The organism is Shewanella sp. TC10 (assembly GCF_009663145.1).
Classification (GTDB): Bacteria; Pseudomonadota; Gammaproteobacteria; order Enterobacterales; family Shewanellaceae; genus Shewanella.
The window spans coordinates 57,672-107,600 of sequence record NZ_VKHR01000008.1; the positions used below are offsets into that span (position 1 = coordinate 57,672).

The window sequence follows — 49,929 nt, forward strand, 5'->3', positions numbered from 1 at the left end:
AGTTCAAGGGGTTCTGACGGTGCTTGCTCACAACTTACATCTAAAGCCGAACTTGGTTTTTTGGTCACAAAGAAGTGATGGTTATGGCTAAGTTTCACATCACGTAGTTTACTCACAAGCTGCGGATCAGGATGGCGTGTATCTACTGCATTGATAGTGACAATGACAGCAACAGCCCCACTACGCGCAATAATTTCATCACCTACTTTAAGCTTTGAAGCTGTAATCCATTGCTTATCTGTAAAACAAAAGTCATGGGAATTTTCAACGTACATTAATGTGGTTAACTCATTGATTGAGTACTCTATTTCTAACATCTTATTTAGGCTTTAAACTTAGGATAATTATTGAATTTTGGTTTGTAAACTTTCGCTTGTAAATTTTGGCTTGTATACATTAGCTTTTTACAACTGAATAAGAATTATATCAGGTTACAGCAGGCATAAAAAAACCAAACAAATTGTTTGGTTTTTTTGCAAAGAAATAAAACGGATAGGTTTAACCGATTTTTTCTAGGCCACGCATATAAGGACGTAGTACTTCTGGAACTGTAATTGAACCATCTGCATTTTGGTAGTTTTCTAAAATAGCTACCACGGTACGACCCACAGCTAAACCAGAACCATTAAGTGTATGTAAAAGCGTTGGCTTTTTATCATTAACACCACGGTAGCGAGCTTGCATACGACGTGCTTGGAAGTCTTTCATGTTAGAACAAGAAGAGATTTCACGGTAAGTATTTTGCGCTGGCAACCACACTTCTAAGTCATAAGTTTTAGCAGCACCGAATCCCATATCACCTGTACATAAAATCATTGTACGGTATGGAAGACCTAGACCTTGGAGTACTTTTTCAGCATGGCCTGTTAACTCTTCAAGCGCAGCCATTGAGTCTTCTGGCTTAACAATTTGCACAAGTTCTACTTTATCAAACTGATGCTGACGAATTAGACCACGAGTATCACGACCGTACGAACCTGCTTCACTACGGAAACAAGACGTTAGTGCTGTCATTTTAAGTGGCAAATTAGCTTCTTCAACAATCGTGTCACGAACCGTATTCGTTAATGGCACTTCTGCTGTTGGAATTAAGCTTAAACCTTGACCTTCTTCAGTCGCAGGCTTGGTGTGGAATAAATCTTCACCAAACTTGGGTAACTGACCTGTACCTAATAAGCTTTCTTCGTTCACAAGCAAAGGCACGTACATTTCAGTGTAACCGTGCTCTTCTGTATGAAGATCTAACATGTATTGACCAACAGCACGGGTTAAGCGTGCAACTTGGCCTTTCATCACGATGAAACGTGAACCAGTAATTTTTACTGCGCTTTTGAAATCTAAGCCGTCTAAGCCTTCGCCAAGATCTAAATGATCTTTAATTTCAAAATCAAATTTTGTAGGCTCGCCCCAAGTGCGAACTTCAACGTTGTCATTTTCATCAGCACCACTAGGCACAGCTTCATCAGGTAAGTTAGGCATGCTCATTGCGATACCATTTAACTCAGCTAATAACTCTGCTAGTTCAGTTTTCTTCGCATCCAGTTGAGAACCTAAATCCCCTACTTTAGCCATGATTTCACTGACATCTTCGCCACGAGACTTAGCTTGACCGATGGATTTAGAGATTGCATTACGGGATGCTTGTAATTCTTCTGTTTCCACTTGTAGCGACTTACGCTTTTCTTCTAAAGCAGTAAGATGGCTAACATCAAGGATAAAGCCACGTTTAGCTAAAAGCTCAGCTGTGACTTCAAGTTCGTTACGCAAAAATTTTGGATCTAACATGTTTTATATTCTTAATAGTTAAATGCGAGAAAATACTAGCTGCTGGCCGACATACACCATGAATATACATAGGATGACATTCAACAACACATTGAGAATTGCTTTTACAAAGAGTCCTTCTTGCATCAGCAATAATGTTTCATTGGAAAAAGTCGAAAAGGTCGTTAAAGCCCCTAACAGCCCGACGCCAACCATGGCTTTTACTTCAGGACTAAGGTGACTTGTTTCGAGACCGATGGCATAAACAATGCCCATCAAGAAAGATCCCAATATATTGACCAACAGTGTACCAAAAGGGAAACTGCTTCCAAATAGCTGAAGCATTAAAATTGAAATAACATAGCGAAAAACTGCACCAATTGAACCACCAAGCGCCACAAACATGATATTGGTCAAGCTAATCATAGCGTTTTACCTCACTTGTTCTGTCAAGTTCAGCTAAATGAGTTAGTTTATCCTTAATCCGCTTTTCAAATCCTCGATCGGTAGGATAATAAAACTGACTTTGCTGCAGTGTTTCTGGAAAATAATTTTCTCCAGGTGCATAAGCACCTGGTTCATCATGAGCATAACGATATTCAGCGCCAAGCCCCATGTTTTTCATTAACTGTGTTGGCGCATTACGAAGATGATCAGGCACCGACTCGTGGCCCGTTTCTTTTGCTAATGCTCGTGCGGCTTTAAAAGCGGTATAAACAGCATTACTTTTTGGTGCACTGGCTAAATAAACAATGGCTTGTGCAATGGCACGTTCACCTTCTGCAGGTCCAACTCGGTGAAAACAATCCCAAGCGTTGAGCGCGATGTTCATTGCTGTAGGGTCGGCATTACCTATATCTTCTGAAGCGATCGCAAGAAGACGCCTTGCAACATACAAAGGATCGCCGCCGCCTTCTAAAATTCGGCAATACCAATACAAAGCAGCATCAGGCGATGAACCACGTACAGATTTGTGCACTGCAGATATTAAATCGTAAAATTGATCGCCATTTTTATCGTAAGCCGCCATTTGATGACCAGCGACTTGAGTGAGCATTTCTTGGGTAAAGCTATCATTATCACTGACCAAGTCACTCATTAACTCTAATAAGTTAAGCGCTTTACGTGCGTCGCCATCTGATGTGGCAGCTAATTGCTGCATAACATCATCTGGCATAGTGAAATTGCGTTTCCCAAAACCACGTTCAGTGTCAGTTAATGCTTGATTGATAATTTGAGCAATATCATCACCGTCTAGGCGATTAATGAGATACACCCTTGCTCGTGACAATAAGGCATTATTAAGTTCAAACGAAGGGTTTTCTGTGGTGGCTCCAACAAAAATCACCGTGCCATCTTCGATAAATGGCAAAAATGCATCTTGTTGGCTTTTATTAAACCGATGCACTTCGTCAACAAACAACAAGGTACGTTGGCCGCGGCTCTGAGCGACAGCCTTGGCTTGTTCAATGGCCGCACGAATTTCTTTAACCCCAGATGTCACTGCAGATATGCGTTCTACATGGGCGTTAGCATAGTGAGCAACTAATTCGGCTAATGTCGTCTTACCTGTACCCGGAGGCCCCCAAAGCAGCATCGAGTGAGCTCTATTGGCTTCTAATGCTTGTCTTAAAGGTTGTCCTTCACCCAGTAAATGACTTTGACCGACGTATTCATTTATCTCCCTCGGTCGCATTCTAGCGGCTAAAGGACGAAAATCAGGGGCAAAATCAAAACCTAAATTAGACACAGTAACCTACTGGACAGCGTTGCTACGTTGATCATCAATATCAACATAGGCTGGAACAACAAAATTAAACAAGGTTTGCTCATCTTCAGCCACGCTTGTTTGATTTGTTAACACAAACTGGCTGTGATTACCTTGTTCATCGAGTAAGTTAAAGTCAGTCAATTGAGTCGCATCAAAACAAACGTTCACGGTGACAACACTGCTTTCAAGAGACTTAGGCTTAATTAAGTAACATGCTTTACCCGACTCAGGTTTTACTTGGGTCACATGGTACTGCGCCCACGTTGCTTCATCTCTATGTACTAGTAATGCTATTGGCGATGCCTCAACTGCATCTGCGAAATCCATCACAGTCACTTCTTCAGCAAACGGATTAAAAATCCATAGATCTTTACCATCAGCAACAATAAGTGACTCGTCAGGTTGGGTGAGATGCCAATAAAATTTATTTGGATAAGCGAGTGCAAAAACACCTTCACCAGATTGAATTACTTTATTGTTTATATCAGTAACCGTTTGGCTAAAGTCTGCTTTTAATGAATCAAGAGACGCTAGCTTTCCACGTAGTTCACTTGAGTCATCAGCTTGAGCAGGGGCTGTTAGCAACACGGCTAACATTGATAATAAACCAACACATTTTTTCATTTTTCTACCTACTACTTAATTCAGTTAGCGGATTTAAGGCAACTAATCATTGTATCTAATAACGATAACAAACATTCTAGCCACGAGGTGGTGGCGGTGCTAATACTTCACGATTACCATTGTGACCTTGGCTACTAACAATCCCTTGAGATTCCATCATTTCAATAATGCGAGCTGCACGGTTATAACCAATTTTAAACTTACGCTGCACGCTAGAAATTGAACCTCTGCGGGTTTCAGTGACAAAAGCAACTGCCTCATCGTATAACTGGTCAGTATCGTCATCAGTTTCGGCCGTTTCACCAGGTAACAGGACTTGCTCACCATCACTGACGCCATTTAGAATTTCTTCAACATACTGAGGTTTTCCACGGGCATGCCAATCAGCAACGACTTTATGTACTTCATGATCATCGATGAAGGCGCCATGGACACGAATAGGTACACTGGTACCCGGTGGCAAGTAAAGCATATCACCCATGCCTAATAAGGTTTCAGCACCTTGTTGATCTAAAATGGTACGTGAATCGATACGTGAAGATACTTGGAATGCAATACGAGTCGGTACGTTAGCTTTAATCAAACCGGTAATCACATCGACCGATGGACGCTGAGTCGCTAAGATTAAATGGATACCAGCTGCACGTGCTTTTTGCGCAATACGGGCAATTAGCTCTTCTACTTTCTTGCCGACAATCATAATCATGTCAGCAAATTCATCAACCACTACAACAATCGAAGGTAATTTATCTAATTCAGGCGCTTGCTCATCCATGCTTTCAGATGATTTCCAAAGTGGGTCCACAATCGGTGTACCTGCTTCTTTGGCCAATTTTATTTTGGTGTTATAGCCTTTAAGGTTACGTACACCAAGCGCAGACATCAGCTTATATCGACGTTCCATTTCGCCCACACACCAACGAAGTGCATTAGCCGCTTCTTTCATATCGGTCACAACTTCACACAATAAATGCGGAATGCCTTCATACACTGAAAGCTCTAGCATTTTCGGGTCAATCATGATGAAACGAACATCTTCTGGGCCAGATTTGTACAAGATACTGGTGATCATAACATTCACACCAACCGACTTACCTGAGCCTGTTGTACCGGCAACAAGTAGATGCGGCATTTTACCTAAATCGACAACAACGGGATCGCCTGCGATATCCTCTCCAAGCACCATTGATAGATTAGACTGGCTTTCTTCGAAGGTTTTGCTATCTAACACATCACGCATGAACACGGTTTCACGGAACTTATTCGGTAACTCTAGGCCGACATAAGCTTTACCCGGGATGACTTCAACTACACGTACACTTTCAGCCAATAATGAACGGGCTAAATCTTTTGAGAGGTTGGTAATTTTCGAAGCTTTGACTCCTGGTGCTAATTCAAGCTCAAAGCGAGTGACTACAGGGCCTGGGAACACACCAACTACATTAGCGACAATATTAAAGTCAGCTAACTTGGTTTCCACTAAGCGAGCAACGATATCCAACTCATCTTTTGTGATTGGGTTTTCTTTACGATCTGGTACATCAAGTAAAGTAATACTCGGTAAAGGTGGCATTGCTACCCGAGGTTGGCTCATAACAACCTGCGGCTCTTGACCTGGAATGATTACCACACCTTCTGCGATATAAGGCTTATCAGTAGGATTGCCGTCAACCTGCGCAGCGGGTTGATTTTGCTGCTCATCACCTTGCTGATTTTTAACTGCTGCAGCCATAACAGTTGCACCAATTGATGTAGTGCGCTCAAACTCATCGCCAAAATCAATAGCATCAGCATTGTTATTATCAGAACTAGCTTGGTTTGCATGGGTTAAATCAACAGCTGGTGCATCACCAGAAGCAAGCCAAGGCTCATTTGAATCATCAACATTGGCGTTAATATTAATCGCCTTAGTATCGCTATTAGCATCCACACTAACTTGTGGCTCTACTCTACCTGTTGTGACTTCCAAGTGTGCTTGGTCGTTGTCTATTTGATCATCTTGATATTCTTCTGAATTATCTCGACTTGGAATAATCTTAGATTTCATCCGAGCAAACATTGATTGTTTTACTGGTTCTTGTTGGTAATCATCTTCATCAATTTCATTTGAACCGTCATCAGAACTACTATTAGCACTATCAAATTGTGGTTCTAGCTTGCCACCATAAGTTCTTGCAACGGTTTGATCGTCAACTTGAGCGTCTACTGAATGAACGTGAATAGCATCATCAACTTCAGTATCTTGCTCTTCATTGGTTTTATCACGGCCTTGTTTAAACTTATCGACTACTGACATAAAGCCGCGGGTGTCTTCAGTTTCCTTATCGCCTGCAAAATAACTCGGTAAACTAATGAGCTTTTTAACGCACCAAATAGTGCCGTAACCTGTCGCTTCAATGACAGTTAACCAACTAATACCTGTAGTTAAAGTAAAGCCGGCGCCAATAAAGCATAGCAGTAATAGTGTGGTTCCGAGATTATTAAAGTATGGCAACATGGCTTGGCCAATGACATCGCCTGCTACCCCGCCCGCTGAAAACACATACATATCGTCTGCATTCATGCTAGCTAAAGCTGCCAGTGCTAATACCATCAACATAAAGCCGATGATCCTTAGTCCTACAGAAAAGTAATCGATTTCAAATAACTTATGAGTGCGGTTAAAAATAAACCAGCCGGTTGCCGCAATGATGACAGGAATAAGGTAGGCGATAAAACCAAAGAAATAAAATAACACGTCAGCAGTCCAAGCTCCCACTGCGCCAGTGAGATTATTAATTTCACCTTGAAAATGAGACTGACTCCAACCCGGATCGCTAGGATCAAAGCTGCTGAGTGCAAGAAGAATGTAAGTTGCTGTCATGCAACAAATGATCAATCCACCTTCTAGAAGACGTTGAAGGCCACTAAGTGTTTGAAGACTATTTCCCTGAGACAAACGAAAACACCCGAATAAGAATTAAATAAGAATGATAACAATAACAGAATATCACTGATGTTGCAGTGATTATGCAATGCTAAGAAGACAAGCTCAACCTAATGTTTTCAGATAGATGGCAGCTTAACCAAAAATTAATTTCCCATTTATTATTAGGCTATTTTTGCATCAATAAAGCGGGGATTTGGAGCTTGAAGTGAAATTTAGGCAAAAAAATAAAGGGCGATGCCCTTTATTTTTATTGGTCAGAAAGTTTAGTAGCTATCCGCTAATAAATTTAATGCGACTTTATTAGTTTGTTTGACTTCTTCCATGACCACATAAGTACGAGTATCAGAAACTGATGGCAACTTAAGTAGTGTCTCACCTAATAAACGACGATATGCCGACATATCAGATACGCGAGTCTTCAATAGATAATCAAAGTCACCAGAAACTAAATGACATTCTTGAATATCATCGAGTAACTGAACGGCTTTGTTGAAGCGCTCAAAAATATCTGGCGTATCGCGTGTCAACGTGATTTCCACAAACACAAGTAAAGATGCACCAAGATAATGAGGGTTAACTAATGCAGTGTAGCCATTAATGTAACCTTGTTTCTCGAGACGCTTAACTCGCTCTAAACAAGGAGTAGGACTAAGCCCCACTCTTTTCGATAACTCCACGTTTGATATGCGACCATCAACTTGAAGTTCATTGAGGATATTACGGTCAATCCGATCTAAATCTTTTACAGAATTTTTCTTATTATTTGCCATATTATTAACCTTGCTTTAGCACAAAAACAACATATTCATCTTTTAATGTGTAAAGTTTAGCAGCATAAACTGCGTCTTGGGCACTATACTAGACTTCCCTGAAATAAGCACGTATCAGGCGACCGATTATAATAACAATTGAATTGTCAACAACGACAACTGATTAAATAGAGGCACAAAATGATTATTGGTATCCCTACTGAAATCAAAAACCACGAGTACCGTGTAGGTATGGTTCCTTCAAGCGTTCGCGAATTAACGATTAAAGGCCATGATGTATTCGTACAATCTGATGCTGGTATTGGCATTGGCTTTACCAATCAAGATTATATTGACGCTGGTGCTTCTATTTTAGAAACAGCTGCAGAAGTGTTTGCACAATCAGACATGATTGTGAAAGTGAAAGAGCCTCAAGCCATTGAGCGCGCTATGCTTCGTGAAGATCAAATCCTATTTACGTACCTGCATTTAGCCCCTGATATGCCGCAAACTGAAGACTTAATCAAAAGTAAATCAGTCTGTATCGCTTATGAAACTGTAACAGATGACCGTGGTGGCCTTCCTTTATTAGCACCTATGTCAGAAGTCGCTGGGCGCATGTCTATTCAAGCAGGTGCTCGCGCCCTTGAAAAGTCATTAGGCGGACGTGGCATGTTACTTGGCGGTGTGCCAGGTGTTGAGCCAGCTAAAGTGGTTATCATTGGCGGTGGTATGGTTGGTACTAATGCTGCACAAATGGCTGTAGGCATGGGCGCTGATGTGGTTGTACTTGACCGTAGCATCGATGCATTGCGTCGTTTAAACGTTCAGTTTGGTTCTTCAGTTAAAGCAATTTACTCAACTGCTGATGCTATTGAACGTCATGTTATTGATGCTGACTTAGTTATTGGTGGAGTACTTGTACCAGGCGCTGCAGCACCTAAGCTAGTTACGCGTGACATGATTGCACGTATGAAACCAGGCAGTGCAATTGTCGATGTAGCAATTGACCAAGGTGGCTGTGTAGAGACTTCTTACGCAACAACTCACCAAGAGCCAACGTATATTGTTGATGACGTTGTTCACTACTGTGTAGCGAACATGCCTGGTGCTGTAGCTCGTACATCTACCTTTGCGCTTAACAATGCAACGCTACCGTACATCCTAAAGCTTGCTAACCTTGGTTACAAAAAGGCGCTACTTGCTGATCAACACTTACTAAATGGCCTCAACGTTATCCATGGCAAATTAGTATGTAAAGAAGTGGCAGAAGCGTTAGAACTTGAGTTCACTGAACCTAAAATCATGCTTGGCTAATTGCTTATCTCGCATTATTTGAATCATAATTTGATTAAAAACCGCTCTTGGAGCGGTTTTTTTATGTACAAAAATCGTCAAAACTGGCTTTTATTTACTCCACTTTAAATGTAACACTTTGCATCAATCGTTCGTTTTACAACCAGCTTACACGCGTTTGCTTAAAATTCAGGGTTAACCAATCAGCATTTTAAGCAATTTGAATGATTAGTTAAAAAATTTGAATAATAAACATTATTTCAAGTCGCTCCTCTACAGCCCTCACTCAGTATAGCTTTCAGTTAAAAACAAACAGAATTTGTTATCAAAATAACACTCATGCTTTGCAATAGGGTTTTATTCTATTTAATTTTTTTAAAGCAGTGTTTTTGACTATTGGTAAAAAAGCGAAAAATCTCTACAATCTAGCTAATATTTTCATATTAAGAAGTGACTTAAAATGTGGTTTCAAAAACAAATCAGTTTACAAGCTCGGTCGCGTGGTTTTCATTTAATCACTGATGAAATCCTACAACAAATTCCTGAATTAGCTAATTTCTCGGTCGGCATCATGCATGTATTTTTACAACATACATCGGCCTCTATCACCATTAACGAAAATGCTGATCCAAGTGTTAGGCAAGATTTTGAATCCTATTTTAATCGAACAGCTGCTGAAAATGAGCCTTATTATGTACATACCTATGAGGGTAGCGATGATATGCCAGCACATTTGAAATCAAGCTTATTGGGATGTGAGTTGTCAATTCCGATTAATCAAGGTCAATTAGCTGTGGGAACGTGGCAAGGGATCTATCTTGGCGAACATAGAAATCACGGTGGTAGTAGACGAGTGTTAATTACCATTCAAGGTGAATGATGGCTTGCCATTCTTGTTCTCGTTAGAATCAATTAAGCAGTCATCATTTCGCTTAGCGCAATCATTAACAGTTAATAGCTAGCCTCATTGAGATTCAAGTAAGTCATAAAAAGCGTTTTTTGGCATTGGCTTATAGAAAAAATAACCTTGTATAGCATCAACATGATTGCTTTTGACAAAATCTAGCTGCGCTTTAGTCTCTACACCTTCAGCTGTGACCGAAAGTTCAAGCGCATTACTCATACTGGCAATGGCCTCTACTAATGCTTTATGTCGGGGCCCTTGTTCTATCTTTTGAATGAAAGCTTTATCGATTTTAATTTGATCGACAGGAAAGTTGGCTAGATAAGATAATGATGAGTAGCCAGTACCAAAATCATCAACCGAAATTTTAATGCCCCACTCTCTGAGTTGATTAAGTAGGTTTTCAATATTTTGATGTTGATCCATCATCAACGACTCAGTTATTTCGAGCGTTAGCAATTCAAACGGAAAATCTGTTAAAGATTGCTCGTCCAAAAACTCTTCAAATGAAGACAGAAACTGTTTTTGCAGTTCATCAGTTAAAAACTCACAAGTAGAAACATTGACAGATAACGCAATAGGTTTACCTTGATTCCAATGTTCTGCAATGATCTCTAACGCTTGTTTTCTTACCCATTTGCCAATAGGTACAATTAGCCCAGACTGCTCAGCTATCGGAATAAACTCTTCAGGGGAGATAAACTCACCGTTGAGTTGCCAGCGCAGCAAAATTTCAGCTTTTTCAATTTTTGTTGAGTCGATAGAAATTATGGGTTGATAGTAAAGTTCAAATGCTTCTTTGTTTAACGCTTTACTTAACTCCATTTGCAAATAAGCCGTTCTCTCAGCATTCTTTTGCATCGTTTTATTAAAAAACTGATAGTTATTTCGACCTTTAAGTTTTACGTCGTACATTGCTTGGCCAGCAAAATTAATCAAAGATTCAACGATGGTAGAATCATCAGGATAACGAGATATACCAATACTCATAGATGGGTGAACATGTTGTTGCTCGATAACCACCACATCTGCCACCGCTTGATTAATCTCTTTTGCCAATGAAATCAGTTCGCGTTCTGAAATCTTGCCAGGTATGAATATTCCAAACTCATCCCCTGCAATCCTGGCTAATAAACTATTTTGTGGTGAGATTAAGCTAATTCGGTCCGCAACTTCTTTAAGTAATACGTCACCGTTTTCGTGACCTAAACTATCATTAATCAGTTTAAAGTTATCAATGTCCATCAGTAATACGCTACAAGCAATATCTTGTTGCTTAGTACGTTCATGTTGCCAAACGTAATCATAAATTTTATCTAAAAAACAACGGCGATTAGCTAAACTCGTTAACGCATCATTGTTTGCTTGAAAATGGATTAACTTATTGGCACTTTTATGTTCGCTAATATCGGTAATCAGCCAAGAAAAGCAATTTTGCTCGCCATGATAATCTCTAAACGTAGTCACTGTGACTTCAGCATCAAAAGTCTGGCCATTTCGCTTGTAGCCAATTAATTCGCCTTGCCAGGTTTTCCCTTTGGCTAAGCTTTTTAGCATCGAGCTTAATGATTTCTCGTCAGATTGCTCGAAGAAAGCTTCAGGTTCAAATACTGACTGTTCAGCAGTAAAGTCGCGGGTAATCGTTTTGAACATAGGGTTTACAAGTAAAAGTGAATGGGTATCTGTGGTAATAACCAAACCCATGGGTAACTTGCTGAATATTCGGCTAGTTAACCTTTGAAGATGTAGTGCCTGACTACGTTCAATTGCTAAACTGCCTAACTTAGCGGCCTCTTGGATCAGTTCAAGATCTAAATCAGACGGAGACTTTTTAGTATCATAATACATAGCGAATGTGCCCAGCACTTCACCATGTGAATCAATAATAGGTTCAGACCAACACGCTTTTAATCCTGCTTTAAGGGGTAACTCTTTGTAAGCAGCCCAATTGGGATGGGTTTCAATATCTTCAACAATTATTCGTTTACCTGTTGCAGCTGCTGCGCCACAAGAACCAACGTCGGGTCCTATTTCTACGCCATGGATAGCTTGATTGTATTCTTCTGGAAGGCTTGGAGCTGCACCATTAAGTAGTCGTTTTTTATCATTACTGAGTAATAAGACAGAGGCTTTAGTACCTATTTTTTGTGCTTCAATGGAAAGGACTAATGAATGAAGAATTTCTCGAAGTGGCGAACCTGAAAGAACCATAGATAAAATTGTACTATAGCGTTCAATGCTTGATGAGCGGTGAGTTAACACAGCAAAACTTTCAGTGTTTGTGCTTTTATACTGCGCGCTATCCATATAGCTCCTACAATTTTAATCTCGTCTATCACTGTTTATGACAGTTTTATTTTTCTATGCTCTATATGAGAAGATTATGCATATTCCAAGACAAAATCAACAAACCCCCTACACCTCTTTAACAAGTATTTTATAGGTAAGTTTTTCAAACCTATGTTTCACCTAACCAAATTAAAATCTACGACTTTATATGCTACATAAAGTAAAAAAGCAGTATTGTCTGCTGACAATACTGCTTTTAGTACTTGTTTTATTTTAAAACAATTGAATTTACGCTTCGCTAACACGCTCCATTCGAGCTAAATAAAAACCATCAAATCCATGTTCTGAAACAAGAATCTCTTCATCATCAATTAATTTAAAATGAGGATTGGCTGCAATAAACGCATCTACTTGATTACGGTTCTCGTCAGGCATAATTGAACACGTCGCATACACTAACATCCCACCGACTTTCACCATACGGCTATAGCTTTGTAGAATGTCTTTCTGTAATTCGATTAATACAGGCAAACGTTCAGGAGTATCGCGCCATTTCGAATCAGGATTGCGTTTAAGTACACCTAAACCAGAACACGGTACATCTAACAGAACACGATCTGCTGTGAGCTTCAAACGCTTAATGGTTTTACTGCTAGCGATGATGCGAGTCTCAACATTATGAGCGCCCGCTCTACGAGCACGTGATTTAAGATTATCTAATTTCCACTGCTCAACATCCATGGCAAGTAAGCGACCTTTGCCTTTCATTTGCGCAGCAATATGAAGGGTTTTGCCACCAGCACCTGCACAAGCATCAACAACTCGCATACCAGGTTTAGCGTCTACTGCTGCGGCAACAAGTTGCGATCCTGCATCTTGCTGTTCAAAAAAACCTTCTTTGAACGCAGATGTTTTAAATAGCGCTGAGTCTGAACGTACTTCAAGGGCGCTTTCTACCCCTTCAACTTCAGCTGTAGCAACTAACTCTTTGGTTAAACGTTGCTTTAACTCATCCCTAGTTCCTTTAAGCGAGTTAGCACGAATATATCGTTTTGGAACAGCTGTTAACGCAGCACGCTCAGCTGGCCATTTGTCACCTAATTGCTCAGCACCTAAAGTATCTAACCACTCAGGACAGCCATCCCATAATGCAGCTTGTGTTTTCGCTTGTGCAATTCGTGCTGCAAAATCTTCAGCATCAACCTGTAATGCATATTCCATTTTAGGCAATTCAAGTTCATGAAATAAATGCCAACCATTGATAAGTTTCGATCCCATACGTTCAATATCATCCGCTTTCATATCAACTAAATAGCAGTAAAGATTTAAACGTCGAAGGATATCACCTGTCACAGTCGTTATGCGGGCTAATTCTGCTGGCGGATATTGCATGCCAGAAAAGTTGTGAGAATATGCTCTATCTAATGGTTTACCATCAGTTAACACCATGGTTAGCACATCAATTACCAGTTCAGATGAACTGCCAGAAAGTGGGAAAGTCAGCATTGGGGATCTCACAGAGTAAAGAAAAAGAAGTTATTACAGAAAAAGCGCTTGGATCATAGGAGCTAACTTGCTCTAGCGCAAGTATTGATTACGATTTATCAGGCTTAAAGCCATTTAAAATATAATAAAAGCCTGAAATATAAAAAGCAGCCAGATGGCTGCTTTTATATTATTAACAAGTAACAAAAATCAGATGCTTTAAGGTAATTTAGACCCTTTAGCACCGTAAAACACGATAAATGCATAACATACTACAGGCAAAATAAATGCAGGTTGTATGCCCATTGAATCGGCCATAACACCTTGAAGTAACGGAATGATTGCGCCACCAACAATGGCTAAACATAATATGCCACTGCCTTGAGATGTATGTGGACCTAGATCTCTTAGGGCTAAACTGAAAATAGTTGGGAACATAATAGAATTAAACAAACCTACTGCAAGAATTGCATACATAGCAACTTCGCCACTGGTGTACATTGCGATTAATACTAATAGCGCAGCAACAAAGCCATTAAATGCCAACACTTTACCAGCTGCGATCTTTTGCATCACAGCAGAACCAATAAAGCGCCCTACCATCGCGCCGCCCCAGTAATAGGTAATGTATTTCGCAGCGTCTGCCTCTTTAAGTCCAACGATATGCTCTTCGCCTAAAAAGTTAACTAAGAAACTACCAATGGAGACTTCTGCACCCACATAAACAAATATACCCACTGCACCGAGTACGAGATGCATACTTTGCGTTGCACTGGTTTTACCTTTATAGCTCACTTCACCTGTTGAGTTTTGCTCAACATGGGACTCAATAACAGGAAGTTTTAACTTGGCAAAAATGATTGCAAGAACTGCTAATGTGGCTGCAAGGAACAGATATGGCATTTTAACCACTTCAGCCTCAGCTTGAGCATGACTTAGCTCGCCTACTGCTCCACTGGCAACAGATAGAATCAATATTGCGCCAAAATAAGGTGCAACTGTAGTACCTAATGCATTAAAAGCTTGGGTTAAATTTAGACGACTTGAGGCAGTCTCTTCGCTACCGAGCGCATTTACATAAGGGTTAGCTGCAACTTGCAAGATGGTGATGCCTGATGCGAGTACAAATAACGCCCCTAAAAACAGGCCATAAACAGCAAAATCCGCTGCAGGGTAAAACAGTGCACAACCAAAACTTGCAATCACAAGTCCGGTCACTATGCCTCTTTGATAGCCAAGTTTTTTAACTAATTTACCAGCAGGCAACGACACTAAGAAGTATGCGCCAAAGAAACAAAACTGAATCAACATCGCTTCGGTATAACTTAGCGAGAACACAGCTTTCAAATGTGGAATTAAAATGTCATTTAAGCAGGTAATAAAACCCCACATAAAAAATAATGATGTGAGCGATACGAGTGCAAAACGATATTTCCCATCGCCTGAATGGCTGACGGTTGCAGTTCCGCTTGAAATTGTTGAGGCCATAATTTAGATACTCTTGTTATTGTATTAAGAAACTTATACTGAGTTATCGGCTTGAATAATGAGTCAAGCTTATAAACTAAAACAGCAACCCGAAGGTTGCTGTAATATCAACTTAGTCAATGATGGCAAAAAAGCTATTAAACCCATCAAGATTTAACATACTGCCATTAACGAGATCAGCGCTTGCTAAGCCATGATTATCGATGACTTGATTGATATTGAACTTTGAAACATCAAACTGGTTATTAGTATTTGCCAGGTTAAATACCACTAACAAAGTTTGAGTTTCAAAATGACGTGTAAAAGCTAAAACAGGCTCATCAGTATCGATAAATTTAATGTCGCCTGCCACTAATGCTGGGTATTGTTTGCGCCATGCCAAAAAGTGACGATAGGCATTCAATGTAGAATGAGTATCATTTTCCTGAGCATCAACCGATAAAGCTTTATGTTCGTCAGGTATCGGTAGCCAAGGTTTGTTAGCTTCGCTAAAGCCTGCTTGAAGATGATCTTTTACCCAAGGAATAGGCGTTCTACAGCCATCACGTCCTTTAAACATTGGCCAAAATGTAATACCGAAAGGATCTTGTAATTGTTCAAATTCAATTGGTGCTTCTGTTAACCCAAGCTCTTCACCTTGATAACTACAAACACTGCCGCGCAATGAACCCAATAAGCCGTTAAGCATTTTTACCAGATCAGGATTCGTTTCACCTTTGCCCCAACGCGTCGCAACGCGCTGAACATCATGATTACCTATTGCCCAACAAGGCCAGCCATCACCAATGCTAGCTTCCAGCTCTTCAACGGTTTGTCTTATATATGCTGCACTAAAGTCGTCAGTCAGTAACTCAAAGCTATACGCCATATGTAGGCGATCATCACCTTGAGTATATTCTGCCATCGTAGCCAAAGAATCTTCAGATGACACTTCACCTAATGTCACTGCGCCAGGATACTTATTTATCAATGTACGTAAATCTTCAATAAAGCCGACTGTTTGAGGTCGTGTATTGTTGTAATAATGATATTGGTAAGCATAAGGGTTATCTTCGCTAAACCCTCTTCCTTGACGTTGATCTTTAGGCTTTGCCGGATTATCACGTAATTGTTCATCGTGATAGCAAAATGTAATGGCATCTAAGCGAAATCCATCAACGCCTTTTTTAAGCCAAAACTCGACATTATCGAGTACTGCCTGTCTAACTTCTGGATTATGAAAGTTAAGATCTGGTTGGCTTTTAAGAAAGTTATGCAAATAATATTGTTGACGACGTGGTTCCCACTCCCAAGCACAGCCGCCAAATATCGCAAGCCAATTATTAGGGGCAGTACCATCCTCTTGAGGATCTGCCCAGACATACCAATCTGACTTATCATTATCTCTACTTAGTTTACTTTGCTTAAACCAAGCATGCTCGTCAGAGGTATGACTTAATACCTGATCGATAACCACTTTAATATTAAGCTGATGGGCTTTAGCAATGAGTTCGTCAAAGTCATTCATTGTGCCAAACATTGGGTCGACATCTAAGTAATCACTGATGTCATAACCAAAATCTTTCATCGGTGACTTAAAGAAAGGAGAAATCCATATAGCATCTACATTCAAGCTAGCTATGTAATCGAGTTTTGCAATAATTCCTTGTAAATCACCCACTCCGTCGCCATTAGAATCCATTAAGCTTCGTGGATATACCTGGTATATCACTCCGCCGCGCCACCATGATAACTGACTCATTGCACACCCTCTGTAATAGAGAACTAACTATAAAACGACCTTGACCTAGTTAACTCTTTGTTGCGACCCAGTAACAGGTCGTCATTATTATTTAATTGACTCGAGGATACGTGAATATGGAAATCAGGTTCAATAGAGCTGCATACGTATGCAAAGAATTAATTGATTTTACAAAATTACTTTTAGCCAGCTTAAGTGCTACAATTCAATAACTTAAGCAAGCGTCGACATGACTTTTGAATGTTAATTAAAAGTAAAAAAACAGCTATTTTTACCTTGCATAACCTTTGAATACGTATGCATAACGTTGTCGATGAAAGAAAGCTAGGAGTAGTATCTTCACTGTTCCGCAACAAAACGGAAATAAACCTCAGCGCTTATGCAGTCAATTAAGCAAGCTGAAGGAAAAATACTATAAAGACTGTAATTATAAATAATAGAAATCTAGTAGCTCTACCTTATACAAATAAGAGCTACTGGCCATTCAGAAGGGGAAAGATGGATGTCGCTATTTAAACCAAGCTTACTAACGTTAGCAATGGTTGCTGCCAGTACAAGTATGTACGGTTACGCAGCTGAAGCTGAAGATGCTGCTACTGCAGACGAATCAATTGAAGTACTAAAAGTCACCGGTATTCGCCGTAGCTTACAAGAGTCTCAATCATTAAAGATGTCTTCATCATCAATTGTTGAAGCTATTTCAGCAGAAGACATCGGTAAATTACCGGATGTTAGTATCGCAGAATCACTAGCACGACTTCCTGGTGTATCAGCTCAGCGTCTTGATGGCCGTGCTAACGTCATCTCTATTCGTGGTATGGGTCCTGACTTTACGACTGCAACGTTAAATGGTCGCGAGCAGGCTTCAGTCAATGACAACCGTGGTGTTGAATTTGACCAATACCCTTCTGAATTATTAAATCGTGTAGTTGTATATAAGACACCTGATGCATCAGTTATGGCTCAAGCCATTGGTGGTACAGTTGATATGCAAACCATTAGCCCACTAGCACATGGCGAGCAAACATTCGCTATTGGTTTACGCGGCGAAATGAATGACCTTGGCGCACTAAACAGTGGCTCAGAAGACACAGGTTACCGTGGCAGCATCTCTTATATTGACCAATTTGCAGATGACACAATTGGTATTGCATTAGGTTATGCTCGTATGCAGTCACCTAACCAAGAAGAACGCTGGCAAGCATGGGGTTACCCAGAAAATGATGCTGGTGATAGCGTACTTGGTGGTGCTAAACCATTTGTTCGTTCAAGTGAACTTGAGCGTGACGGTGTATTAGCAGTATTTGAATATGCACCTAATGATTTTTTCCATTCAACAGTTGATCTTTACTACTCAAAGTTCACCGATGACCAACGTTTACGTGGTATTGAAATCCCTGCAGCTTGGGGCGCAAATGGTGGTGTTGAAGCGATTACTACTGAAGATGGTTTAGTCACTGAAGGAGTCATTCGAGGCGCTGAAGTTGTTGTTCGTAACGATGTTAACAAGCGTGATGCAGAATCTTTATCTGTCGGTTGGAATAATAAGTTCTTCTTATCAGACAGCTGGTCTATTGAAGCTGATATTGCCCTTTCTAAAGCTGAACGTACTGATATCGGTATGGAAAGCTACAGTGGTACAGGCCGTGGTACAAGTGTTGGCGCGGTTGATGATTTAGGCTTTGCTTACAATGGCAATGGTGGTTATAACTTTACTCACGGTTTAGATTATTCAGATCCAAACGTGATCAAATTAGGTGATCCACTTGGTTGGGGTAGCCCACTAGGCGCTAATACTCAAGATGGTTTCATTAACAAGCCTGAAATTGAAGATGAATTAAAGTCATTCCGTTTAAGTGCTGAATATGTGTTTGATGAAGGCATTATGCGTAGCATCGAGTTTGGTGTTAACCGTACTGACCGTGATAAAACTAAACTTGATAAAGGTTATTACCTAACCCTTAAAGGCTATGATGGCACTGATCCTAACTATGTTATGACGGTTCCAGATCAGTACTTACTTAGTCCTACTTCGCTAGACTTCTTTGGTATGGGTGATGTATTAAGTTACGATTCTTTAGCATTTTACAATGATGGAAACTACACAGAAACTGATGTAGCCAATGTTGATTTATCTCGTGCTACTAACTCTTGGGGTGTATACGAAGAAATCTCAACTGCTTATGTAATGGCAAATTTAGAAACTGAAATTTTTGACTTACCTTTATCAGGTAACATCGGCCTTCAAGCAGTACATAGTGACCAAAGCTCAGACGGTACTATCGCAACAGTTGAAAATGGTGAAGTTGTACTGACTGACCGCACTGCAGGTGATGACTACGTTGAATGGTTACCAAGCATCAACTTAGGTTTATCTGTTGCTGATGGCCAAATGCTTCGTTTTGCTGCTGCACGTACTTTAACTCGTGCACGTATGGATAAAATGAATGCTAACGTTAACTTTAGCTACAATGAAAACCCAAATGACGGTGTTAACTGGTCAGGCGGCGCTGGTAATCCAGAGCTTCGTCCTTGGATGGCTCGTCAATATGACATCAGTTACGAAAACTACTTCAGTGATCAAGGTTACTTTGCCATTGCTGTTTTCTACAAAGACCTAGAAAACTATGTATATGACCAACAGTCTGCATTTGACTTCAGCACTATTTTACCGCAAAACCCTGGTGACAACCCTATCGGTTTAGTTACACAGCCGCAAAATGGTGATGGCGGTTATGTTCAAGGTATTGAAGCATCATTCTCACTAGACTTTGGCTTATTTGCTGACGTATTGAATGGTTTTGGTACTGTGATGAGTGGCTCTTACAACGACAGTGAAGTGAAAGAAACACCGGACAGTGACCCTACTACATTACCTGGTTTATCAGAGAAAACGTTCAATGCGACTGTTTACTATGAAAACTCTGGTTTTGAAGCACGTGTTAGCTCACGCTACCGTAGTGATTTCTTAGGTGAAGTCACCGCAATCAGCTTAACTCGTCAAAATGTTAACGTAAAAGCTGAAACTGTAGTTGATGCACAAGTGGGTTATGACTTCTCTGAAAGTGGTATTGATGCTCTTTACGGTTTATCAGTATTGTTCCAAGTGAATAACTTAACCAATGAGCCTTTCACATCTTATACGGGTGATGATGCTCGTCATGTACGTGACTACCAAAACTACGGTCGTAACTACATGTTAGGTGCGAATTACAAGTTCTAAGTTCTAAGTTCTAAGTTCTAAGTTATGACTCGAACTGAGTTGTTTAAAATGCTATCTCTTTTTAAGAGACTGCAATGACAAATAAGCCTCTGTAACCTGTTACAGGGGCTTTTTTACTCATAAAACCAAGAGATAAAAGGCGATTACTATGAATAACAATAAAATCAAAAACATTGTAATTGTAGGTGGTGGCACATCCGGTTGGATGACTGCGGCCATGTTAATCAAACTTTTTAAAAACCAGCTCAACATTACCTTAATCGAATCAGAAGATATCGGAACCATTGGCGTAGGTGAAGCGACCATCCCTCCTCTACAAATTTTTAATAGCGTTTTAGGTATTAAAGAAGCTGATTTTATTAAGCAAACTCAAGCCAGTTATAAACTCGGTATTCAGTTTGAAAACTGGGGGCAACAACAAGATAGTTATATGCATGCCTTCGGTGACATTGGAAAAGATATTGGTTACACCCAATTTCATCATTATTGGAAAAAGTCACAATCTCAAGCATCACATTCCCAAGAGCCATCATCGTTTTGGGATTATTCGTTAAATTATCAGACAGCAAAAGCCAATAAATTTAACCTTATGGATAGAATCCAAGGTTCGCCATTAGCAGGGATAACTCACGCTTATCATTTCGATGCATCTCTTTATGCCAAGATGCTAAGACAATACAGCGAAAACTTATCAGTAAAACGAATTGAAGGCTTAATTACCTCAGCTAAGCTCAACTCCCAAGGGAACATAGAGTCTGTCACCTTAAAGGATAATCAGGTAATTAACGGTGATTTATTTATTGATTGCTCAGGTTTTGCAGCATTATTAATAGAGAAACAACTGAACGTTGGTTATGAAAATTGGCAACATTGGCTGCCTTGTGACAGTGCTTATGCCGTACCTTGTGAACGTTCTGAACCATTAGTGCCTTATACTCGCTCAATTGCTCATAATGCTGGCTGGCAATGGCGTATTCCATTACAGCATCGCACCGGAAATGGTCTGGTTTATTCCAGTAAACATATATCTGACGAAGCAGCAAAATCATTATTACTTGAAAATCTTGATGGTAAAGCATTAGCTGAACCTAAAAAAATAAACTTCAAAACTGGCCGCCGAGAAATGCAGTGGCACAAAAACTGTGTTGCTATCGGCCTATCAAGTGGTTTTTTAGAACCCCTTGAATCGACGAGTTTGCATCTAGTCCAATCTGCAATTATCCGCCTCACTAAATTTTTCCCTCACAATGGCATACATCAAGCCAATGTTGATGAATATAACCGACAATCAAAACTTGAATTTGAGCAAATACGCGACTTTATCATTCTTCATTATCACGTAAATAACAGAGCACACTCTTCAAATGAGCCCGATTTATGGCAGCAATGTCGTGACATGCCAATACCAGATTCATTAAAGCAAAAAATAGAATTGTTTCGAGCAACTGGAACGGTAACTCGTTATCAAGATGAGCTTTTTACAGAGGCAGCTTGGGTCCAAGTGCTACTGGGGCAAGGGATTGAACCACAAGATTATAATCCTCTTGCTAACAATATTACCGATAGTGATCTTAATGAATTTTTAGCTAACGTGAAGCAAATCATTGCAACGGCTGTTAATCAAATGCCAAGCCATGATGATTTCATCAAGCGTTTATAAATTTACTAGCAGTTTCTAGCAAACAGTAATTATTAAAAAATAGAATAAAAGGTTTCAACATGACTTATCAACCCAACAAATTTACCTATTCTCTACTGGCTACTTTGATGTTTTCAGCTCCTTCGTTTGCCGAAATTAACAATCTTTCTGTTGAGCCTGAATCATGGTGGGCTGATATGGAAAATAGCCATTTACAGATACTGGTATATGGCGAGAACATTAGTCAGATGCAAGTTAAGTTAGATCAATCTCAGGGTGTAAAACTAAAGCAAACTCATCAATCAACTAGCCCCAATCACCTTTTCATCGACCTTGATTTGAAAAATGCTCAACCTCAAACGCTGCAGTTCGGTCTTTATGAAAACGACAAATTTATTCAAAGCTTTGATTACTCAATACAAGGCCGTGAAGCGGGTTCGCGTGAGAGACAAGGTTTTAGCAACAAAGATGTTATCTACCTCATCACACCAGATAGATTTGTGAATGGTAATCCAGACAATGATAACCACCCTACTATGTTAGAAACCGTCAACCGCGCAGATAAAGACGGGCGACATGGTGGCGATATCATGGGGATCCGCAAAGCCTTACCTTACCTACAAGAATTAGGCATTACCCAGCTGTGGATAAATCCATTACTAGAAAATAACCAAGATAAATACTCTTATCATGGTTACTCGACCACAGACTTTTACAAGATTGACCCTCGCTTTGGCAGCAATGAAGAATACAAATCATTAGTGGAAGAAGCACAGCAATTTGGTATTGGGATCATCAAGGATGTCATTGTTAATCATATGGGCTCAGGTCACCGCTGGATGGCTGACTTTCCTACGTCAACATGGATAAATGGTCAAAGTGAATGGCAACAAGACCCTACAAACATCATGTATACCAGTCATCGAAGAACCACGGTTCAAGGTCCATATGCAATGGCTAATGACAGAGCCGAGTTTGAAAATGGCTGGTTTACAGACACAATGCCGGACATGAATCAAAACGATCCTTTCATGGCCACATACCTTATACAAAATAGTATTTGGTGGGTGGAATATGCTGGTTTAAGCGGCATTCGCGAAGACACTTACTCATATGCAGACAAATCATTTTTGACTCGTTGGTCAAAAGCTATCATGGATGAATACCCAAACTTCAATATTGTCGGTGAAGAATGGACTGATAACCCAATTACAGTCAGTTACTGGCAAGCAGGAAAACAAAACGCCGATGGCTATGTATCACACACACCTAGCATGATGGACTTTCCATTGTATGAAGTTCTTATTTCAAGCCTGACAGAAAAAGAAGATTGGGGCAGCGGTTTAATTAATTTATATGAGATGTTAGCCAATGACGTGATTTACGCCAAACCAACCGATCTAGTGTTATTTGAAGGTAATCACGATACGAATCGCTTATACAGTTTAATGGGCAATGACATTGCCGCTTATAAAATGGCCATGGCTTATGTGATGAGCAGCAATCGTATTCCGCAAATGTTTTATGGCACAGAAGTACTAATGGAAAGTCCCACTAAAGATCGTAATGACGGCCTAGTGCGTAGTGATTTCCCTGGGGGATGGCAAGCCGATTCAGTTAATGTTTTTACTCAGAAAAACTTAACCTCAGCGCAAGCTGATGCACTTAACTTTAATAAAGCCTTATTAAATTTTCGTAAAACTTCTCTAGCACTGCAGCAAGGTACATTATCGCATTATGTGCCCAAAGACGGCGTTTACGTACAAGCAAGAAGTTACCGTCAAGCTGGTAAATCCGAAGATGTTTTGATTATTTATAATAAGAATGAACAGGCAATTGATGTTGATTTATCACGCTTTAGTGATGTGATTAACGATAACAAAACCGGTGTTGATATTCTTAGTCAACATTCGTATTCATTAGATAAGACGCTCACTTTAAAAGAAAAAGGTGTCACTATCTTAAGCTTAAGATAGTAAAAACATTGCTCGATACAGCATATAAAAACAAAACTAACATCAGTCAAAAGAGACAAGTATGCAATTAAAACCGACAAAGTTATCCAGTTTGCCTTTATGGATCCTCACATTAATAATAGGAGGATGTTCAGGTCAAAATAGTAATGGTACGCAAACTACAGTGGTTAGTTCAGACAAAGAACAAACAGTAAAAACTGAAGCTACAAACAAGGACAACCACGCAATTCCATTGCAAGGGAAACCTGTAGTTTACCAAGTTTTTACTCGCTTATATGGTAACACTAACACCACGAATAAACCTTGGGGAACCATTGCAGAAAATGGTGTAGGAAAATTTAGTGATTTTACTGATGTTGCCCTACAAGACATAAAATCACTGGGAACCACTCACCTTTGGTACACAGGGATCCCTCATCACGCAGTCATTAATGACTACACCGAGTTTGGTATAAGTAATGATGACCCAGATGTGGTTAAGGGTCGTGCAGGATCTCCCTATGCTGTAAAAGATTACTATAACGTTAACCCTGATTTGGCTGATAACCCGCAACATAGTTTAGCGGAATTCGAAGCGCTAATTAGCAGAACACACAATAATGGCATGAAAGTCATCATTGATATTGTTCCTAATCATGTCGCCCGTCGTTATGAATCACTTGACCAGAACTCTAATTTACCTGAAAACCGTCATTTCGGGCAGCATGATAATACTCAAGTTGAATACGCTAAAAATAACAATTTTTATTATGTTGTTGGTGAAGAATTTAATGTCCCTGATCCAATTAATGGTTATTCACCATTAGGCGGTGAATTGCATCCTTCAGCCGATGGAAAATTTAATGAAGTCCCTGCTAAATGGACAGGAAACGGTTCACGCTTGGCGAAGCCAGATGCCAATGACTGGTATGAAACAGTCAAAGTCAATTACGGCGTTAAACCTGATGGTTCTTATGACTTTCCGGTTTTACCTGAAGGTTTCGCGACAAAACCAGCTGCAGAGCATCACCAGTTTTGGCAATCACAACAACCAGAATCAATCCCAGACTCTTGGGTTAAATTTAAAGACATTACAGAGTACTGGCTAGCTAAAGGCGTTGATGGCTTTCGTTATGACATGGCTGAAATGGTGCCTGTTGAGTTTTGGAGTTACTTAAACAGTAATATTAAACATATCAATCCTAACGCATTTCTATTAGCTGAAGTGTATAACCCAAGTCTATATCGTGATTATATCCACTTAGGAAAAATGGATTATTTGTACGATAAAGTCGACTTATACGACACCCTTAAAGATATTATTCATGACAAAGAATCTACTGCTCAAATTGCCGCTGACCAAGCTAAAGTCTTGGATATTGAACAGCACATGCTTCATTTCCTAGAAAACCATGATGAGCAGCGTATTCATACAAGTGATTTTGCTGGTTCCCCTGAAGCAGCCCTACCCGCTATGGTTGTATCAACCACCATTAGCCGTTCGCCGACCTTATTGTATTTTGGTCAAGATGTTGGTGAACAAGGAGCTGAAAATGCGGGATTTGGTCAACCCACTAGAACCAGTATTTTTGACTATGTTGGCGTGCCAGCACACCAACGTTGGATGAACAATGGTTTATTTGATGGTGGGCAATCAACAGATGCTGAAAAGACGTTACGTAAATACTATCAAACCTTACTAAACCTCAGCCATACCGCCCCAGCGTTAAATGGTCATTACTTTGAACTTGATAGTTCAAATCGTTCACAGCTTTTAGAATCAACAGCGGAAGAGCTTCACAATCAGACTGGGTACAATGATAAGGTATTCGCATTTAGTCGTTATAGTGATACCCAAGTAATAGTTGTTGTGAGTAATTTTAGTAAAACAGCAGAGTCATCTTTCACATTAACATTGCCTGCTGAACTGATTGATTTAGCTAAACTTGATAAGGCTCAATACACATTAAATGACTTGTTAAACCCTAGCCTTACACAATCAGAACAACTTGAAATAAATGATGGTATCGGTGCATTACAGGTGAAGCTAAACCCACTTGAATCTAAAGTGCTTGAAATCAAGCTTAAAAACTAACAGCTATAGCGCTGTCTTGTTTAACACTATAAGTGTCATTAATCTTGCCCAAAGGACATAGTTAGACTTTTAGTGCTCTAGTTTAAAGCGAAAATCAATAGGCCAGATAATTAACTTATCCGGCCTATTTTTTGTAGCATTTAAGCAATGCTAAGCCACTAATATTAAACGCTATTTATATAACACAACAGGTTCAAGTGATATCTGATAATCCTGCTTCAGTTGTTCAAGCAAAATCTGGCTTAATTGCGCTGCAGCGCCATAAAATTTTGATTCACTGTTTTCAACAACCAGAGATAAAAATCGACCAGACCATGGTAATAAATGTAATTTCAGCAGGGTCGCCGCCCTATCTGTTTCTGGATGCTCACAGAGTGATTCATTGAAATCATTAAGGCTAGTATTCTCTTCTGCTTCATCAAGCTCCATACAATGGATCAAAGCCACCAGCATCAAACTAAAATGATCAACAGGTTCATTTTGGCTCAAGGTAAAGTTCAACTGATATTTTTTACAAAACTCCATAAACGCTAGTGTTGTTAGATCAAATAAACGATTTTGCTTATTGAGGTACACCGATCCCCAAGGGTATGCCAACTTACCCTTGGGACGTAAAAATAACATATTAAAATCTTGTTTTAAGTCCACTAATGGAGTCACGATGGCGAGCTGTTTAATGTCATTTAGCAGATTTAATACTGGATCTTGCAAATTAGTTCCATTTGTTACAAATAATGAGTTATCCAGTTCAGATATCGTTTGCTTTAATTCTTCATCAGGATTTCGATAAAAAATTTCTGCTAAAAGATTAAACATTAACGCCATAGATTTAACGTTATCAGCATTAGTCATGTTATTTCCTTATTATTTAATTCACTCCATAGTATTTCAGGTTATTATTTATGTCTGTGATACATTCCAATTTATATAAACATTTAAAGACCAATTTATAAGACAGTGATTTAGATCATTAACCATTTAAATAATTATTTGTATTATAAATTATTGCTGTTAATACATGATAGGTAAAATTATGTTAGTCATGAGTTTTAAAGAAAGATGGCGTGCAGCGGAACTGGCCAGTGCAATAGAAAAGAGCTTAAAGGATGAAGCAGTTTGGTTAGCTTCCTCAAACACACCAAAATCAATAGATTCCATTAGTAGAAAGCTATCTAGCCTTGTTATAACTGACTTTATTCGTGTTGACCCATTACCGAAGACGTTAAGTGATGCTGAACTTCTCACTGTATTTTTTAATGCTTTTAGCATCATTATCAATAAGAGTATAAATCAAGAAACCATAACTAAAATAGATTACTCTATTATTGCATTAGCAAGAGGTTTCGCACTAGATATTGATTTATCGCATAACCAAGAATTATTAGTTCATGCCAGTTCAGTTATTCAAGTTGCACATAACTGGGACAAACATATCAGAGAATTAAACCAAAGCAGAAACTCTCGTTTCACGGTTTAAAATATTTATATAAAAGTATCGACTGTTTTAAAGTGTCTCCCAAATAACAAACGCCAGTATTTAACTGGCGTTTTTATTAAACTTTAGTATTAGTTTAAGGATTAACTGCTTTGTTAAAATTTAAGCTAAATATCAAAGTTAATTTCTTAGTTTAATAAACACTGTAGAAGGTCCAGTGCCTAAGTCCTGGTGACCATCACCAGATAGACTCGCGCCAGGCAAAGCTAAAGCTTCACTTTGATCCATTACATCCAATACCTGTACCGGACAACCTTGAACGCAGTATGGCTTTTCACCTGCAGCAAGTCTGTCTTTACACATATCGCACTTAGATAAAATACCACGATTAGGATCCACTTTGGGTGCATTGTAAGGACATGCAAATTTACATGCACCGCAACCAATGCACATAGTATCGTCGATATAAACTATGCCATCATCTCGTTGTACCATTGCACCTTCTGGGCACTTTTCAACACACACAGGCTCAGCACAGTGATGACAAGATTGGCTCAAGAACACCGATACTTGCCTACCTTCACTATTGGTTTTTTCACCTTGGCTAATATCGCGTAAGGTAATGAATTCGTTTAAATCATTACCTGCTTGGCAGGCTACTGTACACGCTTCACAACCTACACAGTTTTCTTGGCGAAATACAAAACATTTTTGTTCAGTCATTTGTTTATTCCTTAATGAATTGGGTTACGCCAAAGCGATATCAACACGGGTTGAGTGGAATGTTGAACCAAAGTTCATGTCAGTTAACTCACTGTTAGTTAGCTGGTTTACCGCAGTGTTGCTGCCATTTTCATTAAGCTTCTTCCAAGCATTCTTCCAAGCGAAAATAGTGCCAGCGGGTGTCATTGGTTCTACTCTAGCAATATATTGAATAGTGACATCTCGTTGCCCATAACGGCTCGCCACTAGTTTGACTTGGTCGCCGTCACTAATACCTTTGCGCATCGCATCATCAGGATGAATATAGACAGTATGCTGAGGGAAAGTACCTTCGATATACTTCACGTTCGCCCACTGCGAATTACTCAGTTTCGGGTGAGCTGGTGATAATAGGCGGAATTCTCGCGCCTTTTCATCGTCTGTCATGCCCTTTGTTGCAAAATCATCTGACTCTGGCGTACCAGTATCGATAACTGGATTGAATTTTTCAGGATCAAAGTAAGTCCCGCTAGTATCTTTAAATTCAATTTTTCCGCTGGGTGTTGGGAAGTCATAATTTTTACGGTAAGGATAATCGACTATTGGACTATCCCAATTCTGTACACAGAGTTCATCGTAGCTGATGTTGCCTTGCCAAGTGCCACGCAAAATATCATCGATACTTTCACTGAATTCAGGGTCGCTGTAACCCATTGCTTTAGCTAAATCTTGGAAAATAACCGTATCTGGTTTTGATTGATATAGAGGGCTAATTGCTTGTGTGCTGTGTTTAGCATAGTAACAATGATAACTATCAATCATGTTTGATTGTTCAATATAACTTGAGGTAGGTAATAGATAATCAACATAGTCCATAGTATCGGTTTGGAATAAATCGATACCGACTAAGAATAAATCATCGCGCATTAAACCAATTTCAATTAAATCCGCGTCAGGCGCGATAGCAATAGGATTACTTGAATACACAATCATTGCTTTAATTGGATCGCACGGTTCATCAAAAGCTAGCGGTCCCACTTGACCATCTTCATGTTGATAATCTTCTGGTAATAGCGATTTACCAATTTCACTGATATTAACGGTATCCCTTACTGCACCTTCTGGCGTTAAGTGATTACCGCTACAGTAGCCCCAATCAAACATGCCACCAGCCTGGGTATTCAAGTACACAACACCCGCGCCCACTTTACCGATATTGCCAGTAAGAGCAGCTATGGTTGGAATAGCTTTAACCATACGCCCGCCATTAAGCGTACGTTGTAAGCCATAACCAATACGGATCATTGCGCATTCAGCGCCGGCATAAGTTCTAGCAAATGACTGATATTGTGCTTTAGTTACACCCGTTTCAGCTTCAATTTGCTCATGGGTAAACTCTTCTAAACGAGCCAGAAGCGCATCGTAATCTTGGGTATGTGCATCGATAAAACCTGTATCATGCAGACCTTCTTCAATTAGCGTTTTAGCAATACCTATTACCAAAGTCGCATCAGTACCTGGTGTAGGTTGAAGCCATATATCAGCCTGAGATGCGAGTGGTGTTCTAGCAGGGTTAACCACTAAGATTTTGGCACCTTTATCACGGGCTTCGTTGATGAATTTAAGATGGTGTATATTGGTGGCTTGCTCGTTGGTACCCCAAGATACAAAACACTTAGTATTCACATAATCTTCAGGGCTTGGACCTGAGAATTCGCCTAGAATTGAACTCATGCCAGAATAACCTGCGCTGGCACAAATATTTCGTTGTAAATTACGACCACCGATACGATTAAAGAAACGGTTCGAACCTGAACTTGCGCTAATACCGCTATAGCCTGAATAAAAATAAGGCACAATGGCATTACCGGTATAAGTTTCAATTACTTCATTCAACTTAGCAGCGATTTCACTGTTAGCCTGCTCCCAAGTGATTGGCTCAAACGTCGCACCTGGGCCTCGAGGTCCAACACGTTTCATCGGCTGCTGAATTCGATCTGGGCTATAAATAGATTCTAAATATGCATGGCCTTTAACGCAGGGCGTACCTGCAGTAACTGGATGTGATGGATCACCTGTAATAGAAACTGCAACACCATCTTTGGTAGAAACTAACAAGCTACATCTATCACCGCAGTTTCTTGGGCATGTGGTATGGAATACACCATCTGGTTCTGGTGTTGGCGGCTCAGTAACTGGTGGTTCACTTGGTGAGTCATCATCACTACTAGAGCAACCCATGATGCTCGCAGAAAATGCAAAAGCGCTACTGCCTTTTAAAAAGCTACGTCTATTCATTGCCATGATATTTTCCTTGTTGTTATTCAAGGAAACCATAACAAAGGTAAAATTTACCAAACACTAGATTTGTAAAGATTCTCTAACTAGCTCAAGCAATTAGCTGCAATATTAACATGGTCACAATTGCTACTATTGGAAATAACAATTACTTATATCAGCCCGCCATTAGTCGCTTGTTACAAAGAAGCGGCCAAACAAGCTCAAGCTATATACAAATGTATCAATCAAACTAATCAAGCTTTTTTTCCTAGCAAGCAAATATCGATACATCCACTATTTTTGATAATTAATTTATTGAGCACTTTTTGAGCTATTTGTATTTTTCAAAAATTAGAAATGTTGGCAATGTTTAATATTCATATATGAATAATATACGTTTTAGAGATTGAATACGTATGCAGTAAATTGCAGCTAAATTATGAACAGTTTTAGTATGAGGACATATAAAAATTATAAAACTGGAGTAATAAATGTCGTTTTCATCAAGGATTATATCGACTAAAGCGGGATCTCAGACTAGACCAATCAATAAGCTTGCTAACTTACCTATGATTATCGGTTTAGCATTGATGGCTAGTCACAGCACTGTGGTTGCTAAAACCGTTTCAGTGAACTCTCCTAACGACAGCATTTCTATTTCAATCACTGATGATAACGACAGACCTGAATATAAGGTGTTATTTAACGGTAAAGATGCAGTACTCAACTCAAGACTTGGCTTGGTATTTGAGTCTTTGGGGGAATTCGGCAGTGGATTTGATATTATTGACACTTCACAATCCTCAAACTCATCTCGCTGGCAACAACCTTGGGGTGAACGCGAGTGGATTGAAGATAACCACAACAAACTCAGTGCCACCTTATCAAACGGACAATATCAATTCACTTTAGAGTTTAAGGCATTTGATGACGGTATTGGTTTTAGGTATATCGTGCCGAAACAAGCTGCACTAAATTCAACCACTTCGCTAAATATCACCAATGAATTAACTGAATTTTCTGTCCCTGATGCCCATAATGCCACCGCATGGTGGATACCCGGTCGCGGCTGGAATCGCTACGAGTATTTATATAACACCACTAGCGTTAATAAAGTTGATCGTGCCCACACACCATTCACCTATAAATTAGCATCTGGGGTGCATCTTAGTATTCATGAAGCAGCGCTAACAGACTATGCCGCTATGGTGCTCGACCAACGACGAGACGGCACACTTAAAGCTGATTTAACACCATGGTCAGATGGGACTTTAGTCAAAACCCAACCCGGTTTTAAAACACCTTGGCGCACCATTCAAATTGCAGAAAAAGCCACAGGATTACTTAATTCAGATTTAATCCTTAACTTAAATGAGCCTAACAAACTTGGTGATGTCTCTTGGGTTGAACCAGGCAAATATGTCGGTATTTGGTGGGGCATGCATTTAAACGAGAACACTTGGGGCTCAGGCGAAAAACATGGTGCGACCACCAGCGAAACTAAACGATATATGGACTTTGCTGCTCAATATGGTTTTGATGGCGTGCTCGTTGAAGGCTGGAATCTAGGTTGGGATGGCAGTTGGTTTCATAATGGAGACGTTTTTAGCTTTACCCAGTCATATGATGATTTTGATATAGACGCGGTCAGCCAGCATGGCGCGACTAAAAATGTGCGTTTAATCGGTCATCATGAAACATCAGGTTCGGTAACCAATTACCGCAACCAAATGAGTGATGCCTATGATTTATACAAAGCCCATGGCGTGACACAAATCAAAACAGGTTATGTTGCTGATGGCGGTGATATAAAACGTGTAGATGAAAATGGCATTACTCGTCACGAGTGGCACGACGGCCAGTTCATGGTAAATGAGTATTTGCACAGTATTAAAGAAGCTGCAAAACGTGGAATTAGCATTAATACTCACGAACCAATAAAAGATACCGGCCTTCGCCGTACTTACCCTAACTGGATTGCAAGAGAAGGCGCTCGCGGGCAAGAGTTTAATGCTTGGGGCACGCCGCCTAATAATCCAGAACATACCGCTATTTTACCTTATACCCGAATGCTGTCTGGTCCTATGGATTTTACCCCTGGTATATTTGATCTTGCTCCAAAAGGCTTAGACGCGGTTAATCGAGTACAAACGACCCTTACAAAACAATTAGCCTTGTACGTTGTGTTGTATAGCCCAATACAGATGGCTGCAGACTTACCAAGAAACTATGTTGAAAGGCTAGATGCATTTCAGTTCATTCAAGATGTACCTACTGATTGGAGCCAAAGCGTCGCGGTTGCTGGCGAGATTGGAGATTATGTTGCATTTGCACGTAAAGATAGGGCTTCAGAAGATTGGTATCTAGGGGCATTAACCGATGAAGATGCCCGTAAAATTGACATTAAATTGGACTTTTTAAGCCCTAATAAACAATACCAAGCTCAAATTTATCGTGATGGTGAAAAGGCCAATTGGAAAACTAATCCATATGACTATGTTATTGAAAGTAAAACCGTCACTGCAAAAGAATCAATTGTGATGTCATTAGCTACCAGTGGTGGTACTGCTATACGATTTAAAGCTTTATAAATTCTCATTTGCTTGCTGTTAGTGGTTAGCATCTAGATAATTTAACAATCTCACCCACCCTTTATACAAAATCCTGAAGTGCAATTTGAACATTGCCTTCAGGTTTTTCTTCATTTACAGTGCGTTATTCTTCATTTTAAATTAAAACCCAGAATCTATAATCGCTGCACCTCTGTTACAAATATGATCACCTTTCGTTGTGCATAAATGATGAATACGTATGTAATTGGTTGTGCCAAAATCCGCCTCAAGGCTAATATAAAACCTGCTAAATTTCTTCCTCTGCTTGTGGGGATGGAATGGGCTAGGTCGTTACTGGCGCATCACCTTCATCGGATTGTGTCAGGTTTTGAGTACCTTTGTTAACTTCTTATCAACCGAAGTAAACAATACGAGGTCTTTGGCGAATACCCGTCTTAGGGAGATGAGTATTCGCCATTTTTTTAACTATCGTTTTATCGGACGTAATAAGTACCTAGCACTAGCCACTAGTAAAATAAGAATTCAGCCATGATGCTGAACGAGCCATTTATAATGGAAGATAAAGGAAGATACATGTCTGCCGAAAATATTCACCAGCCTCAGGCTTCAAAACAGATACAGCGCCGTCAGCAACCAGAACTTAATTTCTGGCAAATTTTCAATATGTGCTTTGGATTTTTGGGGATCCAATTTGGTTTTGCACTTCAGAACGCTAATGTTAGTCGAATTTTCCAAACCTTAGGGGCTGAAATTGATGAAATCCCTATACTATGGATAGCCGCGCCATTAACTGGCCTTATCGTTCAACCTATCATAGGTTACTTAAGCGATAACACATGGAACGGTTTGGGCCGTCGTCGTCCTTATTTTCTTATTGGTGCAATCTGTACCACGCTTGCATTATTTATCATGCCGCACTCACCCGTTCTTTGGGTTGCCGCAGGTATGCTTTGGATAATGGATGCATCAATCAACATTGCAATGGAGCCGTTTCGTGCTTTTGTCGGTGATAACCTTCCAAAATCGCAGCGTACCCAAGGCTATGCAATGCAAAGCTTCTTTATCGGCATCGGCGCTGTGGTAGCTTCTGCCCTACCTTACTTATTAACCAACTACTTTGATGTCGCCAATACTGCTCCTGAAGGCCAAATTGCTGACTCTGTTCGTTATGCATTTTACTTTGGCGGCGCAGTGTTATTTCTTGCTGTTGGTTGGACAATCATTACTTCTAAAGAATATTCACCAGAAGAAATCAGTGCGTTTCAAGCTCATGACGAAGCAGACACAGGTATAGAAACTACGGAAGAAACTCGCTCTCGTACACCACAACAATATCAGTTTGCGGCTATGTTATGGATGGCAGTTGGCGCGGTATCTACAGGTCTGGTGTTCGGTTTTGATTTAGACAAACAACTCTATATTCTCACCATAGGTATTTTCACTTTTGGTCCACTTCAGCTGTACTGCTCAATGGCTCTCAAAAAAGTGACTAGCACCAACATTGCAGAACGAGAATCACTCGGTATGGTTTTTAATGTGGTTGATGATTTATTTCATATGCCAAAAGCCATGCATCAACTTGCCATAGTGCAGTTCTTCTCATGGTTTGCTCTATTTGCCATGTGGATTTATACCACATCAGCAGTGACCTCTTATCATTACGGCACTTCAGATGTACTGACAAAAGCCTACAATGATGGCGCAGACTGGGTTGGTATCTTGTTTGCTTCTTATAACGGATTTGCCGCTCTTGCAGCTATCGCTATCCCCTTCTTAGCCAAAGCCGTAGGTATTCGATTTGCTCATACGATTAACTTGTCTTTAGGTGGACTTGGACTCATCAGCTTTTTCTTTATCACAGATCCAGCCTTATTGTGGATTCCTATGATTGGTGTTGGCATAGCCTGGGCATCAATTTTATCTGTCCCTTACGCTATGTTATCAGGCATTTTACCGCCTAAAAAAATGGGCGTATTTATGGGGATATTCAATTTCTTTATCGTTATCCCTCAACTGCTTGCTGCTAGCGTACTAGGGGTTATTTTAAAAACCTTATTTGATGGCGAACCCATTTATGCACTTATTACCGGCGGCGTATTTATGATTATCGCTGGTATTGCCGTGTTATTTGTCGACCAGCCAAAAAGCGACGTTTAAATACATCCTGTTAGCTGGCTAATAAAGCCAATTAACGAGTTAGAAATATTATAAAAACAGAATTCAAATTGGGGAAATCAGTAATGAAAATCTTGTTAAACAATGACACGACACATAAAAAAACGCCTTTAGCACAAGCTGTCAATGTGGCGTTAATTAGTGCATCAATATTGGCACTATCGGCATGCTCTCAAAACGATAGTAAACAGAGTGCTGATCCCGCTGCTGAAGTTGCTCAGACGACCACTTCTACCACAACTGATGTCCAATCAGCACCAGGTGCGCCAGGTATTGACCCAACGTGGGCATTTTCAGGTAAAACCGGTATTGGTACATCTTATGAACCTTACGTAGATGGCCAATATCAAAGCAGCGTCGAAAATCCAGTCAGTAAAGTATGGTTCTCTCTTGCCCAGGGTATTCTCACAGAAACCATGTACGGCATGATCCATAACGCTCAGCTCAAAGAAATGCAGTTTATTGTCACTGGTGACGGTTTTATTGATACAGAGAAAGAAGACACTATCAGTACCATCGAGTATTTACATCAAGATGATCAAGGCCGACCTTTATCACTAGCTTATAAAGTCATTAACAAAGCTAAAAATGGTCAATATCAAATTGAGAAACACTTTTTTACTGATCCAAACCGTGACAGCATGATGATGAAAGTCGTTTTCACAGCATTTGCTGACGGCGTTACCCCTCATTTATATGCAAATCCGCATATTGATAACAGCGGCGCCAATGACATTGCAGCAATTGAAGGTCAAGCTTTGCTGGCTTACACAGATAATGCAGATTCATCAGTAATGACAATCAAATCTGATGTTGCTTTCACTCAAGCAAGTGCTGGATTTGTTGGTACATCTGGTGGCCTTGTCGATTTAAAAGATAATGGAAAACTGAATAATCTTTATCAAACCACCAGCTCAGATAACACTTCAGTTGGAAATGTAGCATTAACTGCGCAATACCCGACGTTGAATCAAGCCCAAGGCGAAAATACCCTTGAGATGAATGTAGTAATTGGTTTTGGCGCTGATAAGCAAAGCAGTTTGGCTAACGCAGATGCAACGCTAAATGCAGGTTATGACAAAGTATTAAGTGCATATTTAGGTGATGATAAGCACATTGGCTGGAAAGACTATTTAGCCTCATTACCGGCTATTAATGGTATGAGTTCTAATACTACCGATGACGGTCAGCTCCTTTATACCAGCGCATTAGTATTAAAGGCTCAAGAAGATAAAACCCATGCAGGGGCGTTAATCGCTTCGCTATCAAACCCTTGGGGTGATTCAGTTTCAGCTAAAGTCGGTAGTACTGGTTATAAAGCTGTTTGGCCAAGAGATTTCTATCAGTGCGCAATGGCATTTTTAGCCTTAGGTGATACTGAAACGCCAAAAGTTGCTTTCGAATATTTGAAAAAAGTACAAGTTAGCCAACAAACTCCTGAGTATGTTGGAACTCCAGGTTGGTTCTTACAAAAAACCCATGTTGATGGCGAAATTGAGTGGGTTGGCGTGCAACTCGATCAAACTGCAATGCCAATCATGCTTGGTTGGAAATTATGGCAAGCTGACGTATTAACTGATGCAGAAATCACTCAGTGGTATCAAGACATGCTCAAACCAGCGGCAGACTTCCTAGTCACTGGCGGTAAAGTGAAACTTGATTGGAATGATACTGAAATCACACCACCTAGCACCCAACAAGAGCGCTGGGAAGAACAAGCTGGTTTCTCGCCATCGACTACAGCAGCTGTCATTGCAGGTCTTATCGCAGCAAGTGATTTAGCTGAACTTGCTAAAGACGGTCAAGGCGAAGAGTACTTAGCTATTGCTAAGAAACTTGAAGCCAGCCTTGAAAGTACTATGGTCACTAATAACGGCGAATTAGCGAAAGACAACAAACCTTATTACGTACGTATTAGCCCAAATGGAAATCCTAATAACAATGATAAATTACTTGATAACAACGGTAAGCCTGGTCTAGACCAACGTACAATTTTAGACGGCGGCTTTTTAGAACTCGTTCGTTATGGTGTAAAAGTGGCTAACGATAGCGTTATTCAAAACAGCGTAATGTTAATCGATGACACCAATCTTGAGGATAATTTACGGGTTAAATACGAATTTACCGCTAAAGATGGTAGTAAAATCCCTGGCTTCAGACGTTATGGCAATGATGGTTACGGTGAAGATATTACAACGGGTTTAAGCTATGCGGAAAAAGGCAATACCGCCGATCAACGTGGTCGAGTTTGGCCTTTCTTTACTGGTGAACGTGGTCATTACGAACTTGCTTTAGCAAAATCTACTGACACTCTGACACCAGAAGTACACCAACAATTGATTAATACTTATGTTCAGGGCATGGAAACCTTTGCTAATGAAGGCATGATGCTTCCAGAACAAGCATGGGACGGAGTTGGAAATGCAACCCGTTATAACTATGCTATGGGTCAAGGCACCAACTCAGCAACGCCACTGGCGTGGACCCATGCCGAGTACGTTAAATTAGTCCGTTCAATGACCGATAAAGCGGTTTGGGACTTCTACCCTGTAGTTGCTGATAAACTGAAAAACTAATACCTAAAAAAGCAACTAAAATTAGCACAGTTAAAAGACCACTTTCTTGTGGTCTTTTTTATTTCCACGATTACCCAAATGAACCAAAACCCCATTAAATATAGAAAAATACGTAAAAAAACTAAAATAACCCTACAATTTCTAATACTTAATCTAGAATTAATAATAATAAAATTATTTGTCTAAGGATTGGACTTTGAAAAGCCAGCGACACTCCACGTTAAAGAGCACTGCATCGATTAAGTTAGCAGTCATTTTTATCTGCATTATCGTCATCTCTTTAATACTTTTGCTTTTTCCAACAACAGATTCCACCGAAACGAATCATCAGCTGATAAAAATCGGCGTTTCCCAAACTCCTCTCAGTGCTCCATTTATTATTGCCGAACATTTAAACCTGTTTGAGCAAGCGCCCCTTAATGTAGAATTTGTACAATGTTTAGGTGGCGTCGCTTGCAGTGAAGCCTTAATTCAGGAACAAGTCGACTTTGCGACAACATCAGAATCTGTAGCGATGTTTAAAAGTTACCAAACCCATGATATCGCCCTGCTAACAAGTTTTGTCCAATCAACTAATGATTTAAAGTTACTCACACTAAACAAACACCTTTCTCTTGGTAGCAAAATACTCAATAGCAAAAGCTTAGCGGCGTCAGACAATAAGCTACATAAAGTCGGGATAGTTAAAGGGAGTTCAAGTGAATACTACTTTGATACTTTACTGCTGGCGCAAGGCATAGAAACTGAAAATATTGAAAAGATTTACTTAACACCGAAGGAACTTGTAGTCGCGTTGGTTTCCCATCAAGTAGATGCTATTTCAATTTGGGAGCCTTATGGTTATCAGGTGAAGATGTTAACTAACACCGAAATAACCAATTTAGGCATTCAGGGGATTTATCAGCTTAGTTTTAATTTAATTTCTAAACGATCGCGTCTGACACAAGCAAGTACACCTGATCATAAACTGGCAAACAAACAGGCAATAGAAATAATAGCTGTACTTGAGCAATCAATAAATTGGATTAACGAACACCCTGATGCTGCAATGATTATTGTGGCAAAACACCTCGATGTGCCATTAAATCAAATTAAATGGTCATGGAATGATTATATTTTTAGGCTCAGTATCGGTAATTCGTTGCTTTCAAGCCTGCAAACACAATCCCATTGGGCGAAACAAAGTGGATTAGTTTTGGGTCAAGAACCAAACTTTAGGGATGTGATTTACAGTTACCCTTTTGAGCAAGCAAAAGTAGCCATGGAGTCTCCATGGTAAACTCAATAAATGGCAAGCTGCTTATCTTACTCTGTGTCAGCTTCATGTTTACCCTATTGCTGAGTTTTTCATTTTTACAAATTCATTCAGCACAACATAAAACAACCGATGCTTTGCGCTATTTTTCAGGATTACAAATTAACATTGATGCACTTCGTAGTCAGCTTTGGCTTTTTTCTCAAAGGCAAGATCAAAACAGTTTTACCCAAGTTAAACTCTCTCATCAAACACTTGCCGACAAGCTTGATAAACAAAGATTTTATGCTCAGCAAGTGTTTAATCTAAAAAAGCTAACCAATGATATGGCGTCTTTATTAGATCAAGAGTCGAAGCTATCATCTCAAAGTACACAGCTCTCAGATTTTCAAGTTACCCAAGCAAGACAACTACTACGTTATCGCTACAACATATTGATTGAGAATATGTCAGAGGAAGTTGCCTATTTAAATAAAAAAATACTAGACAGTAATGAGCTCGCTATTACATCAGTCATGCTCTACTCTTCACTCGGTCTTATCCTCGCAGCCATCATAGTACTTGTCATTAACTTCTCAATATATCAGCGTTTTAAAATTGGATTTTCTCGAATAAAAATGGGGATACAAACCTTATCAAACGGCGAGCTAACCCATAAAATCAATGCAAGTAATTTAGACGTTGAATTTCGTTTACTGGCATCCTTTTTTAACAATATGACCAGTAAACTAGACGCAACAATGGTATCAAAGCAAGAATTAGAACAAGAGGTTAATCGCCAAACTAGTGAACTAGAAAAACAAAAGCAACAACTACTGGTCCTTTCTGAAAAAGATCATTTAACTGGATTAATGAATCGCAGAGCATTAGAAAAAGCGTTAGATGTGCAGCTTGCCAAAGCCAAAATCACCCAGAACAAAGTCGCATTATTCTTTATTGATATTGATGATTTTAAGGTGATAAATGACAGCTTGGGTCACGACGCTGGTGACGAGGTACTGCAACAAGTGGCTTTCAGACTACAAGAATGCACCCGTAAGTCAGATATTGTCGGCAGATTAGGTGGAGATGAGTTTTTGGTTTGTTTAGGAATAATTGAAAACTTTGATCAAATTGCCATTAAAGCGCAAACAATTCTAGATTCGGTGAGTCAACCTATTTCATTTGAGGGTAAGGAAATCTCAATTTCCACTAGTATGGGGGTTAGCTACTTCCCCTTCCAGGCTAATTCAAGAGACCGGTTAATTAAACAGGCCGATGAATTTATGTATAAAGCAAAGCAGTTAGACGGTTGTGCCTGTTTTGATGGGCAAGAAATACTTGCCCAAAAGCACTTGGCAAATCAAACACAAAACGGATAAAGGGACTATTTGAATAAGCAACTGACTAAGCTCTAATTTTAACAATCATATTCATCACAGTAACCGCTATGGCACCGGCAACAACACCAAACACTGCATTTAATACACTCGGTGTAATCACTGCTAACCCCCCACCAACGTAGGCGAGTTCACCCATAAGTGAAGCGATCATTGCAATCTGCGCCCCAATGGCGTGAATGCCATGGGTTAATATGCCTCCTCCGACCATAAACATGGCTATGGTGCCTACTATAGTGAGTCCTTTCATTAAATATGGAGCAGAGGCCAATAACCAAAACCCAATTTTATGCCACATGGCAACCAGAATTCCCTCACCTTTGCGTTGAGTTAGATACAGGCCTAAATCATCAATTTTAACGATACCAGCAACTAAACCATAAACCCCCACCGTCATAATGATGGCAATAACACTCAAGGTTAAAAACTGACTCAGTAAACTACTTTCAGCAACGACGCCTAAACTTATCGCGATAATTTCAGCTGACAATACAAAATCAGTTCTAATTGCCCCCTTTACTTTCTTTTTCTCAAAATCTGCAATGTCTTGTGCAGATTTTTCGACAATTTGTGTCTCAGTTATATCGGCTTGTTTGTCTTTTCGATGTACGTATGAGTGATGAATTTTCTCAAAGCCTTCAAAACACAAAAACAAGCCACCAAACATGAGTAATGGCGTAATCGCCCAAGGAATAAAAGCACTTATCAATAAAGCTGCAGGGACCAAAATTAATTTATTAAAAAATGAGCCTTTAGCCACCGCCCAAACTACTGGTAATTCGCGCTCAGAGGCCACACCTGAGACTTGTTGAGCATTTAAGGCTAGGTCATCACCTAATACCCCTGCCGTCTTTCTGGCAGCTATTTTACTCATTGCAGCAACATCATCTAAAATCGCAGCAATGTCATCCAATAACATTAATAAGCTTGCACCAGCCATATTTCATCCTTGTATTATTCTTTTTGATGTCGCTAATGAGAAGATGTTAGTTAAAAAGCATATTGCCAAACTAGGCCAAATGTATCGAAATCATTTCCTATACGCGTTATGACGCCAGTACTGGCATTTAGTTTAATGCTGTGGTGCTGATTAAAAGCCAATGAATAAGTTAAACCAAAACGAGAATTATCTTGTGAATCATCGGCGTCAACTCCGTTTTTAGCAGTTTCGCCTCCAACAAAATAATTACCACTTAACGATAACCACTGCCCACGACCAATACTATAAATAATATGCCCTTGGAATGTATATTGAGCCTGTTTCTCGAGCTCAGTTTGATTATAAAACTCGTCGTTATCACTATAGAGTCTAATCGATGTCATCGCGCTATATTGCCAATCGCCGATGGTATAAGACATACCCACACCAGGTCTAAAAACCCATTGGTTGGCACCAGCATTAATGAGTTTATTTTTGTCATAAGTCCCAACAGGTAAACTGAGCTGTAAACTTGACCCAATGACTAACCCTTCTTTGTATTGAGCAAAGTCTTTTCGCTCCATAGCAGGTGCGCCGTAAAAATTCCAAGTAAGCCTTATATTGGGATCGCCATAGCCACAACGATCAGCTTCTACAACTTCATTTTGGTAATCTGCAGAGCCTTTCATACAAATCCTAGATACCGACATATCTAATTTTGATGATCTACCCGCTATGGAAAATGAGTGAGCATAACCTAGTACTGCCGCATCTAATTTCAAATGAGCATCTTTTAAAGGGACTGATGGTGAAGGTGATAACGCACCTTCTGAATGTAAGTAGCCAACAGCCAAGAAATGCATATTAATAGGAATGTTGGTATAACTTCTAGGCTCAAGGTCTTGTGACTTAGCATGGAAGGAAAAAACACAGATAAAACAACATAATATCACTGTATTTCTTGGTAAATCCTGCAGAAATTGCGTTATGACTTTGAAGTAATCCATACTTTTATTAAACTCATTTTCCATAATGGCTCTTAGTTATTGAATAATTTTACAATTTGAGTTTCAAAGTGAGTGTTAAACATTTCTTATAAAGCATGTGTTAAACAATACGCCGTTATCTGATGAAAAATAACGGCGAGATAAGTAGGTATTAATTTTGAGACACCGTAAGTTTTAGGGGGTGTCTATAGCCAGTGCTTAGGCTAAAGTGACAGTCGATCAATTATTTTCATCACAATAGCAAACTTTCTTGATTAAGCGTTTCTAAATTCACTGTTACCGGCTTAATCCTCAATGTCAGTATTACCGCCACACGAATGACGTACTACCATATTCGTTGGGATGAGTTGTGGACCCACTTCTTTGCCTCTTATCAGTTTTAATAAACTATCGACTAAGATTTCCCCTGCTAATTTAGTATTTTGCTTAACGGTAGTAAGTGAAGGATTGGCAAAGCTAGCGACAGGAATATCATCATAACCCACCACAGCGATATCTTCTGGTACTCTAACGCCTCGTTTTTTAAGCGCGCGAATAGCCCCAATAGCAATCAAATCACTGGCTGCGAAAATAGAGTCAAATTCATGGCCGCTATCTAATAATTTCATCGCTGCATCAAAACCAGAGCTTTCGGTACTAATCGCGTCAAACTGACACTTTTTATTCAATTTAATACCGACTTTTTTAAGTACCTCAGCATGCCCCAAGTAACGGTCACGAAATTCAGGGCTATGCTCAGAAGCATCACCTAAAAAGGCTATTTTGCTCAGACCTAATGAAATCATATGTTCAGTCGCTATAACGCCACCTTGATGATTATCACAGCCGATAGACAACACTTCTTTGTTATTATGCTCAGCACCCCAGATAATAAAATGAGTGTTTTGTTCTAATAATTTTTGCAGCTTGTGCTCATAATCTACGTAGTCGCCATAGCCCAATAAAATAATGCCATCTGCCTTATTGCTATCTTCGTAATCAGCATGCCAATCACTGGATAATTGCTGAAAAGACACTAACAAGTCGTAGCCTTGTTGAGCTGTAGCACGAGTAATAGAACCGAGCATTGAAAGAAAAAATGGATTAATTAACGATTCATCGTTGGTGGGATCTTCACAGATTAATAATGCCAAAGTATGGCTATTTTGCGTGCGCAAGTTACTGGCATTCTTATCGACTTTATAATTTAACTCTTTTGCAATCGCTTGAATCCGTTGACGAGTTTCGAGATTTACCAAGGGACTATTTCTCAGCGCACGAGAAACCGTTGATTGAGAAACACCAGCGCGATAAGCAATATCAATGGAGGTAGCTTTAGATGTCATATTAGCATCAGGCCTTTTTATAGTTATTTTAGGTACTCACACCCTGTTTATACCTAAAATAACCCTAATAATCACCGTTTTAATTTAATTTATAAGCCTAATTCATTTAATAAATCATCGGCATCATCTGCAACCACAACTGGTGCGTCTTTTTTCGCAATAGGTTTTGCTTGGGAGCTGTTACTATTTCCGTGGGCTTCAATCAATGAATCAGGATCAAATTCTTCATCCATTTCAAACTCTTTGAGCTTAATGAACTCAGTTTTATCCATAGCGAACTCAAGATAAAAAATGTGGTTATCAGCGGTTTTAAATGACACTCTTCTTGATACCGCTTCATCTAAATTAGTGTCAATCGATATAGTTAACTCTTTGTTGATGGTTAACATTTTCGGTTGGCTTTGGCTAATAGAGGTTTGTAATTCTTTTGATATGGTTTTGATGAAATCACCTAAAATTTGATTCATCAATTCGCCCATGACATTCCCAACATCATCAGAGGTGTGTGAGAAAGCCAATTCTGACTCTGGCATTCCCATGTTAATCATATATCTACGATATATTTCAATGGCTGCTTCTTTTGAAAAATTAATAACAACTAAACCAGAAAACCCACCATCAAAAATTGAAAAGCAACCTAGATCAGGTTTTAAACAGGTACGGGTGATATTTTGTACCATGCCAGCATGAGTCACTTGGCTGTCACTAGTACTCGAAAGAACATGAGAAACTGAATGACACAGCTTAAGTAAGATGTCATCCGTTGTAACAATTTGAACTGAATCCATAACAATATTTACCTAGTTTTACTTTTCCCTCATTCTGAGGCTTATCGAATAATAAATCAAAGCTAAAACAACTCATTATCAAAAATAAAAAACCTCTATAACATCAATATTGTTAACTAATTGAAAATTCGATTTTTAAAAGCTTCCTCAATTACTCTTATTTGACTTAGCACTTGTATCTTTTTGTAAAAAGAGACCAATAGATCACAATTCTCGTATTTAGATATTTTTTTATATCTAAAACTGTCTATATTTGCCCAATATATTGAAGAAATAGATTTTTAAGGATACCTATGATCGCCTTCCTAAGACAGTTAACCATTTTGAAACGACTCATCATAATGTTAGCTCTGGCGGCTATAGGTACAGTATGTTTTGCCAGTTTTTCCATCAACGAACAATACAATAATCTTCTCAATCAAAAGACGGTTCAGATAGAAGCGCAAGTGTCTACAGCCACGTCTTTACTCGATTCGCTTACTAGGCAAAACAATAACCAAGTCTCTGAAGCCAACATCAAACAATATGCATTATCGGTAATTTCTGACCTGCGATATGGCAATAATGAATCTTACATAGTGGTTGATGCTGATAATGTCATTATTAGTTTTCCTGAAAACAGTATGCTCGAAGGCCGTTCTTTTGATAGCTATATTGCATCAGACGGTTCTAAACCATTTATTGAACTTGTCACTAATGCTAGGAGAATGACTAAGAGTCAGCTTGAATATCAAGCAAACCTTGCTTCAACTTCTGGTGTTGAAACCATCTTATCTGGCGCTGAATTTTACCCAGAATGGGGCTGGACTATTATTGCACATGGCAATGTCAGTGATGTAATAGACAGCATGGGCAGTGTTGTGATTAATTACCTGATCATCATGATGCTAATTTCTATTCCTATTTTTGGTTTTTTCTTACTGCTGAATGTTTCTATCACCTCTCCTATTAATGCAGCGATTGCAGCAATGGAAGATATTGCTAAAGGTGAAGGCGATTTATCAAAGCGTTTAGATAACAGCGGCAAAGATGAAGTCGCTAAAATGGCTGATGCATTCAATGATTTCGTCATGAAAATTGCGGCTGTAGTCTCAGAGTTAAAACCACTGGGTAAAGAACTTGATACTGATGCACAGAATTTGCTTGTTGCTGTAGAAGAGTCAAATCAAAGCGCTGAGTTAATACATAGTGAAACACAAAGTGTCGCGACTGCAGTCAATCAAATGCTGGCAACCACCCATGATATGGCTCAAAATACTTATCAAGCAGCTGATGGCGCTAATAACGTTAAGGCCCAAGCACAACAATCCCATGCATTTATGCAGGAAACAGTTCACGAAACTGATTTACTGGTTACAGAGCTTAAAAACGCTGAGAATGTAACCCACGATTTAGGCAAGTCGTCGATAGAAATCAGCACCATTTTAGACACCATTGGTGGGATAGCCGATCAAACCAATTTGCTGGCACTTAATGCCGCAATTGAAGCCGCTCGAGCAGGTGAATATGGCCGCGGGTTTGCTGTAGTTGCAGATGAAGTCAGAGCGCTAGCAACTCGTACACAGGCATCAACTAACGAAATTAATAAAATTATCACTAATATCCATGATGGTGTTGAGCTGGTGATTAAGAGTAATACTGAAACTCAAGAGCAATCGATTCAATTACAATCAAAAGCGATACAATCTCAAGACGCTATGACAGAAATACTTGCTGTTATTGCCAACATCAGCGATATGAATACGCAACTTGCTAGCGCGACTGAAGAGCAGTCACAAGTGACGGAAGAGATAAACCGTAATATCACAACGATTTCTGAATTAACTGAAATCGCTGTAAAAACCAACGAAACTAATTCAGACGCGGCTCAATCACTGCAAACCATTAGTCAAAATGTCACGGAAAGCTTAAGTCAGTTTAAAACAGATTAATTAGATTGACTTTCAACTCCCCCCCAGCCTTTACAATTAAGAAGCGCGAATAAACATTCGCGCTTCTTATTTCTTAGATGAATCATATTTAATTTCCAAACCAAGTTAATGCTATATATCGGCTGTTAGCCCGCTAAGGTTTACGGTATTATCCTGCCTATAATTTTTAAAAGAGTTACTTTAGATGTACGAAAAAACCGTCACTATTATCGCTCCCCATGGAATTCACACCCGCCCTGCTGCATTATTAGTCAAAGCGGCAAAAAACTTTGACTGTGACGTCATAGTCGAATGTAATGGTAAACAAGCAAGTGCCAAGAGTTTGTTTAAATTACAAACTTTAGGGTTATATCAAGGTCAATCTGTTAAGGTATTTGCCGATGGAGAACAGGCTGAAAAAGCAGTAGAAACTGTCTCTGAATTACTTATCACTCTCAGCTAACAGGAACGTTTATGGCAGTAACAGGTATTGTTGTCTCCCCCGGAATTGCTTTTGGCCAAGCAGTTCATATTAATCTGCACAATCAAACTGTCGATTATCGTTTATTACCTGTCGCCAATATTGCTAAAGAGTGTGAAAAAGCCACTAAAGCCATTGGTTTCTTAAGTTCTCACCTAAAACATTGCCAAGCTAAAATTGAACCAGACAGCGAGCATTTTCATTTAATCGACGCTGATATCATGCTGTTAGAAGATGATGATTTAGCTGAGCAACTCAAAAATTACATTACCCGATTTAGATTTTCTGCAGTTGTCTCTGTTGAACGAATATTTGCGCAACATGCTGAAGAATTAGCTCAGCTAGATGATCCATATATGGCAAATCGCAGCAATGACGTACTTTGCCTAGGTAAACGATTGATGTCTGCGGTCAATGGAACCTTACAGTGGGATGTATCTAAACTTACTGACAATAGTATTTTATTAGCTGAAGATATTACTCCTGCTGAGTTTGCTACCATTCCGTTAAATAAGATTAAAGGTATCGTGCTACAAACTGGTGGGTTGACAAGTCATACTGCCATTTTAGCCAAAGCGGCTGGGATCCCTGCTTTATTAAGTTGCCAATTTAATAGCCACGACATAACTGATGGAAGCCCTCTGATTTTAGATGCCATCAGTGGCGAGCTGCACATTAAACCATCTGCGCAAACAAGGCTGCAGTTAAAGGAAAAATCAGAACAAGAAACACAGCGACGTAATGCACTACTACAATATGTCGATAAACCTAGTGTTACTCTCGATGGTCACCCAGTTTGTTTACTTGCTAATGTCAGCAGCTTAAATGATGTGACTCAAATTGAGCATAGCGGCGCGGCTGGAATCGGTTTATTCAGAACTGAATTTTTATTGATGCAAGTGGAGTCAGTACCTGATGAAAAACAACAATATCAGCAATATTGCGATGCACTGCATAGTTTAAATGGCAAAGTGCTGACCATTCGTACCTTTGATATTGGTGCAGATAAAGAAATCCCCTGCTTAAGCCAGCAATACGAAGATAACCCCGCTCTAGGCGTTCGTGGCATTCGCTATAGTCTTCAGCATCAATCTTTATTCACTACTCAAATTAAAGCTGTTCTTAGGGCGGCTAATCATGGCCGGATAAGACTTTTATTTCCTATGGTGAATCAAGTTGAAGAGCTCGAGCAAGCATTTGCGTTAATAGAATCTTGCAAGCAACAACTTATTGAAGAAGAAAAAGGTTTTGGCGATCTTAATGTCGGCATTATGGTAGAAACGCCAGCAGCGGTGCTTAATTTGCCGCACTTATTGCCAAAATTAGATTTCGTCAGTATCGGCAGTAACGATTTAACCCAATATACTTTAGCAGCTGACCGTGGAAATCCAGAGCTAGTCAAAGATTACCCACCGGTATCACCAGCCATGATTCGATTTATTAAGATGGCAGTAGACACATGTAAAATCCATCAAATCAAAGTGTGTTTATGCGGTGAATTAGCCAGTGATACGAAACTAATTAGCTTGTTAGTCGGTCTAGGAATTGACGAGTTAAGTGTTAATACCGCGAGCTTACTAGATGTTAAAGCCACAATCTGTAACGGCCAATATCAGCATTTTTACAACCAAGCACAACAAGCATTAGGCTTTAGCCATATAGAACAATTAAACCAGTTATTCAGTTAATTTGACTTTATTTAGTATTTTTCAATATTTATTGTTTATAAAAAAATCAGACAACACTAGAATAAAACCATAAAAACATTATAAAAAGAGGCTATATCTCATGGGATTTTTAAGCCGTATACGCCGACTTATTTCAGGGCAACCTACCTTAACCGGTGGTATAGAAATTTTTGCACCTGTTTCAGGCGACCTAGTAGAAATTGAACAAGTACCTGATGTGGTTTTCGCTGAAAAAATCGTCGGCGATGGATTAGCCATTAACCCGACTGGAAAACTTATTTTAGCCCCCATTGATGGCACCATTGGCAAGATATTTGAAACCAATCATGCTTTTAGTATTGAGTCACCTCAAGGGCTTGAGCTATTTGTCCATTTTGGCGTAGGCACAGTGGAACTGCGCGGAAATGGCTTTAAACGCTTGGCAGAAGAAGGACAACAAGTAAAAGTAGGTGACCCTATTTTGCAATTTGATCTGGAGTATTTAACTGATCAAGTTGAAAGTTTATTGACCCCGGTTGTGCTAGCCAACATGGAAGACGTGCAATATCTAGTTAAAGCTGAAGGCCAAGTCACGGCGGGTAAAGATGTCATCTTTACCGTTGAGCTTTAACCAAATAAAACAGAATTAAAACTAACTCTACAAATCAAGATTGCGCAGCTGTTCAAATAGTAAGAAATTAAGAGGTATTGAACAGCTTAGCGCTACAACAAGACTCAAGGAAATATTTACACAATGAGTAATAGCGTTATATACGGCATTAAAAACTGCGATACCGTTCGTAAAGCACGTAAATGGCTAGAAGCGGAAAACCAAAATTTCACCTTCCATGACTTTCGCGAGCAAGGCATTAACGCTGACATCATTAATCAATGGTTTGAACTAACTAATTGGGAATTGTTGTTTAATAAACGTAGTACCAGTTTCAGAAATTTAACCGATGAGCAAAAAGCGGATATCACTAAAGAGAAAGCACTGCAGTTGATGGTCGAATTTCCAACGTTAATTAAACGTCCAGTGTTGATTCAAAATGAGCAAATTCTAATTGGCTTTAAAGCCGCTGACTATCAAGCGTGGTTTAAATAATGACTCAAGAAGTATTAGCACTGGCCAAAGATTTACTATCTCGCCCGTCAGTCACACCTTTAGATGAAGGCTGTCAGGAGCTCATGGGCGATAGACTTGCAGCTGCAGGATTTAATATTGAATCCATGGTCTTCGATGATACCACTAACATGTGGGCTAGACGTGGTAATGAAAGCCCGGTTTTTTGCTTTGCAGGTCATACCGACGTTGTACCAACAGGTGATTTAAGTAAATGGCATACCCCACCTTTTGAACCAACTGTAATTGATGATTATATTCATGGTCGCGGCGCTGCGGACATGAAAGGCTCTTTAGCTGCCATGGTTGTTGCTACCGAGCGTTTTGTTGCCAAGCACCCTGATCATAAAGGTTCAATTGCTTTTCTCATTACAAGTGATGA

General features: G+C 39.6%; 36 protein-coding genes (1 of these 36 cut by a window edge). 18 read left to right on the forward strand and 18 right to left on the reverse strand.

Going from position 1 to position 49,929, the window contains the following annotated elements:
- The 7 genes from FNZ24_RS04535 to lrp all read right to left on the reverse strand — a co-directional run.
- On the reverse strand, nucleotides 1–317 hold the 5' end (the start) of the coding sequence (locus tag FNZ24_RS04535; protein WP_153913239.1) for a hypothetical protein. Its footprint begins 388 nt before the window's first position; 317 of the gene's 705 nt are visible here — the first part of the coding sequence; its start codon is at nucleotides 315–317; its stop codon lies off the left edge, out of view.
- A 181-nt stretch (nucleotides 318–498) separates the two neighbouring features.
- The gene (gene serS / locus FNZ24_RS04540) at nucleotides 499–1,785 is read right to left on the reverse strand and encodes a serine--tRNA ligase (RefSeq protein WP_153913241.1); all 1,287 of its coding nucleotides are present in this window, start codon (nucleotides 1,783–1,785) and stop codon (nucleotides 499–501) included.
- 18 nt (nucleotides 1,786–1,803) lie between these two features.
- Nucleotides 1,804–2,190 carry a fluoride efflux transporter CrcB gene (gene crcB / locus FNZ24_RS04545; protein ID WP_416384813.1) on the reverse strand — a complete coding sequence of 129 codons (387 nt, stop codon included), beginning with the start codon at nucleotides 2,188–2,190 and terminating at the stop codon, nucleotides 1,804–1,806.
- Complete coding sequence (locus tag FNZ24_RS04550) at nucleotides 2,183–3,514, reverse strand: replication-associated recombination protein A (protein WP_153913243.1); 1,332 nt, start codon at nucleotides 3,512–3,514, stop codon at nucleotides 2,183–2,185. The genes crcB and FNZ24_RS04550 overlap by 8 nt, the downstream gene beginning before the upstream one ends.
- Before the next feature lie 6 nt (nucleotides 3,515–3,520).
- Complete coding sequence (lolA, locus tag FNZ24_RS04555) at nucleotides 3,521–4,159, reverse strand: outer membrane lipoprotein chaperone LolA (RefSeq protein WP_153913244.1); 639 nt, start codon at nucleotides 4,157–4,159, stop codon at nucleotides 3,521–3,523.
- Between the two features lie 76 nt (nucleotides 4,160–4,235).
- Entirely contained in the window at nucleotides 4,236–7,097 is a 2,862-nt protein-coding gene (locus FNZ24_RS04560; protein WP_153913246.1) for a DNA translocase FtsK, read from the reverse strand.
- Between the two features lie 254 nt (nucleotides 7,098–7,351).
- Complete coding sequence (gene lrp / locus FNZ24_RS04565; protein WP_055026025.1) at nucleotides 7,352–7,858, reverse strand: leucine-responsive transcriptional regulator Lrp; 507 nt, start codon at nucleotides 7,856–7,858, stop codon at nucleotides 7,352–7,354.
- 180 nt (nucleotides 7,859–8,038) lie between these two features.
- Here lrp and ald point away from each other — a divergent pair, with 180 nt between their 5' ends.
- Nucleotides 8,039–9,154, forward strand: coding sequence for an alanine dehydrogenase (gene ald / locus FNZ24_RS04570; protein WP_153913248.1), 1,116 nt, complete (start codon nucleotides 8,039–8,041; stop codon nucleotides 9,152–9,154).
- Between the two features lie 439 nt (nucleotides 9,155–9,593).
- On the forward strand, nucleotides 9,594–10,013 hold the full coding sequence (locus tag FNZ24_RS04575; RefSeq protein WP_153913250.1) for a secondary thiamine-phosphate synthase enzyme YjbQ: 420 nt from the start codon (nucleotides 9,594–9,596) through the stop codon (nucleotides 10,011–10,013).
- 84 nt (nucleotides 10,014–10,097) lie between these two features.
- On the opposite strand, the gene FNZ24_RS04580 is transcribed toward FNZ24_RS04575, so the two are convergent.
- From FNZ24_RS04580 to FNZ24_RS04595, 4 genes are all read right to left on the reverse strand, one after another.
- Nucleotides 10,098–12,344, reverse strand: coding sequence for an EAL domain-containing protein (locus tag FNZ24_RS04580; RefSeq protein ID WP_153913252.1), 2,247 nt, complete (start codon nucleotides 12,342–12,344; stop codon nucleotides 10,098–10,100).
- A 270-nt stretch (nucleotides 12,345–12,614) separates the two neighbouring features.
- On the reverse strand, nucleotides 12,615–13,832 hold the full coding sequence (locus tag FNZ24_RS04585; RefSeq protein ID WP_153913254.1) for an RsmB/NOP family class I SAM-dependent RNA methyltransferase: 1,218 nt from the start codon (nucleotides 13,830–13,832) through the stop codon (nucleotides 12,615–12,617).
- A 198-nt stretch (nucleotides 13,833–14,030) separates the two neighbouring features.
- Nucleotides 14,031–15,299 (reverse strand): sugar MFS transporter, encoded by a 1,269-nt coding sequence (locus FNZ24_RS04590; RefSeq protein WP_153913256.1) that lies wholly within the window; start codon nucleotides 15,297–15,299, stop codon nucleotides 14,031–14,033.
- Between the two features lie 112 nt (nucleotides 15,300–15,411).
- Nucleotides 15,412–17,040, reverse strand: a complete 1,629-nt coding sequence (locus tag FNZ24_RS04595) for an alpha-glucosidase family protein (protein ID WP_153913258.1) — start codon at nucleotides 17,038–17,040, stop codon at nucleotides 15,412–15,414.
- A 502-nt stretch (nucleotides 17,041–17,542) separates the two neighbouring features.
- On the opposite strand from FNZ24_RS04595, the gene FNZ24_RS04600 reads away from it, so the two are divergent.
- From FNZ24_RS04600 to FNZ24_RS04615, 4 genes are all read left to right on the forward strand, one after another.
- Nucleotides 17,543–20,263, forward strand: coding sequence for a TonB-dependent receptor (locus tag FNZ24_RS04600; protein ID WP_153913260.1), 2,721 nt, complete (start codon nucleotides 17,543–17,545; stop codon nucleotides 20,261–20,263).
- 148 nt (nucleotides 20,264–20,411) lie between these two features.
- Nucleotides 20,412–21,923: a tryptophan halogenase family protein gene (locus FNZ24_RS04605; RefSeq protein ID WP_153913262.1), complete on the forward strand. Its 1,512-nt coding sequence runs from the start codon at nucleotides 20,412–20,414 to the stop codon at nucleotides 21,921–21,923.
- Nucleotides 21,924–21,982: 59 nt separating this feature from the next.
- On the forward strand, nucleotides 21,983–23,878 hold the full coding sequence (locus tag FNZ24_RS04610; protein ID WP_153913264.1) for a glycoside hydrolase family 13 protein: 1,896 nt from the start codon (nucleotides 21,983–21,985) through the stop codon (nucleotides 23,876–23,878).
- Between the two features lie 61 nt (nucleotides 23,879–23,939).
- Nucleotides 23,940–25,952, forward strand: a complete 2,013-nt coding sequence (locus FNZ24_RS04615) for an alpha-amylase family protein (RefSeq protein ID WP_153913266.1) — start codon at nucleotides 23,940–23,942, stop codon at nucleotides 25,950–25,952.
- 171 nt (nucleotides 25,953–26,123) lie between these two features.
- Here FNZ24_RS04615 and FNZ24_RS04620 read toward each other — a convergent pair whose 3' ends face one another.
- A complete protein-coding gene (locus FNZ24_RS04620; protein ID WP_153913268.1) occupies nucleotides 26,124–26,804 on the reverse strand; it encodes a TorD/DmsD family molecular chaperone in 681 nt (226 codons plus the stop codon).
- Between the two features lie 181 nt (nucleotides 26,805–26,985).
- Between FNZ24_RS04620 and FNZ24_RS04625 the strand changes: the two genes are divergently transcribed.
- Nucleotides 26,986–27,429, forward strand: coding sequence for a hypothetical protein (locus FNZ24_RS04625; protein WP_153913270.1), 444 nt, complete (start codon nucleotides 26,986–26,988; stop codon nucleotides 27,427–27,429).
- A gap of 138 nt (nucleotides 27,430–27,567) precedes the next feature.
- Here FNZ24_RS04625 and FNZ24_RS04630 read toward each other — a convergent pair whose 3' ends face one another.
- Together FNZ24_RS04630 and FNZ24_RS04635 are read right to left on the reverse strand one after the other, a co-directional pair.
- Nucleotides 27,568–28,110 carry a 4Fe-4S dicluster domain-containing protein gene (locus FNZ24_RS04630; RefSeq protein ID WP_153913272.1) on the reverse strand — a complete coding sequence of 181 codons (543 nt, stop codon included), beginning with the start codon at nucleotides 28,108–28,110 and terminating at the stop codon, nucleotides 27,568–27,570.
- Nucleotides 28,111–28,134: 24 nt separating this feature from the next.
- A complete protein-coding gene (locus tag FNZ24_RS04635; RefSeq protein WP_194944995.1) occupies nucleotides 28,135–30,393 on the reverse strand; it encodes a molybdopterin-containing oxidoreductase family protein in 2,259 nt (752 codons plus the stop codon).
- Nucleotides 30,394–30,938: 545 nt separating this feature from the next.
- On the opposite strand from FNZ24_RS04635, the gene FNZ24_RS04640 reads away from it, so the two are divergent.
- The 5 genes from FNZ24_RS04640 to FNZ24_RS04660 all read left to right on the forward strand — a co-directional run bounded on the left by FNZ24_RS04640 (nucleotide 30,939) and on the right by FNZ24_RS04660 (nucleotide 40,309).
- On the forward strand, nucleotides 30,939–32,960 hold the full coding sequence (locus FNZ24_RS04640) for a glycoside hydrolase family 97 protein (RefSeq protein WP_228768378.1): 2,022 nt from the start codon (nucleotides 30,939–30,941) through the stop codon (nucleotides 32,958–32,960).
- A gap of 555 nt (nucleotides 32,961–33,515) precedes the next feature.
- Nucleotides 33,516–35,099, forward strand: coding sequence for an MFS transporter (locus tag FNZ24_RS04645; RefSeq protein ID WP_153913278.1), 1,584 nt, complete (start codon nucleotides 33,516–33,518; stop codon nucleotides 35,097–35,099).
- Between the two features lie 83 nt (nucleotides 35,100–35,182).
- Nucleotides 35,183–37,693 carry a glucan 1,4-alpha-glucosidase gene (locus FNZ24_RS04650; protein ID WP_153913280.1) on the forward strand — a complete coding sequence of 837 codons (2,511 nt, stop codon included), beginning with the start codon at nucleotides 35,183–35,185 and terminating at the stop codon, nucleotides 37,691–37,693.
- Between the two features lie 196 nt (nucleotides 37,694–37,889).
- A complete protein-coding gene (locus FNZ24_RS04655) occupies nucleotides 37,890–38,972 on the forward strand; it encodes an ABC transporter substrate-binding protein (protein ID WP_228768374.1) in 1,083 nt (360 codons plus the stop codon).
- Nucleotides 38,966–40,309 (forward strand): GGDEF domain-containing protein, encoded by a 1,344-nt coding sequence (locus FNZ24_RS04660; protein ID WP_153913282.1) that lies wholly within the window; start codon nucleotides 38,966–38,968, stop codon nucleotides 40,307–40,309. The genes FNZ24_RS04655 and FNZ24_RS04660 overlap by 7 nt, the downstream gene beginning before the upstream one ends.
- A gap of 25 nt (nucleotides 40,310–40,334) precedes the next feature.
- Here FNZ24_RS04660 and FNZ24_RS04665 read toward each other — a convergent pair whose 3' ends face one another.
- From FNZ24_RS04665 to FNZ24_RS04680, 4 genes are all read right to left on the reverse strand, one after another.
- Nucleotides 40,335–41,267: a DUF808 domain-containing protein gene (locus FNZ24_RS04665; RefSeq protein ID WP_153913285.1), complete on the reverse strand. Its 933-nt coding sequence runs from the start codon at nucleotides 41,265–41,267 to the stop codon at nucleotides 40,335–40,337.
- Between the two features lie 50 nt (nucleotides 41,268–41,317).
- On the reverse strand, nucleotides 41,318–42,277 hold the full coding sequence (locus FNZ24_RS04670; protein WP_228768375.1) for a transporter: 960 nt from the start codon (nucleotides 42,275–42,277) through the stop codon (nucleotides 41,318–41,320).
- Nucleotides 42,278–42,537: 260 nt separating this feature from the next.
- Nucleotides 42,538–43,578 carry a LacI family DNA-binding transcriptional regulator gene (locus tag FNZ24_RS04675; protein WP_153913287.1) on the reverse strand — a complete coding sequence of 347 codons (1,041 nt, stop codon included), beginning with the start codon at nucleotides 43,576–43,578 and terminating at the stop codon, nucleotides 42,538–42,540.
- An 89-nt stretch (nucleotides 43,579–43,667) separates the two neighbouring features.
- Nucleotides 43,668–44,366: a DUF3334 family protein gene (locus FNZ24_RS04680; protein WP_153913289.1), complete on the reverse strand. Its 699-nt coding sequence runs from the start codon at nucleotides 44,364–44,366 to the stop codon at nucleotides 43,668–43,670.
- Nucleotides 44,367–44,659: 293 nt separating this feature from the next.
- Here FNZ24_RS04680 and FNZ24_RS04685 point away from each other — a divergent pair, with 293 nt between their 5' ends.
- From FNZ24_RS04685 to FNZ24_RS04710, 6 genes are all read left to right on the forward strand, one after another.
- Nucleotides 44,660–46,297: a methyl-accepting chemotaxis protein gene (locus FNZ24_RS04685; RefSeq protein WP_153913291.1), complete on the forward strand. Its 1,638-nt coding sequence runs from the start codon at nucleotides 44,660–44,662 to the stop codon at nucleotides 46,295–46,297.
- Nucleotides 46,298–46,481: 184 nt separating this feature from the next.
- Nucleotides 46,482–46,739, forward strand: coding sequence for an HPr family phosphocarrier protein (locus FNZ24_RS04690; RefSeq protein WP_102526216.1), 258 nt, complete (start codon nucleotides 46,482–46,484; stop codon nucleotides 46,737–46,739).
- Nucleotides 46,740–46,750: 11 nt separating this feature from the next.
- Nucleotides 46,751–48,445 (forward strand): phosphoenolpyruvate--protein phosphotransferase, encoded by a 1,695-nt coding sequence (gene ptsP, locus FNZ24_RS04695; RefSeq protein ID WP_153913293.1) that lies wholly within the window; start codon nucleotides 46,751–46,753, stop codon nucleotides 48,443–48,445.
- 100 nt (nucleotides 48,446–48,545) lie between these two features.
- The gene (gene crr, locus FNZ24_RS04700; protein WP_153913295.1) at nucleotides 48,546–49,055 is read left to right on the forward strand and encodes a PTS glucose transporter subunit IIA; all 510 of its coding nucleotides are present in this window, start codon (nucleotides 48,546–48,548) and stop codon (nucleotides 49,053–49,055) included.
- Nucleotides 49,056–49,178: 123 nt separating this feature from the next.
- Complete coding sequence (locus FNZ24_RS04705) at nucleotides 49,179–49,529, forward strand: ArsC family reductase (RefSeq protein ID WP_153913297.1); 351 nt, start codon at nucleotides 49,179–49,181, stop codon at nucleotides 49,527–49,529.
- A partial coding sequence (locus FNZ24_RS04710; RefSeq protein ID WP_153913299.1) for a M20/M25/M40 family metallo-hydrolase occupies nucleotides 49,529–49,929 on the forward strand: 401 nt, incomplete at its 3' end. The genes FNZ24_RS04705 and FNZ24_RS04710, both read left to right, overlap by 1 nt.

Coding starts and splice junctions, on each gene's coding strand:
- serS (WP_153913241.1), bottom strand. CDS start 1,785: ATGTTAGATCCAAAATTTTTGCGTAACGAACTTGAAGTCACAGCTGAG.
- crcB (WP_416384813.1), bottom strand. CDS start 2,190: ATGATTAGCTTGACCAATATCATGTTTGTGGCGCTTGGTGGTTCAATT.
- lolA (WP_153913244.1), bottom strand. CDS start 4,159: ATGAAAAAATGTGTTGGTTTATTATCAATGTTAGCCGTGTTGCTAACA.
- lrp (WP_055026025.1), bottom strand. CDS start 7,858: ATGGCAAATAATAAGAAAAATTCTGTAAAAGATTTAGATCGGATTGAC.
- ald (WP_153913248.1), top strand. CDS start 8,039: ATGATTATTGGTATCCCTACTGAAATCAAAAACCACGAGTACCGTGTA.
- FNZ24_RS04575 (WP_153913250.1), top strand. CDS start 9,594: ATGTGGTTTCAAAAACAAATCAGTTTACAAGCTCGGTCGCGTGGTTTT.
- FNZ24_RS04580 (WP_153913252.1), bottom strand. CDS start 12,344: ATGGATAGCGCGCAGTATAAAAGCACAAACACTGAAAGTTTTGCTGTG.
- FNZ24_RS04585 (WP_153913254.1), bottom strand. CDS start 13,832: ATGCTGACTTTCCCACTTTCTGGCAGTTCATCTGAACTGGTAATTGAT.
- FNZ24_RS04590 (WP_153913256.1), bottom strand. CDS start 15,299: ATGGCCTCAACAATTTCAAGCGGAACTGCAACCGTCAGCCATTCAGGC.
- FNZ24_RS04595 (WP_153913258.1), bottom strand. CDS start 17,040: ATGAGTCAGTTATCATGGTGGCGCGGCGGAGTGATATACCAGGTATAT.
- FNZ24_RS04600 (WP_153913260.1), top strand. CDS start 17,543: ATGTCGCTATTTAAACCAAGCTTACTAACGTTAGCAATGGTTGCTGCC.
- FNZ24_RS04605 (WP_153913262.1), top strand. CDS start 20,412: ATGAATAACAATAAAATCAAAAACATTGTAATTGTAGGTGGTGGCACA.
- FNZ24_RS04610 (WP_153913264.1), top strand. CDS start 21,983: ATGACTTATCAACCCAACAAATTTACCTATTCTCTACTGGCTACTTTG.
- FNZ24_RS04615 (WP_153913266.1), top strand. CDS start 23,940: ATGCAATTAAAACCGACAAAGTTATCCAGTTTGCCTTTATGGATCCTC.
- FNZ24_RS04620 (WP_153913268.1), bottom strand. CDS start 26,804: ATGACTAATGCTGATAACGTTAAATCTATGGCGTTAATGTTTAATCTT.
- FNZ24_RS04625 (WP_153913270.1), top strand. CDS start 26,986: ATGTTAGTCATGAGTTTTAAAGAAAGATGGCGTGCAGCGGAACTGGCC.
- FNZ24_RS04630 (WP_153913272.1), bottom strand. CDS start 28,110: ATGACTGAACAAAAATGTTTTGTATTTCGCCAAGAAAACTGTGTAGGT.
- FNZ24_RS04635 (WP_194944995.1), bottom strand. CDS start 30,393: ATGGCAATGAATAGACGTAGCTTTTTAAAAGGCAGTAGCGCTTTTGCA.
- FNZ24_RS04640 (WP_228768378.1), top strand. CDS start 30,939: ATGATTATCGGTTTAGCATTGATGGCTAGTCACAGCACTGTGGTTGCT.
- FNZ24_RS04645 (WP_153913278.1), top strand. CDS start 33,516: ATGTCTGCCGAAAATATTCACCAGCCTCAGGCTTCAAAACAGATACAG.
- FNZ24_RS04650 (WP_153913280.1), top strand. CDS start 35,183: ATGAAAATCTTGTTAAACAATGACACGACACATAAAAAAACGCCTTTA.
- FNZ24_RS04660 (WP_153913282.1), top strand. CDS start 38,966: ATGGTAAACTCAATAAATGGCAAGCTGCTTATCTTACTCTGTGTCAGC.
- FNZ24_RS04665 (WP_153913285.1), bottom strand. CDS start 41,267: ATGGCTGGTGCAAGCTTATTAATGTTATTGGATGACATTGCTGCGATT.
- FNZ24_RS04670 (WP_228768375.1), bottom strand. CDS start 42,277: ATGGAAAATGAGTTTAATAAAAGTATGGATTACTTCAAAGTCATAACG.
- FNZ24_RS04675 (WP_153913287.1), bottom strand. CDS start 43,578: ATGACATCTAAAGCTACCTCCATTGATATTGCTTATCGCGCTGGTGTT.
- FNZ24_RS04680 (WP_153913289.1), bottom strand. CDS start 44,366: ATGGATTCAGTTCAAATTGTTACAACGGATGACATCTTACTTAAGCTG.
- FNZ24_RS04685 (WP_153913291.1), top strand. CDS start 44,660: ATGATCGCCTTCCTAAGACAGTTAACCATTTTGAAACGACTCATCATA.
- FNZ24_RS04690 (WP_102526216.1), top strand. CDS start 46,482: ATGTACGAAAAAACCGTCACTATTATCGCTCCCCATGGAATTCACACC.
- ptsP (WP_153913293.1), top strand. CDS start 46,751: ATGGCAGTAACAGGTATTGTTGTCTCCCCCGGAATTGCTTTTGGCCAA.
- crr (WP_153913295.1), top strand. CDS start 48,546: ATGGGATTTTTAAGCCGTATACGCCGACTTATTTCAGGGCAACCTACC.
- FNZ24_RS04705 (WP_153913297.1), top strand. CDS start 49,179: ATGAGTAATAGCGTTATATACGGCATTAAAAACTGCGATACCGTTCGT.